The sequence below is a fragment of the Sphingomonas sp. SP4 genome, from assembly GCF_058313375.1.
This window is the reverse complement of the sequence record NZ_JBZFLE010000001.1, coordinates 55749-111171: the sequence shown is the minus strand read 5'-3', so window position 1 is coordinate 111171 and position 55423 is coordinate 55749. Positions and strand designations below refer to the sequence as shown.

The following is a 55423-nucleotide window of genomic DNA, read 5'->3' as shown; positions in this document are numbered from 1 at the left end:
TCGCCATCGCTGCACCCGGTTTCTCCGCCGACTGTCTGGAGACACTCGAAGAGCTCGGCATCCGCGGCCGCGAGACATTTCTGCACGGCGGCGGCGAGCAATTCGCGCTGCTCGATTGTCTCAATGATTCGCCTGAAAGCATCGACATGCTGGAACGTCTAATCTCTCGCGAACTTGCAGGCTGGGTACAGCAGTCATAAGCGCAAGCGTCGGAGAGGAGACAGACATGGCTCGAGTAGCGATCGTGACCGGCGGAACGCGCGGAATCGGCGAAGCAATCAGCGTGGCGCTCAAGGACATGGGAATGCAGGTCGCGGCCAATTATGCGGGCAACGACGAACGTGCGCGCGAATTCAGCGAACGCACCGGCATCGCGGCATACAAGTGGGACGTGTCGGACTTCGATGCCTGCCAGGAAGGCGTGCGCAAGGTCGAAGAGGAACTCGGCCCCGTCGACGTACTGGTCAACAATGCCGGAATCACGCGCGACGCGACGATGAAGCGCATGGACCACCAGAAGTGGCAGGACGTCATGGATACGAACCTCGGCGGCTGCTTCAACATGGCCAAGGCCGTGTTCGACGGCATGACCGGCCGCGGGTACGGACGCATCGTCAACATCGGCTCAATCAACGGCCAGGCCGGTCAGTACGGGCAGGTGAATTATGCTGCGGCAAAGTCGGGCATCCACGGCTTTACCAAAGCGCTCGCGCAGGAAGGCGCGCGCAGCGGCGTCACCGTCAATGCGATCGCCCCAGGCTATATCGACACGGACATGGTCGCCGCAGTCCCCGAGGAAGTGCTCGGCAAGATCGTTGCGCGCATTCCGGTTGGACGCCTCGGCCAGGCCCAGGAGATCGCTCGCGGCGTCGCGTTTCTGGTCGATGAGAATGCCGGCTTCGTCACGGGCTCGACGCTTTCGATCAACGGCGGCCAACACATGTACTGATGGCGGAGGCCGCTTACGCTCCGCCTACCAAGCGCTCGGTGCTGATCGCCGGTCACGCGACCTCGATCAGCCTTGAGCCGATTTTCTGGAAAGCCTTGGAGGACGCAGCGCGCGAGCGCGGTTGTCCAGTGAATGCCTTGGTCGCGCAGATCGATGTTGAGCGGCTCGACGCGAAGCACCCGCCGAACCTGACGTCTGCGATCAGGCAGTGGCTTTTTGCGCGGCTGCCAGAATCGCCTGAGTGAAAGCTGCCCCGCCGTCATCGGCGTGCTCGAGAAACAGAGCCGGTTCGATCAGCTCTAACTCCATGATGCGGAGCGTGCCTTCATCGTCGGGTACGATGTCCACCCGCGCATAGGTCGCTTTGGCCGGAGCAGCAGCAAGCGCCTGCTTGGCTAGCTGTTCCGCGCCTGCTGGCGCGCTCGTCGGATGAGTTTCGCCGCCATATTGCGGCTGCACGCGGAAATCCCCGGGCGTGGGACGCTTGACGACTGCATGGCTGAACTCGCCGTCGAACAGCATCAATGAGAACTCGCCGGTCTTCGCAATCTCTCCAATAAGCGGCTGGACGATCATTGGCCGAGCGCGGCTATCGTCGGGCAAGTCATCGTGCGGCCCGAGCCGGTGGGTTCCGGTCGCGCTAGCGGACACCGGCGGCTTGATCACCAGCCAATCGCTACCGAAGTGCCGCCGGGCCTCCTCAAGGTCGGCATCGCAACACGCCTCGACTGCCAGCGTCGGCACCGTAGGAACACCCAGTTCGACGAGCTCCGCAAGATACGCCTTATCGCTGTTCCAGCGCAGCAGCGCGGGGGGATTGATCATGCGTGCACCGGACGCCTCGACGTGGTCGAGAAACGCTAGCCAATCCTGGTAACGCAGGTGGTAGCCCCAGGCGACCAGCGGAAGGATCAAGTCGAAGGCCGAAAGGTCGCGCGCCGCCGTCCAGGCGAGCGGCTCGACGTGCGCACCAGCCGCGATCAGCGCTTGTGACTCCACGTCGAACGCCCAGTCCCACGGCTCCGGATATTCCGGATCGGGAACCAGGAAGGCGATGCGCATTAGCGTCCGAGGAGGATGCGGGCTTGGCCGGCGATCTGTGCAAGCATTGGCGCGCTGACGTGGCCCTCGGCGTGCGCTCGACCGATCAGCTGGCGGAACTGGGCAATCCGCGCCTGCTGGTCGCCAATCCATGCGTCGACTTCGACTGCTGGATCCCCCTTGCGCATGCGTGCAAGGAATTCGATCCGAAGCTGCTCAAAGTCACGGGCCAGGCCTGCTGTAAGCAGACGCTCCCACTGGTCGGCCGGAATGAAACGAGCGACCTGCTGCTGCGCCCAGTCGAGGCCGAGTGCCTCGCCAAGCCGCGTGTAGGCTCGGGTGAGCTCCAGCTCATCCGCCTTCTTCTTGGTCGCGAGCGCCGCAATGCCAAAGACGCCGTCCAGCTCGAACAGGCGGACCAACCCGCGAACGATGTCCTCGCTCGCGCCGAGCGCGATCAGGCGGTCGCGACGCGCGGCAGCTTCGTTGCGGACTTCCGCTCGGATAAGCTTGGTCGCTGCATGCGAGATCTTGCGAACGCCTGGTTCGAGCAGCTTGCACATCAGCTCGACACGCGTCTCTCCGCCGACTGCACGAATGATGTCGGACAGGTGAGCGCGAACGCTCGCAGCAGCGATCGAGAAGAGTTCGATGCGTACCGTTTCCGGCAGCGCGCCTTCCTCGATTTCGGTCCAGAGCTTGTCGAGGTCGAGCAGTCGCTCGGCAACGAGGAACGCCGCGACGACCTGCTGGAGCGAGGCACCTTCTTCTTCCGTGAGATCGAAGGCGACGCCGGGTCCGAGCCTATTCACGAGACGGTTGGCGACCTTGGTCGCGACGATCTCGTTTCGCAGCCGGTGCGCGCGGATCGCATCCGCATGCGCCTTGCGCATCGGCTTCGGGAAGGCCTCGAACAATTGCGGCTCAATCAGCGGGTCTTCCGCCGGGCGCAGGTCCTCAGCCGCGTCCTGCAACACGAGCTTGGAGCTCGAAAGCACAACCGCCAGCTCGGGCCGCGTAAGACCGCGTCCTTCCTGGCTGCGGCGGATGAACTCCTCGCTCGACCCAAGTCCTTCGACCTTGCGGTCCAGGCGCCCGGCCGCTTCCAATAACTCGATTGTGCGAACGTAGCCGGGAACGGCCTTCACGCCGCCCGCTTCCGCAATCGACAGCGCCAAGCTCTGCAAGCGATTGTCCTCGAGCACCAGCTCGGCGACCTCGTCCGTCATCTTGGCGAGCAGAGCATTGCGCTTTTCGAAGGACAGCCGGCCGTCACGCATTTCGCGGTTTAGCGGGATCTTGATGTTCACTTCGTTGTCGGAACAGTCGACACCCGCGCTGTTGTCGATGAAGTCGGTGTTGATGCGTCCGCCATGCTCCGCGAACTCGATGCGTCCCGCCTGCGTAATGCCGAGGTTCGCGCCTTCGCCGATCACCTTTGCGCGCAGGTCGACCGCATCGGCCCGCAGCGCGTCGTTCGACGGATCGCCCACGTCGGCCTGGTTCTGCGTCGACGCCTTCACATAGGTGCCAATGCCACCGAACCACAGCAGGTCGACGGGTGCTTTCAGGATGGCGTTGATCAGCGTCGCCGGATCCACCGTTTTCTGCTCCAGCGCGAGGGCGCGCTGCGCTTCCGGGCTCAAAGTAATCGACTTCTCGGTCCGGGGATAAACGCCGCCGCCCTTCGAAATCAGCTCTCGATTGTAATCGTCCCAGCTCGACCGCGGCAGGTCGAAGAGGCGCTTGCGCTCCTTCCAGCTCGTTGCCGGATCCGGCGTGGGATCGATAAAGATGTGGCGGTGATCGAAGGCCGCGACCAGCTCGATCGTCTTTGACAGCAGCATGCCGTTGCCGAACACGTCGCCCGACATGTCGCCGCAGCCCGCAACCGTGATCGGATCCGACTGAACGTCGACGCCCATCTCCAAGAAGTGGCGCTGGACGGAAATCCACGCACCGCGCGCGGTGATCCCCATCGCCTTGTGATCGTAGCCATAGGACCCGCCGCTGGCGAAGGCGTCGCCGAGCCAGAAATTGCGGTCGAGCGCGATTTCGTTGGCAATGTCGGAGAATGTCGCGGTGCCCTTGTCGGCGGCAACTACGAAATAGGGGTCGTCGCCGTCGTGGATCACGACGCTCTCGGGATGCACGACCTTGTCGTTGACGAGATTGTCGGTGATCGAAAGCAACGAGCGGATGAATATTCGGTAGCTCTCTGTACCCTCCTGGAGCCAGCCGTCGCGGCTACCGATGCCTGGCAGCTGCTTGGGATAGAAGCCGCCCTTGGCGCCGGTCGGAACGATCACCGCGTTCTTGACCAGCTGCGCCTTCATCAGGCCGAGGATCTCGGTGCGGAAGTCGTCGCGCCGGTCCGACCAGCGGATGCCGCCGCGAGCGACCGGACCACCGCGCAGGTGGATTCCCTCGACACGCGGGCTGTAGACCCAGATCTCCCGCCACGGCACTGGCGCCGGAAGGCCGGGGACCAGCGAACTGTTGATTTTGAACGCCAGCGCTTCGGCAGCGGCGGGCGCAAAAGCATTGGTACGAACGATCGCTTCGACGAGCGCTCGTAAGCGGCGCAAGATCCGGTCGTCGTCGATCGAACGGACACGGGCCAGCGCCGCGTCATAATCCTCGCGGTAGCGCTCGATCTGCTTCTCGCGGTTCTTGGCCGCCGGATCGTGCGACGCGGTGAACAGGCCGATCAGTGCCTGCGTCGCCGCCGGTGCCCGACGAAGCGCATCGACGATCGTGACGAGGCCGAAGCTACTTCCGGTCTGGCGCACGTAGCGGAACCAGGCGCGAAGCCAGACCACTGCCTCCATTTCCAGGCCTGCGTAGAGAACGAGCTGGTTGAACTCGTCGTCCTCCGACACGCCGCGAAGCACCCCGGCGATGGCCGTCTCCACCTGCGGAAGGCGCGCGACGATCGCATCGAGGTCGCCTTCGCCGCTGATCTCGACGCGGAAATCGTGAATGTAGCCGTTGCCGCCCGTAAGCGCCGTCGGCATTTCCTCAAGAACGCGGAAGCCGAAATTCTCCAGCACCGGAACCGCCTCCGAAAGCGGAATTAACCCGCCCTTACGGTACATCTTCAGCCGGAGCTGTCCCGGCGCATCGGTGTCACCGCGCGAGATGCGCACGTCACGGCTGTTGTCGTCGGTGAGCTCGCACAGGCGAAGGATATCCGACGCACCTTCCTCGGGCGCCGTGCGGGCGCGGTAGCCGTCCGGGAAGCTATTCATGAAAGTCAGCGCAAGACGCGTAGCGCGTGACGCCCCTGCGGTAGCGATGAGCTCAGCTTCGACCGCCGGTGCCCAGCCACGCACCATTTCCACGACTGCAGCGTCCAGCGATTCCGAGTCCGGATCTGGCGCGCTTTCGTCGATATATTGGGTGTAGCGGATGAGCGCGAGGTCGCCGTCGCCAAGCTCTACCGACCAGCTCGTGACTTCGCGCCCGACTTCCGCAGCCAGGAGCATCTCGATCGCCGTGCGCCTAGCAGTCGTCAGTTCCTCGCGCGGCAGCCAGACGAAGCTGAACAGCTGTCCCTTTAGGATGCTGCGCACCTGCACCAGCGCGGGCCGCGGGCGGTCGGCAAGCGACATCGCCATCATCACCAGCTTGCGCACGGACTCGTGATCGACCGTGATGAGCAGGTCGCGCGGCAGCGAAGCGACGGCGTGGCGGAGCGCCTTCCCGGAGTGCCCCTTGGAATCGAACCCGAAGTCCTTGTCGAGCTGCTGGAGACGGCGGCGCAGTACCGGCACGTCCTCCGGCGGAACTCGAAGCGCCTCGCTCGTCCAAAGACCTGCGTGCACGCCAATTCCGGTGACCTTGTTGCCTTCCTTGATCGGCACGACGACCAGATCGAGGGGAACGCGGCGGTGGACAGTCGACTTGCGCTCCGCCTTGGCCATCAGCGGAACTTCGCCACCCTGCTCGAAATAGCGCATCGCACCGAGGCACCCGCCTTCGTCGGTAGGTGCGCCCGGGATGCTGAAGATGCCGAGCGAATCCGAGGGCTGCTCATAAGGCTTTTCGACATGGTAGCCGAGCAAGGTCATTGCCCCGTCGGCGAACCAGTCGAGCAGAGCCGCGCCTTCCGAGTCCTCGATGGCCTTCGCGTCTTCGCGCATCTTCGACTGGAGCTCATGCCAGTCGCGCACTGCCAGGCGCACGTCTTCCAGCACGCGCCGAAGGTCTGAGGCCAGTTCCTGGCGCCCCCGCGCGTCGGCGCGGTCCAGCTCCAGGTACATCATGGATTCACGGCGGCTCTTGTCGGAGCAGAGCGGCTCGACGCCAAGCAGATCGCCCTTGTCGTTGCGGGTGGCACAGACCACCGGGTGAAGCAGGCGATGAATGGACAGCTGCCGTGCAGCGACGGCGTTCGCGACGGAATCGACCAGGAACGGCATGTCGTCGTTGACGATGCCAATGCGCATCCGCCGGTTACCAGCCTCGCCGCCAGTCGATTCGATCTCGAGCGCAAGCTCGCCGCGTCGGCGCTTGGCAGCAACTTCCGCGAGGAATTGAGCGGCTTCCCGCTCATCTTCCTTGTTCAGTCCGTGAGTCTCGCCCGGGAGGGCATTCCGAGTCAGCGCCTTTTGAATCGACTCGACCAGCGGTGGGTCCAGGCGCGTGTGGGCCGTCATGAAAAGATTTTGCTCCGCGAGTGAGGATGCGCGCGGCCTATAGACCCGGCCTCGCGAGAGGGACAACCCCGCGGAGAGTTAAAGCTGTTAGGCGGCCTTGCGAATGGCGCGCTCGACGAGTGCTTCGTCTTGCACCACGGCCACCGCCTCGTGCGTCCCGTCAGCAGAGCGGCGGGTGACGACGACGGCAAATTCCTCCTCCGCCGAAAGATCGGATAGCTGCACAGCCGGAGCCTTGCGGAGCTTGGCGCGCGCTGCTTCGCCGCGCGTATCAGCCTTAGGCTCCGGGCGACGCGCCTGGCGCTCGGCGGCAACCAGCGCCTTGAGGCCACCCGGCTGCTTTTCGATATAATCCTTGAACTCGCCGAGCCCGATTTCCTGGCGCTGTGCATATGACAGCGCCGCGGCAAATTCCGTGAGACGTGCCTTGTCGTAATCGACACCGAAAACAAGCTTCACGATCGGCGTCATCGGCGCGCGTGCCTGCGCCTTCACGCCCGATTCTTCGAGCAGCTCCGCATATTCGTCCGGATGCAACTGCGAGACGATGGCGACATCGTAAGCGAGCGACAGCGCACGGTAGAGCGCCGAACGCGTACGACCCTCCCCAGCCTTCACGCTCTCAGCAGTTTCGCGCGCCGCCCATAGGCGATCCGCCAAGCCGGCATTCTCGTCGAGAACGAGCTCGGCGACTTCTTCGGGCTCCGCGTCCGCGATAGGACCTTCTTCCCAGGCGAACGGTACACGCGGGAGTGCGTCGCTCTCAATTTCGGCAACTTCGAGTTCGGGCTCTGCCGATGGACCGTCTTCCCAGGTCAGATGTTCTTCAGGCTCAGGAACGAGCTCCACCGGTTCTGGCGCGAATGCGACCGGCTCCGTCTCTGAAGGCACGGTCGGTGCCGCGAAAACCTGTTCGTGGAGGAGCAACACGTCGCTGTCCTCAATCTCGCCCTCGGCCTTTTCCACCGCGACTTCGACTTGCTGAAAGGCGGCGGCTGCGCCGGCCACGTTCTTCCAGTTGATGACGCCGTAGATGAAGTCGATCTGCTCGCCGTCCGACGAGAAGGGCATCAGGATGCCGCGATAGCAGATGTTCTCGCCGCGCTGATTCTCGAACTCGGCTTCGAAGCCTATGGGCGCTCGGTTGGCGATGATCTGCATGTAATGGTCGGTCAGCCGCGACAGCAGCGAACGGCTCGGCACGTCCGCGATGTTGCGGGCATTCTCGCTGAGGCCACATTCCTGGCGAATGCCGCCGCCGATGTAGGGGATGGCGGGATTGGCCTGCCCGCAGGTGAAATCGAGCAGGACGCTATTGCTGGCGAAATCCTCTACCTGCGCGGGCTCGAGATCCTCAATCGAAGGGAAGTCGCGACCGTCGAGGAGCGAGACCCAATAATTGTAGGCGCGCACGTGCATGCGGCGCTCGTCGGTGCCGATGGCGGCAGCGACGTCCTGCGGCGAGGCGCTTTCAGTCGCCTCGCTCAGCTCGAAGTCGCTCGGATGCTCCCGATAACCGTCCATCTACGCCCCACTCCCTTGTATGAGCGCAAAATCGCCGAATGCCGTTACCAAAGCGTTAAGTATAATTGATCAGCTTCGGAGTTGCCGGGAAAGGCCTTGTGAATGGATGGTCTTGCCGACTGCGAACCGCGCTGATAGGGGGCGCGCACTCCTGAAAGAGCCAAGCCGCTTTAGCTCAGCTGGTAGAGCACATCATTCGTAATGATGGGGTCGCGTGTTCGAGTCACGCAAGCGGCACCACTCTCTCGATACCATGAGAGATCGGTGCAAGAATTCCTGCACCCGTTCTCAATTTCTCTCGCAATTTCCTACACATATGTCTCATCGAGCATCACCGAGTGGTGCCAAGAGAGCAATTTGGCCGCTGACGGGGAGCTATTCTACCGGCGAAATCTCAGAGGGCCGGATTTGCTGCCACCAGATGGAGATGCGGAAGGCGCTCATCGGAAGCCGAAGTAGCGACGCTGCTCTTCCCACCCTAGAGGCACATCGGCGGCTCTCAGCAGTCGCCGACCCGTGAGCGTCGGCGGCTGACGACCTTCCACGATTGCCGTGATGATGTCAGGCGCTAGCCAACTCACTCGAAGAAGCTGCCAGAGATGTCGCTTGCTGTAGTTGGATATGATGGGATCCTGAACTCCGGCAAGGGCACCGCGCTGCGCTGCAGTTGCGTGGGCAACTAGCTTGAGAAGCACAGGATCGATGTTCGACTGCTGTTGCGCGCCCTGATCTGACACCAGCTTGAGCTCGTTGCCTCGTCGTCCCAGCTTGGCCGGGACTCTCATCTCGCTCTCAGTGTGGTTCCCGATCTGCACCACAAGCTCTGACGATGTGAGCTGCACGCTCACCTGGTTCTCGATCAGGACTCTACGTTGCTCAGGAACGCTCCGCACGCTCAGAGCCAACGGCTGGCCGAACGGGGTCCCCAGTTCCTCGGCCCGGCTCGACAGCAACCGTTCGACGCAGCTCAACACAGCCCGCTCGAGGTCGCCCGCCGGCACCCTCAGCGCCGACTTCTTGTCCTCGCCCGGCTTGAGACGCGTGATATAGTAGCGGTGTTGCCGGGCACCCCTACTCGTGAAGACAGGCGTCATCTGCCGGCCATCTTCAGTAATCAGACCGGTCAGTAGGCTTGGCGTCCTGACGCGTGTGCCAAGTAAGCGTTCGCGCCGGTTCGCGGTGAACAACGACTGCGTCCGATCCCAAACCGTCTGATCAACGATCGCGTCATGCTCGCCGCGATGCTTTACCTTGCCGATGTAGATCGGGTTCTGGAGCAACTGGGCAAGCGCGCCCCTGGAGAAGCGGACACCGCCGACCGAACGGCCGTTGGAGTAGGCGCGAACCTTCGTCCGAATGCCACTCGTGGCAAGTTCATCGGCAAGAGCACCAACTGACCCGAGATCCATGTACGTTCGGAAAATTCGCCGGATAGTCGGGGCTTCCTTCTCATCGATGAATAGCTTGCGATCTTCCAATCGATATCCGAGCGGCACGGGTCCACCCATCCACATGCCCTTGCGCTTGGATGCGGCGACTTTGTCGCGAATGCGCTCGCTGGTGACCTCGCGTTCGAATTGAGCGAACGAGAGCAGCACGTTCAGCGTGAGCCGACCCATGCTGGTAGTAGTGTTGAATGCCTGGGTGACGCTGACGAACGATGCCCCCGACTTGTCGAGCGCCTCGACGATACGGGCGAAATCCGCGAGGCTGCGGGTCAGTCGGTCGACCTTGTAGACGACGATGACATCCACTTTCCCGGTAGCGACGTCCGCGAGCAGCTGCTGAAGTGCCGGTCTGGCCAAGTTGCCACCAGACCAGCCTCCGTCGTCATAATGCTCTTGGACCAGTTCCCACCCCCCATGAGCCTGGCTGAGAATGTAGGCTGCGCACGCTTCACGCTGGGCATCTAGGCTGTTGAAGGATTGATCGAGCCCCTCCTCCGTCGATTTCCTAGTGTAGATTGCGCAGCGCTGTTTCATCGATCGCCGACGCCCCGTTGCTTGTTCAAGCCAAAGAAGACGGGGCCAGACCTGTGGGTGCCGGTAATAGCTGAGGCAATCTGGGTCAGCGACGAGAAACGCCTGCCGTCGTATTCGTAAGCCTGGTCCAGAACGAGCACCTGGTGCACCCTGCCCTTCCATTCCCGGATGAGGCGGGCGCCGGGCTTGAGCGCTGGTTTGGTGGCACCAACAAGCTCTTCACCGCGCCGGAGGCGCTCAGCTGCTCGCTCCAATTCTCGCTTGATGTGGCCTGGCACTTCGCCTTGAACACGCGACTGCAGCTTCCAGGCGATCCCGCGCCGCAGCAAGTCGGGTCCTATGTCTGGGGCAGGCCTCCGCCAGCAATCGCGCCACTTAGCGCGGAGCTGCGCCGGTGACATTTCGTGCAGCTGCGCCAACTGTTGATCAAGCGCCGTCATTCAGCTGCGGTCTCGGCTTGCCGAGCCTCGATCCTATACGACGTTGTCCCGTCGGGCCGCTGCTCCTTCATCAGCTTGTTGTTCTTCCGAACTCCCGTCAGGAAAGCGCGGCAGCTGTGCTCCTTCCAGCCTGTGGATTTGATGATCTCCGGCAAGGTCGCACCGTTGCCGCGAGACAGCATCTTGGTGACCGTGCCGCTTTTCGAAGGCTTCTTGGTCTGCTTCGCCATCTTGGGTCTCCTTGTGCCGGCAACATCGCCAGCACTGACCCAAGCCGCAGACTTCAGTGGCGAAGCGCGGCGTTACCGCCCTCTGCGGCACGGATGACCAACGCTCTGTTCCGCAGCACAGTCAAGTCGAAGCGCGCTAATGTCTGCTTTCGACCCAAATGCGACCTAAGCTCGCACGGCGATCTCACTGGAGCTTTCTCGGCGGTCTAGAGTTTGCTCCGTATGCGTTTTCGCGAGTTTCGGATGTCCCACCGCTTAAAGACGGCGTTTGCCTACTATGGGTTTGTGATCGTCGTAGTCGTCGCAGCCGTCCTTGTCGGACCCTCACTCCTCAGCAGCTAACGGGCACAAAGCTTAGTCGGGTCGTGCTCGGTTGGAGCCGTCATCCCTAATGTCCGTTTTGGGTGGAAAGCAGACATTACAGCGGCAAGCTGTTCGCTAATGCGGCAATGGCCTGAACGCCGACGCTAAAGCCAATGGGTTTATCCTTGCTAGATGGCGCGTGACTCACCATCTAGATTGACAGCGCAGCCGTCTGCCTGAGCAGGTTGCGCATGAGAGATAGCAACTCCCGCTCGTGAAGGAGTTCGCTATGTCGGAACAGCCTTTCCACTTAACAGACGACCCGAGCGAAGTAAGTGTAAGCTTGCTTATTCGGAGCCTTCGGACCGTCTCCGCAACGAGAGGAGTAAGTCCCAAGGTCTATGCCCATCGATTACGGGTAATCCGGCAGCAAACCGAACGTCTGGCGCTTAAGGTGGCTACCGATGCGCATGAGAAGAGCATGCAGTCCGCAAAGCAAATGCGGAAGTCAGCGCGTGCACCGGATCACCGAGAAGAAGGCGGGGAGGGCTAACGCGAGTTTCTCGGCGTTACGGCATCCGAATGATCGAATCCGTCGCGATGACGACCACCCTAAACGCCCTTGCCCTACCCGCAGGCTCGGTCCCGGGCAGACAGATGCGTCCCACTCGCCTTAATATCGTCGACCCATTGGGCCATTCGGTCGCAACCGGGACTAAAGACCGTAGTCATTACTGATCTAGTTAAAGGCGACTGGTTGGTAGGCGAGCTTTGTTGGTTTGATGCTCGGTGTCGCTTGCGAATTTTACGCGATCGCCAAAGCTCGCGCCAGCGTCCGACGCTCGCGGGACCTTCTAGCGAGGATGGCCGTTTACCCCTTCTCTACCTGTGTTGAGCCGTGTTGCGGCTTCAAGGTCCCTTCTGGCTATGGAGCCGCCGCTTTGCACGTTCCCACCCCCGCCGAGTTGCGGGCGCAATCGGCACACGCCCGCCAGCTTGCCGACGAGATGTACAACCGCGAAGCGCAAGCAGACCTCCGACGGGCTGCCGACAGCTTAGACGCTGATGCGGACGAGCAAGAGCAACGAGAAACCTCAAACGTCTCATCGACGCAACCAACGAACACTCTTTCGACTGACGCAGTCCCGGAGCGAAGACCCTCGTGATAAACCGGTTTTGACTGGATCAACTCTTCATGGGCGTCCAATGCTGCATGTTGCTGCACTGTACCCCGTCGCACTCCTGCCTGACGGATTATTCCAACATTCCCGCAATGTCCGGTGTTGCTGATGTCCGCGGTCAACGACGGCGTCGTATCTTTTGTTCGCAGAGCAGCGTATCACTGGGCAGCTATCAGCCGATATTGATGGTTTCAGGCGCTCGGGCGCTCTCTTTCCTTCCTTAACGCCAGCTAGCCACGAGCTGTCCGCCTGAGGACAGCTCGGCGAACCGGGACTGGCTCATGGCTAAAGAAGAACTGCTTACGATCGAAGGCGTCGTCGACGAGATCCTGCCCGACGGGCGATTTGGGGTTCTGCTCGACAATGAATGTCGCATCATCGCTTACACGGCGGGCAAAATGCGCCGGTATCGAATCCGATCGATCGTCGGCGATCGGGTTCACGTCGAAATGACGCCCTACGATCTATCGAAAGGTAGGATCGTTTATCGAGAAAAGCTCGCTGGCCATTCTGCCGGCCCTAAGCGGCGGAGCTTCCGCCGTTGAGCACTCTACCAAATACCGCCGTCGGCGAATTGTCCGCAACGCCCATGCCGCGCTTCTCAGCGAAATCCACGTTCTGGCGCGAGATGCAAGCTGCCGCGAGAGCGCATCTTGCTGAACAGGGAGCCCTCGGGCGACCGCCGGTCGGCGACCCGCGCGTCACGCGCAAGTCGGCAGTCATCCTGCTCTGGTTTTGCCTGTCCTACGGTGCGCTACTTTGTGCACCGACGCTCCCTTTCGCCCTACTGGCTTCGGTTTCGCTCGCTTTCAGCGCCGCGGCACTTGGTTTCAGCGTTTTCCACGATGCCAATCATGGGACGCTTTTTAGACGGCCCGCGATGAACCTTGCGGCAGCAAGACTCTGTTCCGTCTTGTTGGGCCCCTCCCGGCACTTTTGGGTGCACAAGCATCAAAGCCTGCACCATCGCCAGCCGAACGTCATCGGTTGGGACGATGATCTTGAGACCCGCGGCTTTCTGCGGCTGTCGCCCGCCTCTGAATGGAAATCACGCTTCCGGCGACAAGAAGTGAAGGCTCTGATTTACTATGCTCTGAACACCTTGGAGTGGGTGTTCATGAAGGACATCCGCTGCTTGATCCGCGGCCGTCTGAACGAGCGGCATGCGCTAAAGCTGACGAGCCGTCAGCGAGCCGAGTTCCTGGTCTCCAAGATGTCCTACATCATGTTCATAGTTCTGCCACCATTCCTCCTCTTGCCGGTGATTTGGTCCGTCGTGGCCTTCACTCTTTTCCACGTCGTTTTCAGCGGCTTGCTGGCCATTGTCTTTCAGGTCGCACATCTGACTCCGGGGATGGATTTCGAAGGGGTGCGTCCCGGCGATGATTGGGCGATGCACCAGCTCCGCACGACCGCTGACTTTGCCACCTCCTCGCGCCTCGCGACGTGGTTCACGGGCGGACTGAACCACCAGATCGAGCACCACCTTTTCCCTAACGTCGCGCATTCCCATTACGCGCAGCTGCGCCCGATCGTTCGCGAGTGCGCTCTACGCCACGGTCTCGAATGTCATGAATTGGGCGGAGTCTTTTCCGCGACCAAGCAGCATTTCGCGTTCTTGAAGCGGCTTGGAGCTTGTGCCTGACGGCATGTCCCGCGCGGCCACAAAAGGCCCACGGATCGTCCTAGTCTCCCCCGGTCTCTCGTCAGGAAAGTGGCGGGAGCCGGGGGTCCTCCCGTCGGGAGGGAACGGATCAGCAGAGCGGAATCACTGTTTACACCCAGTCGAGGCTAAATTTACTTTCGAAGGTGGCGTCGGTCCAGAATGTCGATGATTGCTTCGATTCAATAATCATCTTCGCAGTTTATCTAGAATTGCTATCTCATCGCAATAGAAGCTCAACGTATGGGATCGATTATCACAGCTACACGACTTTCCCTACCGTCGGATTTATTTTCCTAACTGGCTTACAATTCTTCGATGTAGAGCGCATAGCCGTTCCAGCTATTGGTCGCGAATTGACGGCATTCGGAGCTCTGGCTCCCATTCCTTGTGTCTCTGACTCCTAGCGCCAGGGGCCCGCTCCGGGCCCCGAGGAAGGAGCATGCAATGCCGCTCGGAACCGTGAAATTCTTCAATGCCCAAAAGGGCTACGGCTTCATTCAACCAGACGAGGGCGGTGAAGACGCTTTTGTCCATATGACTGCTGTGGAGCGTGCAGGAATGAACAGCCTGCTTCAGGACCAGCGCGTCTCGTACGAGTTGGGGCCTGACAAGAGAGGCAAGATGAGTGCCATTAATCTGAGTCCCATAGAGCGGTTGGCGGACCCTCAGCCAAGGACGGAAGCGTAGCTGGAAAAGTGACAACCGTGACGATGTCAAACCTGGGCTATTGCCTGTCCCGCGTGGCTCACGCGAGAGCGGAGGCGGACGCTGCCACATTACAACACGTGCGTGAGAGAGCGCTCAGATCCGAGGCCGCATGGATGAAGCTCGCCGACGCGCTCGGCAGGCCGAGCAGTTCAGGGCCGACGAGAAAGAACGCAAAGCCCTAGGCGCGGGGTGATCCGCGTGATGATGACGTCGAGACATCGGGGCTAGGCTTCCGAAAAGGTAGCGCCAATCCTGGTGGTCATCAGTCTTTGCTGAGACGCGCATTCAGTTGCGCGAGGCGCATCTCAAGTAGCAAGACATCTTCGGCGTTCGTTTGCCGAAGTTCCCGTTGATCCTCTACGTCAATGTGCGTGATCTTGCCGGCCTCAATGGCCTCTAACAGACGCATGAGCCGGTCACGTTCCTCGTGCCAGTTCTCCCCGGTCATGGGCGCCTTATTACCATAGCGGTGTAGCAGGCCTAAATCGCGCCCGCCGCACATCATCTTCCATGACATGCGACTTAAGCTTCAATCGCACCTGAGCTGCGTCGTAGCTGTTTTTGCACACCAGCCGAGCTCCGCCGTCGGGCAGCGCTTCCAGCACAGAAATAGCAACGCCATTTTTGCGACAATGCTGATCGACCTCGGCCATCGGCAGTGAGAGATTGACAGCCCTGCTCATCGGCTAACTCTTTTCGCAGCAGCGATCGCGTCGGAAGCGTTTGTATAACGGTACCCGCCCCACTCGTAGACAGCGTGGACGACAACGGCGACGTTGTAGCGATCGAGTTCAGCACAGATGTCGGGAGATCCAGCCAGTGCATGCGGTCCTTGGAACCAGGCGGCCTGCTGCAACTTAAGTGCCACGATGCTGTCGGGCGTCGGATCAGCAAGTGCTGGCTTGTAGGTATCGTCCATGAAAATGCTCCTTCGCTGCAAGCGGGAGCACAATGGGGACTCTCAGTCATCGGCGCCTGCGAGAGAATTGCCGATGATGAATATCCCTTAGCATGGTTTGTGACTGCGCGCTCTTAGATTCGAGGCGGCACCACCTGAATGTCGACGTGCTGCCCTGGGTCTCGTTGGACGTCACCCGATTTGGGCCGGATTGTTCTTCCAAACGGAGGGACGACATGATGGCCGCTGAACGGCTTGCTCGATGTCCTTGGTTAGACCGTCTCCGGGAGCATCGCTTGCATCGCGGAAAGCTGGTACAGGGGGATTATCGCGCGCTTCTAAGTGTAGGCACTCGCGCGGCTGAGAGACCGGTACGTGCTCCCGCTTGCTTCAACGGAGCACATGAGTGGCGATCAAGGCCCTTTTCCGGGTTCGCAGATTCATCCGATCGAATCTCGCGTCGTGAACAACGTCGTCTACCTCCGGCTTGATGAAGGCGTTGTGGTGATACGGTGCATGTCGGAAAATATCGCAATCGTAGACATTCAGCCTTTGGCTGCTGGCGGCGTCCGGCTCGAGTGCGTAAGCGAAGAGGGCGCCGAAAGTGTTCGCAGCAGTTTGAGCGAATATGTGATGGATGACGAGCGTGCGCACGCTCGAAACCTGCCGCAAAGGCGCCTGCTTTAGACCGCCCCGGTCACACTCAGAAAGGCGATATGGACAACAAGACCCTCAACTTATGGCGTCAGATTGAATGCTGCCGGCGTACGGGGAAGAAGCCGGTGCTGTTGGACAATGCTGAGCCGGCGGCTTGCCCACACTTTGCGCGGCATTTCGATATCATTCCAAGCAGCTAGCCGAGCTAGCGCCAAACGCCCTTGCAGCTGCTTCCGTCCAAAACGACGGAGATAACACCGGAGGACGTTGCGCCTCCTTCTCCTCAGGAGAAATCCGCATCGTATTGGTCTTCTGTGGGAAGCTTTTCAAATGAGGGTAGATATCCTCGCGCCCGATAAATCGCTTCGGTGACATAGCTCGGCGTACCACTCCCGCGGACAAAGACCATTGGAACGTGGTCCCCTTCCGGCACCGTTCGATATTGGCCTTGTGGCTTTCTCGTATCCATGGGTCTGCTCCAAGCATCTAAAATGATGGGTGGGGTTACTTCCGCGTCGGAGGCCGAGCGTGTCTCTTTGACCTCAGACTGAGGGATGGGTTGGCACTTGCATTTCCAGCTCGTCAGCTTGCCTGTCCGAAACGCTCACAGGTCGCTCAAGATCAGGCTGATCGGCGTACGCGTCCTGCAACTGAAGGCTGTACACGATGAGTCCGTCTTCATCTTCGGCGTCAATGCGGAAGCGGAAATCCAACCTTCCGTCCCCGGCGTCACGAGTCAGGCACCTGCGGGCCGCGATGAGGACGGCGGCTTGGAGGGCATCCAGGCTCGGAAAGTCACGCAGATCACGATCCACTAGCCTCTCGGTGCCATCGCGAAGATGCATGGAGTAACGGACCACAGCTTGTCCCCTTTGAATCGGACGGGAGCCGCGTTGGGTCTCTCAGCCGCCGAGGCCTAGGTAATCTCTCGGCGATGGTCCGAGTGTACTCCACCCGGACCGCGAAGTCGTGAATAGTTTCGCCAGCGGGTCAGTCGCTGACTATCTATCCGAACCGCAGAAGCGTATGGTGTCGTTGCTACCAGTCGATATCGACGGTTCTGAACGCGCCCGGCGTTTCCTTCCCTCTTTAGCGCCTCCTAGCCGTCGGCGGGTCAATTTCGGCCAGTCGCTTGGAAGGATCCTGTCAATGTCATCCGACCCGCGCGCGGAGCCTACGCTCCATCTGACCTTTCGCCGTGCCGCCGAAGAGATGGTGGCGGGAAATGATGAGGAAAGCTGGGAGAACGAAGGCGGCCGCGTCGCCTGGAGTTCGGTAGGCGTGATTTTCTCCGCCGGGGTTTCACGGGCCGTATAGTGTCATCCTTACACAAGTACACGGCAAGCCACGCCACCAATCCTTTGCGACGATGAGAGAGGCAGAAGCCTTCATCCGCCGCAACACTCCCATACCCGCGCCATCACTCTCCAAATTGTATGACCGGCCCGCGTCAGGAAGCTGATCAAGTTCACTCAAAAAAGGATACGATCATGGATCGCACATCCACGTTCAATTGGCGTGCCGCCCTGCCTCTAATTCTTACCGTTGCAGTCATCAGCTCCGCCCTCGGCTTCGCCTTTTCGTGAGAATGCTCTCGCTGTTTTGTTGGGGCCAAATTGCCTGTCCCATAAGAGCGGCATCAGTGCCAGTCCTGCTGGTCAGCGGGTGCGCCCAACCGCTGCAGCCCAGTGCTTTTGATAACGTCTCAATCGAACAACTGAAGAGTCATCCGGCTGATTGGAGCGGTAAGCCGGTGGAAGTCGAAGGCGTGGTGGAGATCGGGGCATCTTCCAACCTGAGAGAAGATTGCTCGCCAACGGCGAGATCGGTCGCCGTACGATGGGACGCCGTGCCGGGTTTCAATTCTATCGATTATGGCGCGAAGGTTCGCGTCAGAGGGGTCTTCCGCCAGTCGGAGGGACCGACGCATCGCGATACGCTGCAGAACGTGTCGATCCTTTGGCGATTGCCGCCAAATCTGCCGCGCTGCCGCGTCTAATCCGGCAAGCCAGCGAAAAAAGGAGTGAAGTTATGCCAACAGGGTTCGTCAAATGGTTCAACGAGACAAAGGGCTACGGCTTCATCAAGCCCGACGACGGAAGCGCTGACGCATTCGTTCACATCACAGCGCTGGAGCGTTCGGGCATGCAAACGCTGCGCGAGAACCAGCGCATCACCTACGAACTGGCAGAAGATCAGCAACGCGGGAAAAAGAGCGCCGTGAACATCCGAGACGATGGTGAACTAGATCGTTCTTGAAGGACTGTTGACAGCCTCTGCTCGCGATAGCACGGACTGACACGCCGACTTTGGCGCGTTCCATATGGATGAGGCGCCGTTGAGCGCGTGCGCAGCTCGACGGCATCGCGAATGCGGTCCGCCAAAAGTGGGGAGGGTTCGCCCGTGCACACGTCTATGAAGAGCTTCTCCTAAAAAGGTTCCTTTCGCTTCTGCCTTCCAAGACTGGATAGATAAGCATCAGCGATATCCTCCAAGGCAAGCGCGATCCTTTCGAGGCTCTCAGCGGTTCGAAATATATCTTGGTCACGGCTCACTTCCGCTGACATACTTCGGCGCAGCCTTAACTGATCCTGCGTTAGTGGCATTTTGCATCCCTTCACACGCGAGTCGCCCGTGCGGGATGTAGCAGCTCAGTGAAAGAGCGAGCGCCACACTAGGTTATAGACGCGCGTGGTGTTCCCAGCGGCACTTGAGCCCTGCACCGGACGCCTTCGGACACGCGACAGCCTAATGTCTGCTTTGGGTCGAAAGCGGACATAAGCGCGTATGGACATCTAACAACATTAGGCGCAGCCTCAGAGGGTGAAGCGCTCATCCAACTATTCGCGTAAGCGCTACGCCGTCCGGGAGCTCGATGCAGGCGAGTGTGCGACTGACGCCCTGAAATGGGTCGAACGGGAACTCATGGACATTGATCAGCTAATCTCGGAGACGCTCAAGGCACCCAAGGTCTAGCGTTCCCGGGCACCTGGCGGCAGCGATTCCACAGTGAGAGCTATTACGTATCGACCAACCGTTGTTCCGCTTTCTTGGACGAAAGCTTCGATGATCGAACTCTTCTTTCCTTTGCGGACGATCTCATCAGTTGCGATTGCGATTGCGGATTTGACCGCCGCCTGCTTGGCGACCTCAGCACTGATATATTCGGAGCCTTCGTCGTCGGCTTCAAAATCAGCGCCGATTGCTCGGACACTATAGTTTGCCATTTAGAGTCGGTAACACGACAGTAAATGGCAATCACTGATGAAGGTTAGGCTCCAGGCTATCGCGAGAAATTAACTCCACAACATTAGTGGAAGTTAGCTCGTTAGCCGCCTTCAAGAATGCTTGCGCCAGAGACTCATGCGCTTGTCGAGCCACGTCAGATTTCGCGTGGCGCGCTCGTTCGCGCTCCTCATCGTGACGGCGAAGAAGATATTCCCGGTCCATACTCATAGCCCTCCATGCAAGCGGGAGCGCGGTTGATCTCTCAGGCGGCGTTTCCTCACAGTGGAAGGCGTCGCCCGCTGCACCGCCTATACCACCGTCGCGAGGCTCAACCCAATTACATAGGGAACGTCCGCTCTGGGTCGAAATCGGACGTTCGGGCCTTAGGTCGCATTTGGGTGGATAGCAGACGTTAGGAAAACAAAGGCGGCTCGCCCCCTAAGGTTGCGAACCGCCCGATCAATGATTCGACACACTGATGTAGCTGCCTAGCGCTCTGCGTGAACCTTCCGCCACCCTTCGTTCGAAAACGTTCAATTTCGGTACGAACTAATCATCGTACAATTTCGATGGACGTCCGTCTGACGTATTCGAAGCTAGGGCATCGTAGTTCGCCGCAAGTTCGAGTAGGGCCAGCCGTGCGGCGGTCGTCGAGGCCAATTTAGCTTGCTGACGCGCAATCTGCGCGAGTTCGGCAGGTCCCTTTATCGGCACACTTCACCAAGGCTGAAAGGGCTGCTTGGTTTTCGGGACATGGACGCTCCCTTCAACAACAGCGGGAGCTCTCTAGGTGTCTCTCAGGCGCCAACCGGCTGAACTAGATTGTCGACGATGTTGCCAGCATACACGCCGAGCCGCCGATCCCCTAATGTCTGCTCCCGACCCAAAGCAGACATTAGCTCGGGACATTTGCGGATTGCAGTTGCGCGACGAACGCAGATCGTTCGTGGAGTATGGAAGCGATGACGCTTGGCGTGATGCTCATTGTTCCAGGCGCAGTTGAACGCGCGGGATTACGCTCACTTGTCGAAGAGGCCGGCTGCTTCGTGGTTTCGGAAGCCAGCAACGGCGAATCTGCGTATGCGATCGCACAGGAGTGCGAACCCGACATCGCAATCGTCGACAACGAGATGCCTGAGGTGCCCGCCTTGGGTTTGGTTCACATGATCTCTCGACGGTGCCCCGGAACCCAGGTTCTGCTCTACACCACTGAATGTCACAGAGATTGGATGAAGTTTGCGCTGCGCGAAGGCGTTCGAGCCATTGTCCTGAAGTCCCGGGTCTCGTCTCACCTCGCTCCCGCACTTCACGCGCTTGCTGACAATCGCCCCTACTGGGAGGACGCTGTAGGCGACGAGCTTCTGGATGAGTTGCTAGAGACTGGCCCGCGGCCATTGTTGACCAGTCGTGAGTGGCAGGTTCTACAAATGTCCGCAGAAAGCCGGACAGCCAAAGAAATGGCTCAAGCACTTGGCGTTTCGCACCGGACGGTTGAATGTTTCCGGACGCAGCTCAGGCGAAAGATGGGTTTTCGCTCGAAAGCCGATCTCATTCGCTACGCAGCGCAGCATCGTGCCTGAGGTGAGGCGGATCCGAGCGACGGGATGATAGCATGAACAATAGCAAGCTATCTGCCCTTGCCGGTGGCGTCTTTGCGATGGGAGGCATCGTCGCGATCGTCAATGACAAGCTGCCCTTGGCCGTTGCAGCTTTTGCGCTGGCGATCGCCTGCGCCCTTCGAGCAAATCGACTTTCAAAGCGCCTCGATCTCTGATCAAGTCTGCCCGGCAACGCGTGGCTCCTCTCAGTGGGGTTTACCGCTAGCAGAGATCATCGTCGTCGGGGTGAGCGTCAGCATTCGACCCAACTACCGCTGATTCAGCGGCACTTCGCTGCTCAGTGTACTGCAGCGCGAGCAGAGTTTGTCATCGGCCGGCGGGCTCTTGCGGATCGTAAAGTTGCGGTTCGGATAGCCTATGCAATCTTCGTGGTAGTGCCACAGGCCGCTATCTTCGCCTTGAGCTACAGCACGGCGGTACTCTGCCATCGCACCTACCCCCGGTATTACCGAGCCGACCAGTCTTAGTCCGTATTTGGTGCCCCGCCAGCATGTAAGCAATCGTTTGGCTTAGCGCGGGCGATCAAGGCGGCTCGGCACAGGGGCAAGGCCGAGCCGCCCGTGCACTCCGAACCCAATGGGCTGGGTGCAAGTTTCGCCCGATACTCCAACGACAACCAAAGTATCTGAACACCAATACTGAAAATGGATTGGGAATGCCCTGATTTCAGTTGCTTGGCAGCGTCCGACTAACGGATCTCCGCTACGAGCCGGGACCGTCACCAAAGCTCCCGCCGCCTAGTTGGATGATATGTGCGACCGAGATCGCATCCTGATCGCTTTCCGCGTCAAGTAGAATGACCCACAGAGTCGGGAGGGCCTGATCGAAGGCGAGCAAAGTGTACACGTTGCCCTGCCGGACACTCTCAATCCGTTTCACTGCGGTTGCTGCGACGGTGAAGGTGGCGGCGGCTGCTTTCCACCCGACGGATCGGGCACCACGACATAGACGACGGTGTCGCCCTCATATTGCGGTTGATAGAATATGTCGTCGCAGCTGTAATAATTGTACCCGCCCCAATAGTAAGGCGGGCATCCGGGCGGCAGCGCATAGTAAGCGGACCCAATTGCAGCCGCTGCCCCTGCCACCGCGCCAATAGCTATCCCCGCAGCGATCGGATGATCGATCCATCCTTCGGTGCCCGACCCGCCGCAGCCGGGACATGTGATTGGGTGGCTCGGATGATCTCCCGGCTTCCACTCGGTGCCGCCTCCGCCACCACCAGGTCTGTTGGACGGGTCGATGGGCCGTCCGGAGCCTCCGCCGCCGGGCAAGTTGCCGGCACCGCCACCTCCGCTTGGAAGTTGCGCAGGCCTATCGCCTCCGCCGATCTGGGTTCCCGAACCGCCTTGGCCAGGCCGCGTCGATGGCCTGCTGTAGTCACCGCTCCGACCAAAGGTCCCGCCCGAGCTGTTGCCTCGGTTGAACGATCCCCGATCGAAGGAGCCGCCCCGGTTGAAGTTGCCGCCGCGGCTCATGCTCATTGATCCACCGCCGCGAAATCCGCTGCCACCTCGAAACCCGCGTCCATCAGCAGTGCTCGCGACAGATATCGCTAACGCCACAAAAGCCATGGTTCGACTAATGCCGAAGCACGACGGTCTAAGCAGCGTTCGAACTGCCACGAGTGATACGCGCATTGTCGCCTCTTTAAGAACGCGAGCAGTGACGCGTACGGCTAAACTGCGTTTGGCTGCTTCAGCCAATCGGTATTAGCCCTGTCTCGACGGCGAATCTCAATGTCCGCAAGGGGCCCCGGAAGGAACAGTCCTCCGGAACTAGTCTGTGGTTCCCCAGACAAAAAGAATTGTCAGCGCGGAAGTCGTGCCAAGTGCGAACGACTTAGCAAGAGCTACCTCACCACTGTCGCTGCCCCATTGAAAAAGCCCGGCTCCGACCATCAGTGATAATGCAAACCAAGAGAGGAGTGACAAACCGCCAGCCCAGACTGCTGTCGTCTTCGCGCTCTTGAACTGCTCGGACGTGCCCTTTCGTGCCGCGAAAAGTTCCGAAGCTCCTTTAAAGGCGGTTACGGCGAGCGCCGACTGAATCAGAGTGATTAGAGCGAAGCCACCCCAACTGAGGGCAGGAGCGACCGCAGTCGGTGGTGCAGCCTCGATGTGCCGTCGCATCTCGCCGATGCTCGCGAGGTTCTGAAGCGCATACATCAGCGCGGTCAGCCCAATTAGAAAGACAAGCAGGCTCTTGAAGACCCTCAATCGAGCCGCTCGCCCGAAATCTGGTTCTCCGGTTCCCCGATGCCAGCCTCATGACTTCGACTCTGCCATTTCTGATGGTGCCGTCGAATGACGGTGAGCGCGTCTTCTATGCTGTCGACGCAGATCGGAATTTCCATGTCATTGGGACTTGCAAGTTCGAACTCGGGTCGCAGCATATGCGAACGCGCCCAATCGATAAGGCCGCTCCACATGGGCCCAACTAAGATGAGTGGAGTGCTCAGCTGACGGACCTGCACGAGCTGCCAAACCATCGTCATTTCCAGAAGAGTGCCGACCCCGCCGGGAACGACGACATATGCGTCCGACATGAGGACGAATTGGTGCAGTCGTGTGAAGAAAGTGCCGTGACTGAATATGTCCTCCACAAAGGGGTTTGCCGATTGTTCAAAGGGTAATTGAACACGAATACCGATATTCTGTGCGTCACCGTCGGGATTCCCCAGTGACACCCCTCGGTTCGCGGCCTCCATCAATCCCGGCCCACCGCCCGTCACGACATCGCAGCCGAATGCCGCCAGCCCAGCGCACATCCGCTCCACCTCCTCATAGACCCAATGCTCGCTAGAGGTTCGCTCGGAACCGAAGACCGTGACCCGATATCGGTCCTTTTTGCTCGGGCGGATGCGGCTGAGGTTGTTCGCCGTCGACCAAAGTGAAAAGAGCGCATCGATTAGGATCTGTCGGACCAGCTCTTCCTCCGACAGCCTTACAATGCCATCCCCGGCGTTCGACGTATCCAAGGGCGCTCTCTACCAGTGCCTTCCCATTCTTCACAGTTTTCAGACGGGCGGCATCAGCGTTTCCCCTGACAAGTGGCCTTGGCGATCTTAAGTCGCAGGCAGTTCGAGCCCTTTCAGTGGATATCCGGATGGAGGTTTGGACGGGGCTTTCTATCCTTCGACCTTCAATCCGGAGCCAGTCATGACACGCGACCAGAACCTCGGGCCGGCGCATGAATATCTGCACGATGCGTGGCAGCGTTCGATCCTGTTCCTCGACATCCTGCGCCAGCGCGGGAACATCTACCGCGAGCAACAAAACAAGATCGCGCCGAATGTCCTCGAGTTCCAGACCGAGCTGATCCTCGACGGGCGAACCCTTCCGAATCCGGTCAATTACCTGCTGGTGCGGATTCTTCCGCCGAAGGGACTTCGCACGGACTCCGACAAGCGGCCGTTCGTCGTCGTCGATCCGCGGGCCGGGCATGGCCCGGGAATTGGCGGAATGAAGGACGACAGCGAGATTGGCGCCGCCTTGAAGGAAGGGCATCCCTGCTACTTCATCGGCTTCCTGCCGCAGCCGGTGCAAGGCCAGACCATCGAGGATGTATGGAATGCCGAGGCGGCCTTCATCCGTGAAGTCGCTCGCCGCCACCCTGGTGTGGGCAGCCCGGTGATCGTGGCCAACTGCCAGGCCGGCTGGCAGACCATGATCATGGCCGCCACTCATCCGGACGATCCCGGGCCGCTGCTGCTTGCCGGATCGCCGCTGTCTTACTGGGCGGGCGTTCGCGGAAAGAACCCGATGCGCTATCTCGGCGGCGTGCTCGGTGGAACCTGGCTGACGAGCCTGTCCGGCGATCTGGGCGGCGGAAAGTTCGACGGCGCCAATCTGGTCGCCAATTTCGAGTCTCTCGATCCCGCCAACACCTTCTTTGAGAAGCCGTACAACGTCTATTCCAAGGTCGACACCGAAGCTGAGAGGTTCCTCGAGTTTGAGACCTGGTGGGGCAGCCCGATCGTGATGAACGCGGGCGAGATGCAGTGGATCGCCGACAACCTCTTCGTAGGCAACAAGCTGATGGCCGGCGACCTTCGCACTTCCGATGGAACCCAGATCGACCTTCGCAACATCAAGTCTCCGATCGTCGTCTTTTGCTCCTGGGGCGATAACATCACGCCGCCGCAGCAGGCGCTCGGCTGGATCACCGACCTGTATGAAACGGACGAGGATCTGGTCGCGAACGGGCAGACCATCATCTACGCGCTGCACGAGAATGTCGGGCATCTGGGCATTTTCGTGTCGGGGAAGGTCGCCACCCGCGAACATCAGGAGTTCGCGAGCGCAATGGAGATGATCGACCTGATGCCGCCAGGTCTGTACGAAGCGGTGATCGAAGAGGTTGCCGAGAGCACGGCTAACCGCGGACTGATTGACGGCAAATATCTGTTCCGCCTCGTGCCGCGCTCGCTCCAGGATATTCGCGAGCTCGGCGGCAACAGCCCCGAAGACGATTTGGAGTTCGCTGCGGCGGAACGGGTTTCCGTCATCAACCGCAGGCTTTACGAGAATTATCTCGGTCCGCTTGTGCGATCGATCACGCCGCCTGCCTTCGGCGCGTTGGCGCGGAACATGCATCCGAACCGGCTGCGCTTCGCTATCTTCTCCGACGACAATCCGTTCATGCGTAACGTCGCCGAGAACGCAAAGCAGATCCGCACGTCGCGTGAGGCAGCGTCGGGTGACAATATGTTCGCCAGCATCGAGAAGACGATGGCCGCGACGATCGCCTCGACGCTGACCGCCATGGGCAAGGCGCGCGACAGTGCAACGGAGAGCCTGTTCCATGCCGTTTATGGCTCGCCGCTTCTTCACGCCATGCTCGGGCTCGATCCGAGGGCCGTTGAAGACGAGCGCAGGCCGGAGCGGCAGGCGCTTCGAGAACAGGCGCGAGCAAAGCGCCGGGCTGAGCTCGAAAAGCGTTTCGAGGAAGGCGAGGCGGTCGAGGCGGCACTGCGGGCCGCAATCTATGTATTGCGCACTCAGGGCAGCGCCGACGAGCGCAGCTTCGCCGTACTGAAGGACTTGCACGACGCCCAGCCACCGGGACGTCCGCGCTCGCTCAACCAATTGAAGGAAGCGTTGCGAGAGCAGTCGCTGCTGCTCAAGATCGACGAGGCACGCGCAGTGGCGGCAATCCCGCAGCTATTGCCGCGGGCACAGGATGAGCGGTCGCGAACGCTGCGGTCCGTCCGGCGGCTCGTTTCCGCTCAAGGCGAGCTCTCGGAAGAAGGCAGGCAGAGGCTTGAGGAGGTAGAGAGGCTCTTCGAGGCGGAATCGACCTCGGTCAGCGAGAAGGAGGACGAGGATGTCCGAAGCTGACGCGCCGACCAGAGAGGGCGTCCGGCCAATCCTCAAGGGGCACAAGACGCTGATCGTCGGCATCGCGAACGACCAGTCGATCGCCTACGGCTGCGCCGACGCATTCCGCAAAGCGGGCGCCGAACTTGCCATCACATGGCTCAACGACAAGGCACGAGGCTATGTCGAGCCGCTGGGCGACACGCTCGGTGCGCAAATCATGGCGCCGCTCAACGTCGAAAATCCAGGAGAGCTGGAGGCGCTGTTCGAGCAGATCGAACAGCGCTGGGGCAAGCTCGACAGCGTCATTCATTCAATCGCATTTGCACCGAAGGAAGACCTGCAGGGCGGGCTGCTCGACTGCTCCGCCGCGGGCTTTGCGAGGGCCATGGACGTCTCCTGCCATTCGTTCGTCCGCATGGCGAAGCTCGCCGCGCCTTTGATGACAGATGGCGGTACGATGTTCGCTATGAGCTATCTCGGCGCAAATCGAGTGGTTGCCAATTATAACGTGATGGGACCGGTCAAGGCAGCACTGGAGGCGGCATGCCGGTATCTGGCTTATGAACTCGGCCCCCAGGACATTCGCGTCCACGCGATCTCGCCGGGGCCCCTGAAAACACGCGCGGCTTCCGGCATCAAGGACTTCGAGATCCTGCTTAACCAGGCCGCCGAGCGCTCCCCCTTGCACGAGCTCGTCGATATCGACGACGTCGGCTCGGCCTGCGCCTACCTCGCTACGGACTACGCGAGGCGAATTACAGGTGGAACGGTCTACATTGATGGCGGCGCAAATATCGTCGGGTAGTGTCTGCAATGGGTCGGAAGCAGACATTAGCTGGCTGTCGTTTGGCCGCCGGAAAAGTCGCGATTTATGATCCGAACTGCAGCGCGGGGTGTCCGCGTTGCCACTCGCGATCTTCAACGATCCACCGGCCGGGCCTAGTCAAACTCGGCCACCAGGCGGTGTCGTAACCAAAGCTCTCGACGCCTCAAAGGGTGGTGTGTTCGAGCGAGCGTCACCGCGTCAGGATCATTCGCCGCTTCGATAAGTATCACCCAGGGCGAGGCAACCTCCTCATCGACGATCAGCAAGGTGTAGGTGTGCAGCTCCGGCGTCCAACGCGATGACTGGCTCGGTGCCGGAGTTACGGGGTTCACTCTACGCACTACTATGCGCAGGTTCGCTCGGTGGCAGGACAGCGACCATCGGGTTTATTGCTGATCCCAATAAGGGATCATTCGGATTGCTGCGGCAGTTCAACAACTTACTGATGGCGTCGGGGTGTGTCTCGCGTTCGAAACTGCGCGTTGCATGCCCCATCACAGATGGGAGTGACGCCATGTTCCTTCTGTTAGCTTTGGCCTTGCAGGTAGCGCAGTCAACGACCGACGATCCGCCGCCGCAGGCCAATCCGCCGCCACGGACGACCTCATCGAACCCGTGGGACAGCTTGCCAGAGGGTGCGCCCTATAAGAACCTCGCCGACTCCCTGAAGGCGAACGCGCAGCCCGGACAGCCTTCACCGCTCAACCCTAGCTGCGAGGCCATGACGGGCGACCAGTGCGTCCGCAGTGAGAAGCAGCAGCCGCGCTGAACCATGGCGGAAATTTAGGATGCAGACACAGGTTTGGAGTATGGGTCGAACCACTGCCCCTGCTGAAGGGACCATTGAAAGGGGTTTGCGTTGGCCCGACCGACCGACCCAATTTTCCCCTGCACCACTTGCAGGCGGAGAGGGCTGAGGCTCTCACGCTGCTAACCCATGTCGAAGCCCGTCTCGCCGAGCTGCGTCAAAGCGCCGCCTCTGAGACCCTTGATGAGCTGCAGGCGATCCTGACCGACATTCGGCAGACGTTAGGCTAACGGCTCGGCGTCGGGGGGAACTTTGGACCGTTCGCCGAGCCGGAGACACGAGCGTGGACGTGCTCCGCTACCGGGTATTCGACAGAACGCATCCATGTTTACTCATTCACGACAGAGCCTTGCCTAGCAGCGACAACTAGCGCGATTCAGATGCGGTGCGTGGCAACTGAAGCGGTCCGAACTCATCCAAGGCCGGCCCGCTCCAGTCACCTGCTACGCGGCCAGCAGGGCTGACGCGCAACGGTCAAAAGATAGAGCCAATCAGCCACCTAAAAACCCGTATAAGACCTGAGCCTGCGAGTGGGCGCGACGCCCACCGAAGAACACCTAGTCCGTAACGGAACCCCCCGTTTTTAGCGTGGCGCAACGTGAGCAAAGCTTATCGTCGTTGGGCGGGCTAATCCGGATTGCGAAGTTGCGAATTGGGTAGCCTTCACACTCTTCATGGTTGTGCCACAGGCCACTGTTTTCACCCTGCGCTACAGCACGGCGGTATTCCGCCATTTCGCGACCCTCCAACTCTTGGGGTAACGTAACACCGCCTCGCGCTCCCCATCAATCCTATCGATTCATTCTTGGGGGATCACGCCAACGACCCGATGCCCTCGCCAGACCTCGCGAGTGGTGACTGAGGGTCGGAACGGACGTTGCAGTTCAACTTAGAGCCGCACAAACCCCCGGGACCAGTGGTCCTTATCGACCTCATATTGCTCGATGCTGAAGCCGTCTGGTTCGTCGCTGAAGCCGGGCAGGTGTTGGCTTCTGGCTTGGGCTTCCTCCGCCAGCGCCCTTGAAGAGTAAATGCCGACAACCTTTACTCGCCCCGTCTCGGCGAGGCTGTGAAACAGCACGAAAAGAGGGGCCATACCGGCAGATCTAACGCGTGCGCCAATGTCCGCAATGGGTCGAAATGACACCTAAGAGCCAAACGTCCGATCAGGGTCGAAATCGGACACGGCGCTAACGTTGCATTTGGGTCGAAACCAGACGTTAGTTGTGATGGCTGCTCAGTGAGCGGCAGACTAAATAATCCAAAGGTGGCACCCGAACTCGATAGCTTCGCGTTGCCACCACGGATTGGGCGCATGCACCTGCAACGCTTGTCCACCGATTAGAACTTGGCTCGACAACAACCTGCGCAACTAGTGGGTGAGTGCTGGTGTTGAAGACGGCAAGTGTTTCATGACCTTCGTCCAACCGCGAGAATGCAAGCAGCCCGGGCTTATCGCCAGAGCTGCGCGATATCTGAGCACCGTGCCGAAGCGCTGAATCTGATGAGCGTATGCGCGCGAGTTGCGATATGTCGCGATATAGCGGATGCGTGACATCGAAATGGTCACCCGCGCCCGTCAAATTGGATGATCCCAGCCGCCGGGCCCGTGCATAGGCTGCGGTGCGCGTCGTGAACATGTCTTCTCGAGAGTTTTGATCCACGGGAGCTGCTACCTCAGGCAGGCCCGTGAAGCCTTGCTCGTCGCCGTAGTAGATCGTGGGAATGCCCCTCGACAGAAGGATCACCGCATAAGCCAGTCGAACCCGCTTTTGGACCTCGTCAAGAGAAGCATGAGGGTGAGCGAGCATGACTGCGCGAGCGAAACGGTAGACGTCGTGATTGCCAGTCAGAGTGGCCAATCGCCGAGCGGTGGCTTCACCCCCTTCATACAGGACATCACCGCGAAAGACGTTAGTGATGGCGTCAGTAGGGCCATCCTTGGCAATCGCTTCGACCAAGGCGCCCTGAAGCGCGAAGTCGTTGACGGCCGGCAGCTTATCAACCCGGGTGAAGCGCGCGAGCTCACCTGGCGAGAACTCCATGACCTCACCGAATATGTGAAAGTTGGGAATGCCTCGCGCCCGAGCCCGAGCCTGCATTGCAGGAACGAAGGCCTGCCAAAATTCGGCGTTAACGTGACGGGCGGTGTCGATGCGAAAGCCATCAATGCCGAACTCGTCGATCCAACGACCGTAGATATCGATCATGCCCGCAAGCACGCGGGGATTTTCGGTGAACACGTCGTCGAGCCCCATGAAATCGCCGTACTGCGAACTTTCACCACGAAAGGTGGACTCGCCGCGATTGTGGTACATCTTGGGATCGTTGAGCCAAGCGGGCGTTTTTGCGTGCTCGGCTCCAGCAGGGATGTAGGGAGTGTAGGCGTAGTTCAGATTGGTGAGCCGCTCGAAGTTCGCTGATGTCTGGCCATCTGATGTGTCGCCTTGAAAACCAGGGTTGATCTGCTGGCCTTTGACGCCACCCTGCAGCGTGTACGGATAGTCGGCCTTGCTGCGGTACGTGCAAAATGACTCCGGGCATTCGCGATACTTGATGATGTCGCCGGTGTGATTGATGACGATGTCGAAGTAGACCTTGATGCCGCGCGCGTGCGCTGCATCGACCAAGGCCTTGTAATCCGCCTTTGTGCCGAGGTGGGGATCGATGTCGGTGAAGTTCAGGCCCCAGTAGCCGTGATAGCCCGTATTTGCGCGATTACCCTCCCCCTGCACGATTTGGTTTCCGAAAATTGGAGTGAGCCAAACGGCGTTCGCGCCCAGTCCTTGAATGTAATCAAGCTTGGAAAGTACGCCCTTTAGATCGCCGCCGTGCCAGAAGGCTTTGTCGGTGGGATCATAGCCGGTTTGCATCCTGCTGCCCGTAAGTTCGCCACGATCGTTGGTTGGATCGCCGTTCGCAAAGCGGTCCGGCATGATGAGATAAATGATGTCATCCTCTGGCGGGCGATCCCGAACGTCAGTGAGCGGTGAGTGGGGCGCCGGAGCTGCACGGCCGGTCGCGCTAAGCGCTGTGATCAGTACGAGCGCACACCGCCATATACCTTGAAGCGATTGATTATTGCGTTCACCCCGAGCCACCCAACCCTCCTCCCGTTGAAGGTGGCGGAGCGTAGAATTGGGCAGTCGCCGGTCAATGAAGCTGCATACGTATACTCAAGTCCATCAGGCGACCCGTAATGTCCGCAATGGGTCGAAAACGGACATTTCGTTTTGCCTGTCCGTTCGGTTTAGATTGCGGCAATGACGAGGGGATCTGCGATTGATCAGGCGTATGATCTGGCCAGGTCAGGTCAGTGTCGAAGTGTTTCAGAGATCATCCGCCGCTTGCCTGCAAACGCTCGAGAGACTGTCGAAGCCCGCCTGACCGACCACGAGACCAGGAGAGCGCTTATCTTGCTTTGCAGCGAGGCGTGGCTTGCGGCCCATTAGCCTTTGACGCGCTAACCTGGTCGGCGGGCGCGGATTTCGGATTGGCTTTGGCAACCGAAGTCGCGCCTACCGATTGTACAGTTGATGAGCGAAGATCAACGACCCGAACGGTGGTGGACTGTTAGCCGCGGTCCCGGACCTGTGCTTGCCACCGCAATTCACGACGGTCACGGCGTTCGTCCCGCCGTCGCCGAGGTTATGGCGTTGTCCAACGCCGACCGGCTGCGCGAGGAAGACCCCTTCACGGGTCAGGCCATCAAGGATGTTCCGACCCACGTCATCGTTCATCGCTCACGCTTCGAATTCGATTTGAATCGAGCTGCCGCGTCCGCCGTCTATTCGACGCCCGAGATGAGCTGGGGGCTACAGGTCTGGCGTTCCGCGCCAGATGAAAAGCTCATCGCTGAATCGCTGTCCATCCACGCCGGTTACTATCAGATGCTTAGTGGCCTTCTGGACAGTATTGCAGAGACGCATGAGCGGTTCGTTCTGATCGATGTCCACAGCTACAACCATCGCCGCGAAGGACCGGAAGGCAGCCCAACGCCGCAAGACGAAGCGCCAGACATCAACATCGGCACTTATTCGATGCCGCGACCTGAATGGGCGTTCCTGCTCAATCCGTTGATGGACGAAATGCGACGGTTCGATTTCAACGGCCGCAGGCTCGATGTTCGCGAGAATGTCGCATTCCAGGGCAAGGGGGAACAGACCCGCTTCGTCCATGATCGTTACCCGGGACAAGGCTGCGCAATCGCACTCGAGTTTAAGAAGTTCTACATGGACGAGTGGACCGGCGAGCCCGATCCGCGCGAGCTCGAGGCGATGCGGAACTTCATCGGGCATTCGGCGCGTTTCGCTGCCGATTTGGTGACGCGATGACGGCAAAGGCTCTGGCCTCTGCGGCGACGGTCCCGGACCATGTGGGAGCCCAGCGCCGGAAAGTAGGAGACAGCGGGCGCCTGCACCTCGATCGCGCGTTGCCGTTCCTTGTAGTGCATCGTCGCCGTCGGGGAGTGCAGCCGGCGGCCAGCATTGCCCGGCGTGTTGCGCTGAACAGTCCTGCATACTTGATCTGGGACGAAGGTCCCGATGATGGTTCCGCGATCGCCTTGCTGGCAAGCTTGGCCGAGGAGCTAGGCAAACCCGGGATGCCCATCCTGATCATGGCTATCAGTGATCAGGACCAGCTGCCGGTAAGCGACGACAGTCCGACGCTGACGCCATTTGTCGCAAGCGTCGCTGGTGGCAGATCCGCGCGTGAAAAACGTGCGCGCGAAGTCCTGATCGATGCGCTTGAGAAGATGGAAATCGACCTCCGTCATCCGACGGTGGTTTCGGAAGCCCTGGATCGCGACCACTGGCTCGTCAGCGCGCTTTCGGATCTGGCGGACGTGACCGACCCGATGCTGATCGGACTCCCGCAAATTCATCGTCGCGATGGAGGCGGCATTTATCCGCAACTGGCTCACGAACTTGCAGTCGCTTGCGGCGATGCGCTGCTTCGGACAGCCTGCGCTTATGTCGACGATGGCAGCGGTAAGGCACCCGCGCATTACCGTTCTCTCGGCAGAAGCGCTTTCCTGAAGGCGGCTCTCAAGGCCGACGAAAAGCTCGACCGGATCGCCGTAAGCTTCGACTTCCTGTTGTCGGTGTCACCGATCAACACGGCTGCTGCGCTCGAACAGTTCGTCGCCGACGGTGAGCAAGTGTCACCGACGTTCCGCTATCGCCCTCTGACCGTCGATCCCGATGCGGTGAAACGCCAGCTCTATCGGCTGGACTTCTCCCGGCTCGAAGATCCCCTGCTTGAACGGATTTTCGGCGACAAGCGGCATGAGATCGACGCGCAGCTGACCATGCTTGCGACACGCAATACGTCCTCATTTCAGCCGGCCAGCATGTTCCTCTACGGAGCCGTCCCGGCGAAATTGCTGAACGATGCTCACCGGATCCTTGAACTCGCTCGGCCGCGACAGGAGCGCGGGGCATCGGTCAGCGCACCGCAAATCGCAGACGCAGCGCAGAATCTGATCGTCTCATACAATCGACCCGATGCCAGCTTCGATGCATCAGTAGAGATACGCGACGACGTTTCGGGACTGATGGTCAGTCGAAATCGCCTGCTCGTCGGCTCGCGGACAACCATGCGCCTGTCGCGCCTAGAAGCCTTGCTTGCCCACGAAGTCTCGACGCACCTTTTGACCTCTGTCAACGGCTCGTACCAAGGCCTCGCGATCTTCCGCAGCGGTCTCGCAAAATACGAGGGCATTCAGGAAGGCTTGGGGGTCTTCGCCGAATGGGCAGTCGGCGGATTGACGGTGAAACGCCTAAGGTTGCTCGCTGCCAGGGTTATCGCAGTCGACGCCATGCAGCGCGGCTCTGACTTTATCGAGACTTATCGCCTACTTCACCGCGAACTGGGCTTCTCGATCGCTGGAGCATTCGGTGTCGCGGCGCGCGTTCACCGCTCGGGAGGCTTGGCGAAGGATGCCATCTACCTTCAAGGCTTCCGCGCGATCGTCGACCACATTGCTTCGGGCGGGCCCTTGACGCCGTTCTGGCTAGGCAAGATCGCCTTGAGCGATGTTCCGGCGATTGAGGAACTCTTGCAGCGGGGTCTCGTTCACGCCCCGACCTTCCTCCCCTCTTATCTCGACGGTTCGGACGCTCGAAGCCGCATCGCGCGGCTGACGTCCGAAATCGGCTTGGACACACTCATGACTATGGAGCCTGCTTGATGCGGATTGCCTTTTTCGTAAACGACATCGCCACCGAATATCCCGGCTACACGACGACGGTCCTTGCCCACCAAGCCGCGGTTCGAGGCCACGAAGTGATGTACATCACGCCGTCCGACTTCATGATGGGAAAAGATGACCAGCTGCGAGCGCACGTGCGTCGAATGCCAACGAAGAAGTGGGTCAGCCGCGAGGCGTTTTTCAAAGCTCTCAAGGAGTCGGTGACCGAGGCCGAGGCTGCCTCGTTGGATGATGTCGACGTGCTCTGGCTACGTTCGGACCCGTCGCTCGATGCCGTCTCAGCACCGTGGCGGGCCGAGGCCGGGATTCTGTTCGGACGCGAGGCGATCAAGCAAGGCACGCTCGTCCTCAACGATCCCACCAGCCTGGGACAGGCGATCAATAAGCTCTATTTCCAGGGCTTTCCGGAAGAAGCGCGAGCAGAAACGATCATCACGCGCGACGAGCGCGACATCAAAGCCTTTGCCAAGGAGTATAAGAACAACATCATCTTGAAGCCTCTTCAGGGATCTGGCGGCTCCGGCGTGTTCAAGCTGGACAAAGAGAGCGCCGGTAACCTCAACCAGATGATCGATGCGATTTCCCGGGATGGCTACATCATCTGCCAAGCTTACATTCCCGCGGCGAAGAAAGGAGATATTCGCCTGTTCCTAATGAATGGCAGGCCGTTGGAGATCGGTGGGAAATATGCGGCGCTTCGCCGCGTCGCCGCCAAGGACGACATCCGCTCCAACATCCATGCCGGCGGCAAGGCGGAGGCCGTTGAGATCGGCAAGACCGAACTTCGCGTTGCCGAGATCATCCGGCCGAAATTGATCGCCGACGGCATGTTCTTGGTCGGAGTGGATATTGTCGGCGACAAGATCCTCGAAGTGAATGTCTTCTCCCCCGGCAATCTAAAAAGCTGCTCGTCGCTTGCCGGCGTCGACTTCTCCGAGACCATCGTGGAGTCAGTGGAGCGCAAGGTTGAAATTGGGAAAGACTATGGTGGGGTATTCGACAACCGCCATCTCGCAATGCTCTGATGCGTTCAGCCAACGTTGAGTTTGGATCGTCCGCAATGGGTCGAAAGCCGACCCAGATGCGCCGAGGCAATCGCAATGCGAAGGGCTAGTGGCTGTCATCAAAAGCGATGACGTTCCGAAACATCACCATACCAACGACACTCCCTTGGTCGTTATCAACGCCAATATGGTTGCTCAGTCGGATTGGCGTTCCGGCGATAATGTCAGCCGCAATTAGCGCACGCGCTTGTCTCTCAGCCTCGTCCATCGCAGCAGCGAAGTCTGGGAAGTCCTGGCCTTCCCGATCATGGAGCCGGCCTGCGGCCTCATGCAGATGAAAGTAGAAATGGGGCACGCTCTTCCGGAACGCAGAAGGTGCAGCCGAAGTTGCTACTGCTGATCGATCATCATTCTCTGCCTCAGCTTCCGTACGTGGTCGGTCGGAGACCCTAGGCGCGGGCTACCCAGTGCAAATGTCCGCCCGAGTCGAAATTAGACCAAAGAGCCAAACGTCCGATTTGGTTCGAAAGCAGACATTGGTGATCAGGTTGAGTCGCGTTTGGGAAAAGGAATAATCTGTTGTCGATCAGCAGTAAGCTCTGCGAGCGCCGCAGCAATCTCGGCTTGTCCGAACGGCTTCGCGAGCCGCGGAAGATTGAGCGCTGCATCGCTAATCCCAGTGTAGCCCGTAATGATCAACACCGGCATCGACGGCCGGTTCTCACGGATCCGCCGCGCGAGTTCTGCTCCGTCCATGCGCGGCATCTTATAATCCGTGACTATAGCGTCGACGTCGAGGTCACCTTTCAGCTTTTCAAGCGCCTCCGGGCCGCTGCTCGCCTCCACGACGTGATGGCCGAGCTCCCGGATCATCTCGGCCGTCGCGAACCGTACCAGGTCTTCATCGTCAACCAAGAGCACGGACAGTTCGCGCGCGGTGGCCGCAGAGGTGCGCGCGACGCTGAGGCCCGCCTTCCCGACACCTTGCGCTGCGACCGGCAAGTAAAGATCCACCCTCGTACCCTCGCCGAGCTGCGACGAAATCGAGAAGCCGCCGCCAAGCTGCGCAGCAAGCCCATGGACCATTGACAAGCCTAGTCCGGTTCCGCGACCGATCTCCTTGGTCGAATAGAAAGGTTCGATGGCGCGCCCGAGCGTCTCGCTGGCCATTCCGCAGCCGTCATCGGCGACGGACAGGCGGACATAATCCCCCGGTGCAAGCACCGGCAAGCCAGTGATTCCAGCCTTCTCCTTGCTTGCGGTAATCGTCAGGCGACCGCCGTCCGGCATGGCGTCCCGCGCGTTCACGCAAAGATTCAGGATCGCGAGCTCGAGCTGATTTGGATCTACGATCGCAAGCGGTAAGTCGGGTTCGGCCTCGATCGAAATCTCGATGGTGGGGCCAATCGAGCTGGCAATCAGGTCGCGCATCCCGATGATCAGGCGCACGATGTCGATCGCATCGGTCTGCAGCGTCTGCCGGCGCGCAAACCCGAGCAGCCGCTGAACAAGCGTCCTCGCCCGATCGGCGGCCTTCAGCGCGTTGCCGAGCAGTCTGGCCGACCGCGGATCCTTGTCTGCATATTGCTTGTGGAGCAGGTCGAGAGCGCCCGTGATCGGCGTCAGCAGATTGTTAAAGTCGTGCGCCACGCCGCCAGTTAACTGGCCCAGCGTCTCCAACTTCTGCACTTCATGCAGCTGGGCCACGGCCGCGGCATGCTCCGCCGTGCGCTCCTCAACACGGCGTTCCAGGTCTTTTGCTAAGTCGTTCAGCTCCACCAGCCGCGCCCGAGCGTCATACTGCCGCCGGCGTCCGCGCAACGCTGCCTGCGCCAGGCTGACCAACGTAGTCGGGTGGAACGGCCGCTCCAGGAAGGTCGCGTTGCCGAGCAGCTCAAGGTAGCGCGCCGCCGCTGGGTTGCGCTCCAGCCCACCGCCGCGACGAGTGAGGAGCACGAACGGAAAGTCCGACCATTCTTCCTGACCCGCAATCCACCCCGACAAAGCATGGAGCGAAGCACCTGCCAGCGCCTCTTCGGTGACGACCGCGAAGCCGGCGCCCGCCTCCAACTCCGCAACGAGCTCGTCGACGTCCGACACAATATCGCTCCGAACGTTGGACTCGCTGATCATTGCCGCGGCAACCATCGCGTCCCGCCCCTGAGGGGCCAGGATCAGTGCGCGTTCGGACACATCGAAACTCATCCGTCAGCGGACTCCAGCAACGTCTCACTGCTGCCGACCAGCTCGGGTACCCCACGCAAGACACCCTGGAAGTTCATCAACGGGTCGCCCAGAGTAATGCCGCGCTTGTCGATACGATATTCGCGTATCGTGTCCTCGTGCGGGCCCGTGCGCTTCTTGATGACCGACATGGCCCTGCGAACGCGTCCCCTCGCCTCGAAGTACCGGAGAAGGATCACCGTGTCGGCGAGATATGTCACGTCAACCGGAGCCTTCATGTCGCCGACGAGCCCGTGCTGCGCGACCGTCAGGAAGGTCGATGCACCCTGGCGGTTCAGATACTGAAGCAACTCATGCATGTGGAGCACGAGTGACTGCTCCTCCGGCATTGCCGCCTGGTAGCCGTTGAGACTGTCGATCACGACGGTCTTCGCGTCCTTTTCTTCGACGCAGCGGCGGACGCGCTCCGACAGCTCACCCGGCGTCAGCTCGGCCGCATCGACCTGCTCAATGAGCAACCTGCCGGTTTCGATCAGGGCTTCGAGATCGAAGCCGAGGCCCTTGGCCCGCTCGAACAATAGCCCGAGTTCCTCGTCGAACACAAACATCGCCGCGCATTCTCCACGCTCGATGGCTGCAACGACGAAGTCGAGAGCGAGCAGCGACTTGCCCGTGCCCGCCGGTCCCAGGATGAGCGTGCTCGACCCGCGCTCGATACCGCCGCCGAGGAGCGCATTGAGCTCGGCGGACTTGCTGATCGTAAGTTCCCGTTCGAATCGCGACCGGTGCTCTGCCGATACGAGCCGCGGGAATACCCGCACGCCGCCGGTCTCGATGACGAAATCGTGATTGCCTCCGCGATAGCGCTGACCGCGATATTTGATGACGCGAAGCCGCCGCCGCTCCGCCCCATATTCCGGCGACAGCTCTTCGAGCCGGATCACGCCGTGAGCGACGCTGTGCATCGTCCGGTCGTTGGCTTCGCTGGATAGATCGTCGAGCATCAGCACCGTTGCGCCGCTCCGCGCGAAATAATGCTTCAGCGCGAGGATCTGCCGGCGATAGCGAAGCGACGATTGCGCGAGCAACCGAATCTCGGACAGGCTGTCGAGAACGACGCGTGTCGGATGGACCTGCTCGAACGCATCGAAGATGCGCTTCGTGGTCTCACCGAGCTCGAGGTCCGATGAATAGAGCAGGCTCTGCTGCTGATCCTCATCGAGCAGGCTCTCCGGCGGAACCAGCTCGAATACGTCGATCCCCTCGAGCGACCAATTGTGCGAGGCCGCACTCGCGCGCAGCTCGTCGCCGGTCTCTGATAAGGTGATGTAAAGCGCCCGCTCGCCCTGCTCCGCGCCCGCCATCAAGAACTGCATGGCGATCGTAGTCTTGCCCGTGCCCGGGCTTCCCTCCAGAAGGAACAGACGTCCGCGGGCGAGCCCTCCCGCAGTGATATCGTCCAATCCCCGTACCCCCAGCTCTGCTTTGCTGCTGGTTTCGGTCAATTCCGTCTCCATTGGTTGGCGTCATTCACTAGCCTAAACCACGGAACAACCATTACGCTCCCAATATAACCGGAGTGCTCGCCAACCATCTAATGTCCGTTTTGGGTGGAAAGCGGACGTTGGTTGGCGTTCACACGCCAGCTGGATTGACTTAGATCGCTACCCCGGGACTCGCCGAAATCGGGTCTCCGGCCCGGTGATGGTTCGCCCCTGAGCCGGACCCTTACTAGCTACGCGAATAGTTGGGGGCGACTATGAAGATAGCGATTATCGGATTCATGTTCTCGGCGGCGACCGCCTTAGCGATGGTAATCGCTAAGTGCCCGCTCTGCCCGCACTAGACGAATTTCAACTGTCGGGAACCCGACACTCGGTGATCCGTTTAGAAGCCGCCATACCTCCTGAAATGGCGTCAGCGGCCCGGATACTCCCGCAGTGTTTCCGGGCCGCTCTCTTTTGGGGCTTTCCTCGCGGTTATTCGCGGTGGAAAGAGTCGCTTTCCGCGACCAACTCCAAGCGGGCCAAGACTTCTGCTTTCTCGTGAAGTTCTTCGCACAGGGCCAACAGTTCAGCCCGGACGAACGGATCGACGGTCCGCCCTGCAAACTCCCAGCAACGATCAGCCTGATCGCGAAGGTGTTGCAGCTCACTTAGCTGCGAGGCGCTGGGCCGATCTCGCATACCCGTCTCTCGTTCACCCAGATCTCAGCTCGGACATCAGCTCGCTTACCCTTTATGCGATCTATGGCTTCCAAGACGTCTAGCGCTTCGACTTCCTCGGTGTGATTCACGACGTTGTCGCGCAAGTAGATGATCCGGAAAGTTTGCATTTCTGAGCCAACCGATGGGATCATGGATTGTGCGGACTTTCGATGCGGCTCATCTCACACGGCGCACGACCGGGAGTTACTGAACCTCCGCAATCGAACGGTTTACAACTTCTAACCGCGCCCGTCTGCGTCCCCGTTGGATTGCGATTCCGCTTCAGATTCAGACGCAAGTCGCTCATACTCAGCTGCCACGCTTAGTAGCTCGTCCTGCAATTCCTTCGGCGCACGCTTCGCGATCTCGCGGAGCCGCTCGGACTGTTCTCGGTAGAATTTCGGCTGCACTATACTCTCGCGCATGAGCTAGAACTAACTAGCGGTCACTCCGGGCGCTTGGTTCCTCAACGTCCGCAATGGGTCGAAAGCAGTCCTTCGCCAACTAGCCGCCTCCTTCATTTCTGAACCGCCATATCGTAAGTGTGAGGCTTCCGGGCGGAGGCGGTTCGTTGAATGACGCAGAGCCATTAACAACGGAGCAGCATCAACCCGAGGGGCAGGTCTTCGTCAGCTACGCAACCGCCGACCGCAAGGCGGCACTTAACGTCTGCAAGACAATGGAGCGGCGTGGCGAGAAGTGCTGGATATCAACGCGCGACGTTCTCCCCGGCGAGAATTACCAGGAAGCAATTGTGCGTGCGCTTCGCGCAAGCCGCGCGATGGTGCTCGTCTTCTCGGAGGCTGCGAACAACAGCGACGAAATAAAGAAGGAGCTGTCGCTCGCTAGCCATTACCGCGTCCCCGTGATCGCCCTTCGGATCGAGGACGTCGAGCCGAGCGACGCGTTTGCCTACGAGCTTTCCACACGACAGTGGATAGACGCTTTCCAGGGCTGGGAGAGGTCTATCGACGCACTCGTCGACCACGTGCGGCGAATAGTCCGCGCGGACGAAACAACGGTCAGGGTCGAGCCCTCCCGTCGTGTACGCCGCTCGTCGTCACTGTCCAGACGTCACCTGCTGCTCGGCACCGCAGTCGCATCTTTGCTGGCCGTGACAGTAGGCGGTTGGTGGCTGCTTCGTGCTCCGCCCCCTGCGCCGCATAGCATGATGGTGCGGCTGACCGGCTTCCAGCGACTATCTCCGGATTTGCCACCGACCATGCCAGAAGCGGTTCGCGACGAGGTCATAGCGGCGTTTGGCGACCAAGGAGTGGTAGGCATCTCGACCTCACCTTCTCCTGCCGGTGGGCCGGAGCCTGCCTACGCCCTCGGTGGGACAATCCAGCGCAACGGAGACCAAATCCGCGTCATCACGAAGCTGATCAACGAGAGGTCCGGCGCGACTCTCTGGTCAAGCAGCGCCGATTATGATGCCAACGAGACGTCGCGCGTGCCGCGCCGCATCGCCGTGGATGCAGGAAGAATGGTGCGGTGCGGCCTGTTCGGAGCCTCGACTTACGCCAAGCCAATGCCCGATGCCGTTCTCTCGGACTATTTGCGCTACTGCCAGAACTCGGGAGTCTTTCCGGCGGATCCGGGCAAGGGACTACAGGCGGCCCGCAGTGTTGTTGCCGCAGCTCCGGACTTCTCTTGGGGCTGGTCGGCTGTCGTCTTGGCTTCCGCGCAAAATCTCTATTCGGCCGATCCGGGACCCCGCCGTGAGGAGGTTCGACACCTCGGGCTTGAGGCCGCGGATAAAGCACTCGCGCTCGACCCCAAAAATAGTGAAGCCGCCTCCCAGAAGAGCCTCCTGATCGACCCGAAAGATTTCGTGGCGCAGGAGACCTTGCTCCGCCGAGCGATTGCGGCGCGTCCGCTCGACTGCGGATGTGAGCATATCAACTACGGGATCATGCTTCAGAACGTCGGCCGATATGCCGAATCTGTCCCTCAATTTCGGCACGCCACTGAAATGCTGGCACTGGATTCCTCGTCGCAGTTTCTCTTAGCCGATACGCTGACGGTCATAGGCAAGACTGCGGACGCGAAGCGGCATTTCATCGCAACGGCAGACCTGGATCCTAACCCAGCGATGGCGGACATCATCGCTGTCACCGAAGCCACGGAAACAGGACAATACGCCGCGGCGATCAAGGCAGTTCAGAATCCGAAGACAGGCATAGCGGACGAAGAGAGAGCGGCGCTGCTCCATGGCTACCAAGCAATGGCGTCAGGTGACGCCACTGCGAAAGCTCGAGCGGCTGCGACGCTTGTCAGGCTTCCCGATGGCCAGAAGGATTATCTGGTGGCGAAACTGCTCGCCGTGCTGGGCAATAGTCACGAGGCGATGAAAATATTCGAAGCGGGCATCGGTACCCGCGCCGACTGGCCCTCGCTGCTCTGGTACCCGAGTATGCGAGCCGTCCTTAGCGAGCCTAATTTCCCGGCACTTACGCAGCGGCTGGGCCTCCTGACTTACTGGCGCTCAAGTCACACCAAGCCCGATGCCTGCACCGCGAAGGCACCGCCTCCATTCTGCCGATTGATCTGACCAGCGCCCTGGCTAGGGTGCGCGCCATAACCGCTAGCAATGGTCTGCAAATGGGTGGAAAGCGGACTTCCGACAGTGACGCGGTGAATCCGCTAGTTGTCACGGAATTGAACGATAAGCTCTGCTAACGACTCAACTACGGTGAGACTCGCCTTTCACCTGACTCGACTAAGTTGCGTGAGCTGGCGGGTCTCACCTTCCCGATTTTAAAGCGCTATAGAGCCGGTCCGAGACTCGCCCCGAATAGCCACGAGGAGGCCGGACGGGACGTGTCTTCGTCTCAGAGGAGTGAAACTGAGAAACTACCCAGCGTCCCCATTGGGTCGAAAGCGGACGTTACGGGCGAGCGCTCCACCAGTCTGGCCACTTCACCTTCTCCGGTGTGCGTGTGGCCTCTAGGATAATCCGCTGCTCTTCGACGGACAGCCGGCGAGATCCTAAACGCTCGAGCGCTGCGTGAACGATCCAAGGATTGAGTTTGTAGCGAGCATTTTCCGAGTGCCTGTTGAGCTTATGGGCCATGCCGAGAGCATCGAGAGCGCAGCCAACGCTGCCGGGGCTCACCGCCCTCCAGACAATCGTAAAGTCAGGAAGGTCACTCACCTGCCGCCTGGTTTGCGCCTCTTCGATCGCCGCCAACGATGCGCGAGCGCTTGCGCTGTCCCCTTCGAGGCCTCGCTTGGTGACGTGCAACAGAAAGGCTTCCGCCGCAGTGACGCGCCGCTCGCGGCCATCCTCGCGAATGACGATCATCTGGCCGAGTAGATGGTCGTAAGGGATATCCCGGCGACGGCCCTTCGGCCGCCCTTTCGGATTGCCGCTCTGCCCCTTTCTGAACCGAGTCGAGGTGGGCGGCCTCCCATAGCCGACCCAATCGTCAGAATTCGCGCGCTCAGTCATGACGACTTGCCTCTGGGCCACCGGAGTTTGTCGGCGTCGATCGTGACACGCTTGATCTCGTCGATCTGCCTCTGCTCCAGGCCGCGGCGCCCTGGTCGGCTCAGACCAGCTTGCGTAGCCCACGTGGCGAGTTTCAGCCTGCTGTCATGTTCGGATGGGCCACTCCATGTCGGATCTGGCACCGCGATACCCAAAAGCAGCATCGCCTCGTCAGCATTGCGAGGGTCGTGCTCCCATCGGAATTTCATGGCCTTTCGGACAGGCGCAGGCGCCTGTTTAGCTAACGCGACCTCGCGCTTTTCAATCATCTTGAGGACTGCGCGAACGGCCATCTTGCTGCCTTTCAGAGCCGCCTGATACGTCCTGAACTCGAGAGCTTCTGTGATACTCATCTCGCGTTCGACACCGTTCTGACTGACCATCAGGTTCTTGTCGAAGATGATGTCGAATGCGGACACGTGCGGCCGACGCTTGCGCGGCCGACCAGCGGGATTGCCGCATTGTCCCTTTTGCCAGCGACCGCTCATGCCCGCTCCAGGACTGCTGTTCCGCCCGTGACCTGTGACCAACGTTCGACAGCAACGTCCACGTAAGCAGGATCGATGTCACAGCCGCGAAACCTGCGACCTGTGCGGTCGGCGGCGATGAGCGTCGTTCCAGATCCGCTGAACATATCGAAAACCAGCTCGCCGCGCTTGGTCACGTCCTGGAGCGCATCGGCAACCAGCGCGATCGGCTTGACGGTCGGGTGCAGCGCCAGGTCCTCTCGGCGACTGCCCGCCATGGAATTCACCGAGGTGTAGTCCCAGACGTTGGTTCGGTTGCGCCCGTGCTTGCCAAGCTCGACGGCGTTGAAGTGAGACGCTGATCCCACTCTGTAGACGAAGACAAGCTCGTGTTTGGATCGGTAAAGCGAGCCCATGCCGGCATTGCTCTTGTTCCAAACGCAGATGTTGAGCAGCTCTCCGTAAACATTGGATGCTGACGCGCTGACGTCGTCCAGGTGGCGCCAGTCCATGCATACGAAATGGACCGCGCCATCGCGGGAGACCTGTGCTGCAGCCCCAAGGGTCTCGGTCAAGAAGTCGCGGAACTCGCTTGTACTCATCTCACCAGAGGCCATCGCAAACTCGCGGTGGCGTCCGGCAGCGTTGGCGTGCCCGTTGATCTTCACGTTGTACGGCGGATCGAGAAATGCAGCGTCGATCCCGGCGTCATTGGCGACGATGCGTCGCAGGAAATCGACATCACGACCGTCACCGCAACCCAAGCGGTGCTCACCCAAGACCCAGATGTCGCCGGGTTTAGTCTGCGGCTCCTCAGGAACTGCCGGGATGATCTCGTCATCAGGGTCATTTGCAGCCTTCAACACGACGTCGATTTCGCCAGAGGCGAAGCCCGTCAGCGAGAGGTCAAAGTCGACATCGAGCGTGCCGATCTCGTCCAGCTCAAGCTTCAGAATCTCGAGATCCCACCCCGCATTCAAGGCGATCTTGTTGTCCGCGAGACGCAGCGCCTTCTTCTGAGCGTCGCTCAGGTCCGACAGTGTGATGGTCGGGACTTCGGAAAAACCGAGTTCTTTCGCGGCTCGCAATCGGCCGTGCCCCGCGATGAGCATTCCGTCTTCATCAATCAGTATTGGATTGGTGAAGCCGAAGGCTCGGATCGATTGCACGAGCTGCTCGATCTGACGTTTGGGATGGGTCCGCGCATTACGCGGGTCCGGCTTGAGCGCAGCAACGGGCCGATACACTACAGCCAATTGGTGCGCGGAGGGGTTTGCCCTCGCTGTGGCTTGGTCCATGTAGGGCGGAACATAATGGCAACTCATCGCCCATCAAAGTGCTCGGATGGCGAGCGCATGCGATATTCTGTGGATAGACGGGGCGCGCTCTTGTGATCGCCGAGTTCTTTGCTCTCACCTGTTATTGCGGAATTGAAGCCCTGAAACAGGCGAAAAACTCCCTGTTTCAGTTAATTGAGGGCCTGTTCTGGCGAATAACAGGGAAGGCACTCCGTCACATAGAGAAACCCTGGAAAATCGGGAGTTACGCTCCAGTTGATCGACGATCGCGAGCCTTCGACGCCTGTTTTCCGCGCCGATTTGGTGGAATTTCCCTGTTATCGCACAAGATAGGGCTTATCGGTCGACTGCACCGCGCACCACTCTCTCGATTCCACGAGAGATCGGCGCAAGAACCTCTGCACCGATCCTCAAGTTCTCTCGTAATTTCCGGCACTTACGTCTCACCAGGCATCACTGTGTGGTGGCAAGAGAGCAATTGGCCCCTGGCGCCGCGCTGTCCTGCAGGGGAAATCTCAAAGGGCCGAATTTCGTGCCACCAGATGGAGGTGCAGACCGGCTCAGCTGAAGCCGAAGTAGCGACGCTGCTCTTCCCAACCGAGAGGCACATCCGCGGCTCTCAGCAGGCGCCGGCCAGTAAGCGTCGGCGGCTGACGACCTTCCATGATGGCAGTGATGATGTCAGGCGCTAGCCAGCTCACCCGAAGAAGCTGCCAGAGATGTCGCTTGCTATAGCTGCATACGAGGGGATCTTGAACTCCGGTAAGGGCAGCGCGCTGCGCTGCGGCTCAAAATCCCGCGTCCTCCGCCGTCAGCAATTGCTGTATCCGGCCGGGTCCAAGATCATTTGGACCGTGGTGTGCCGCGATAAGCGCATCTGCTGGGCGACTGAGCGAAGCTGCATCCGCCCGTGCGGCGAAATAACCGTGCAGACCGTAAGCCCGAAGCGCCACAAGGAACAACACGGCTAACGCGCCGACCGCGTACGCTAACGTCTTGGATCGCCTGTTTGAAGCTCAGTCTCGCACCGTCTGCAATGGGTGGAAAGCGAACTCTCAACCCAAAGGAGGATGCGCCTTGATCAGAACCATGTGAGACTTGCTACATCAACTGACGGTGGCGGGACCGGATCGCTTCAAAGGCGCTTTCAGCGGGGGCGCCAACGGTGCTTTCGGCTCGGGAGCGAATTGTGCTGCCTCATTGAGCCTGAACGGCATGAGCCGTCCGTATTTGGCAAGTTCTGCAAATATCCGAGGATCTCTGCGCAGTGTTTCCCAGCCTCGCTCGATTTCAAGCGGATAAGCCGCATTCATGGGCGGTCGACCTGGCTTCTGCAGAAGCACTATCGCATCGTCTCGACGACCTTCATCGGCGAGGGCCCGCATAATCGCCTGGCGTGCGCCGGACTGGTCACCAATGCAGAGCCTCAGATGGACGGCACCCTCGACCGCTGTCGTCTTGGCGGCGATTGCAAGTGAGACGCCGGCCTCGCTGTCCCGCCCCAGCGCGTGCAAGGCACACGTCCGATATAGATGCATGTAGACGAAAGCGTCCTGATTCACCGACTCTCGGTATCGTTGTATCTCTAAGATTGCCCTGTCCAGAAGGTTCAGGGCACGTTGTGGTTCGCTCATTATCAATGCAAACCGCGCTTCATTTGCTGTCAGGTTGAGCGCGTTGACATCTTCTCCGAGTGGCCAGATGCGTTCGACTGTCGCGTACAGATTTCGAATATCATCCCACCGACCGAGCATCCCAAGCGCTTCGGCAACTCCCGATACCCGGAAGATCAAGTCATAGTCTCGATCTGCATCGAGCTTCTCGGAAAAGGCCGGCAAGATGTCCGCGACGATGTCCTTGTAGAGCCCGGCAGTGCGCAGTGCGTCCAAATATGCATCCGCCGCCACTGCGGAATGGCTCGCGTGCCAACGACCTTGCGCCTCTGAGAGATAAGCTTGCCATTGACGGCCGAGCTTGGGGCCCGCCCACTTTTCCAGATCCGGCCAAATCGCACGATATCGGTCGCTTGCGAGCATGGTGTAGGTCTGAGCAGGCACCAGCAGTTCAGGGACCAAGGCTCGAGCTCCGGTTACATCCCCAATGCTCAGTCGCAGGGCGATCGCCTGATATGCGAGGTCGGAACGAGAGTTGAGTTTCTGACCTCGCCACCCAATGCTCAATAGCTTTTCACTCAGAGCTGAGGCGCGACGTGCATCATTGGCTTCATCGAGCCGGTGCAGAAGATTGAACAGGTCATAATCGTCGAGGAGCGTACGAACTATCTCCGGATCAATCGCAATCGCCCTAAGCATGAAGTCCGCGCCTTCACCGGCTCGCGGTGAATAAGAATAGGCCTCCACAGCAGCTAGCAAGGGCCCGCTGTAGCCCGGCAGCAACCTGACTGCCTCGTCTGCTGCCGCGATAGCATCAGCACTGCGTTCTTCATTTGCTAGCACGCCCGATCGAACCATCTGGACGAAACCACGAAACTTAGTTGGCTCAGGATCCTTCGCGAGGATCGAGTCCAGGATGACCAGACTGCCTTTGTTGTCACCTTCCTTCAGGGCCATTTGAGCCTGAACGGCCTCACTGAAGAGTGCCTGTTCTTTGGCGGTCATCATTTCCGAAGGGGGTGGCAAAAGCGATGCTTGCGCCGGCACGGGCAACGTTCCGAGCCAGATCAACGGAACAAGATGATACTTTAGCGCATGCACGAACTGGCCCTCCCCCAAGCGACCCTATCACAGAAACCTAGGGCCAACGCGCGTGTTGTCCAGCATCGCCCTTCAAGGCCGCAATGGGTGGAAACCGGACATTAGCTTCCGGCCGCTAGCACAGCAGAATGTCCGATGAACCGCATTCGCCGAGCTCAACTTACGATGTTCCCAAATGGCCAGCTTTTCTTTCATGGAGCGCTCCGCTGCTACTTTGTGTGGGGTTGGCTTTGGTTCGAGGCTCCACTTGGAATAGGGGGGCCATCGCGGGGTTGGTAATGACCTATGGGTTCGGGTGGATCTGGATGCGGATGGCAGTGAGACTAGGGCGCGGTGGAGCGTTGCCGTTGTTCTTGCGTAAACCGCCGGCCGGCTCTTCGGTGCCTCGCACATGGCTGGACAGTCCCGCCGGCACTTTCTTTCAGGCGACGATCCTACTTGGTGCGAGTATGGGGCTCGTGTTCTTCGGGTGACGTCTGCTTTGGATCGAAAGCGGACGCTTACTGCTGGAACGAGTGCGCTCTGCCCGGGCCCATTTGGTAGTCGCACCCATTCTTTGTCTACTCCGTCCAAAGCGATGACGGTCCCCGCCTCATTATCGACGTGCTCGACGAGGCCTTCCGCAAACCAGAAAGCTTCGTTCAAGTCATCAAAGTGAACGTTGACGGCGCTATCTTCGCTCGTTGAGCCGATTACAGGCATCCCGATCAGCGAGGACGTCGTCCAGCCCCAGACCTGGCCCTCCTTACCTGCAAGTCCGAGCCTTTGAGTCTCCTCAGTCGGATTGATGCGGACGCGGTCTGCGAAATCGGACATAGTCCAGATTAGCCGATCTTGACGCCCGTAATGCGTTGAAAGCAGACGCAAGCAGCCAATATTTCGAACGTGAATCAGGCGGCTTTGATCGCTGGAGAGGAGAGCAGCTCGCTAAGGCCGATCTTCTGGCGCACATGTCGGGCAGCAGGGAGGTGAACTATGAGTGAGCGGTTCGAGCGGCATCGGCAGCCCTGGCGGCCGGACGAGATCCAGAAGCTGCGCACGCTCGCCGGCAAGGGCATGGCGCTCAAGGCGATCGCGAAGGCCCTCACGCGGAGCGAGGAGTCGGTGAAGGACCGCGCCAAGCTTGATAAGATCAATATCGCAAAGCTTCGCTAGTCCTGCGGTCCGCGTCGTTGCCCAAGCTCAATCTGCGCGAGGATGTTGCCGACCAGCTTCCGGCTGAGCTCGGCGGCGCTCGCCAGGCTTGCAGCCATTTCCTCTGAGTCCGATCGCGCCGCGAAGAGATCGAGTTCGTCGGCCTTCAACAGGAGCTTCCTCGCAAGCGCCAGCAGCCGGTTCACTTGCGCATTGGCGTCGGTGTGGTCGGAGACGAGCCTTAGTCTGGGCGGTCCCGACTGGCGCATTTCCGGCGGATGAGAGGCGCGCGGGTCGCGAGACCACATGATAGCGTCGGCAACATGCCCCGTGATCAGGCCGATGGCATCAATCTCTTCCTGCGTCGGCATGCCGATCGTCCGATGCAGGATCGCGAAGGTTCCGATGATCTTGTCGTCCGCGTTTCGGATGGGCGTCGACCAGCATGACCTGAAGCCGTGCGACAATGCGAGGTCACCATAGTCGCTCCAGACGGGGTCCGTCGCGATGTCGACCGAATAGATCGGCCGGCCAAAATAAGCTGCTGCGCCGCACGAGCCGGAGCGTGGTCCGATCTCGATGCTCTCGCTCGCTCGGCAATAGGAAGGGGGGACGGTTGGAGCGGCTCCGTAAGACAGGCGCTTGCCGTCGGGACTCAGCAGGAGGATGCAGGTAAACACATCGTCCCCGCCCAGCCGCTCGACGGTCCTGAGGTGCCTATTGAGCACCTTCTCGAGGCTGTCCCCCCGCAGGAACTCGGCAGGAAACTCGCTATCGCGGTCCTGTAGCGACTTTCGAAGCGCAGCGGCAAAAGCCATTGGTCTCTCCGAACCCAGCCAGCGACGACCCTTCGGAAGGCGCAGCACTGCGCCCTCTAACGAAGCAGGTATGATTCGGATGCGGCTCTGATCAAATCAGGTTTGACCCTAGTGTCGCAAAGCAAGCAATTTGATTTGAATGAGTTAGCCACTCCGATCCGACTTCAGCTTGCGTACAGGCAGCCGGAGCCAAAGCGGCGACCGGAGGAAGCTTCGATGACGCACCGCGAGTTGGTCGATTATCTGCGTAACACGTCTGCCCGTTGCCGCTTGTACGGCGACAATGCATCCGACGAAGAAGCGGGCCGCACGTTGCTCGAACTGGCTGACGAGATGGAGGCCGCAGTGCTCGTGCTGGAGAATTCGAAGAGCAGCCCCGAACTTTCTGAGCGCTAGGGCGCGTCGCCCAAATCCGGCAATGTTGCCGTCTGGCGCAAAGCTTCACCGAGCGCGAGCGCCGTCGCCATAGCCAGGTTCAATGAGCGCACTGCGGGTCGGATCGGAATGCGTACCCGTGCATCGCAGGCTTCGGCCACCTCGAGAGGTACACCCGCGCTTTCCTTGCCGAAAAGCAGGACATCGTCCGCGTTGAAGCGGAAATCATAAGCCGATTGGCGGCTCTTGGTCGTGAATAGCACTAGCCGTTGCGAACCGATCGTCCGTCTGAACTCCTCGAAGTCGGCATGATGGGCGATTTCGACATGATCGATATAGTCCATGGCTGTCCGGCGCACTCGCCGATCGTCCCACTGGAATCCTAGCGGCTCGATAAGGTCCACGGCAGCGCCCAGACATGCGCCCAGGCGCAGGACGGACCCCACGTTTCCGGCGATTTCGGGTTCGAAGAGCGCAATTCGCATGGTGGCGAACTAACCTAGTCTCGCGCGATCTTGAACGTCCGCAGAAGGTATAAGTAGTCGATCGCCTACGTCTGTATCGAACGCATTCCGCAAAGCGAGTGCCGAACGTCGCATCACATGGCTCGCCGACAAGGCAGGCGGCTATGTCGAGCCGCTTGGCGACACGCTCGGCGCGCAGATCATCGTGCCGGGATGCCGTCGATTCTGCTTTTTGTGTGGAAAGCGTGCCGCCAAAGCGGCGCCCCTCTGATATGACAGGTCCATTACGGCACGATTACCGCTCGCCGCACAGGAGCTGACCTTTGACATCCCCCAATTCCCTCAAGCGCATTCAGGGCAACGTGCTCGCGGTTCAGGAGCGGCGCTTGCTGACCTGGATCTGTTCGCGCCTGCCGGTCTGGACGACGCCCGATCAGTTGACGCTCTTGGCTCTGCTGGCCTCGGTTTGGATCTTCGTCGGCTATGCTGCGAGCAACATTCACCCGGGTTGGCTTTGGCTGTCGGTCGCTGGTTATTGCGTGCACTGGTTCGGCGATTCACTGGACGGAAGCCTAGCGCGATTTCGATCCATCGAACGTCCGAAATATGGCTATTTCGTCGACCATAGCGCCGACTTGATGGGCGCCTTGTTCATCGTCGGCGGCATCGGCGTCAGCCCCTACGTCCGCCTCGACATCGCTCTCATCGCTCTCGTGGGTTACTATCTGTTGGCGGGCTATGCCTTCCTCGCCGCGCGGGTCGTGGGAGAGCTCAAGCTATCCTATGTTGCCGCTGGTCCGACCGAGCTTCGCTTGATCCTGATCGGCCTGACCATCGCAATGTTCGCGTTCGGCCCGTCGGAGGCCGGCATCCTGCCGCTCAATGGATTCGATCTTTTCGTGGGCGCAATCGGTGTTCTGCTGATCGGCGTGTTCGTCACCCAAACCATCGCGATGGTCAGGCGGCTCTCCAGTCAAGGCGAATAAGCGCTCCAGGAGCCGCTTGCGCCCTGAATCAGGTCCATGAAATTCCGCGCTGCCTCGCGATCAGCCTCGTCTTTGAAGACGACGTCGAGGTCGGGAGCCGACCCAAAAGTGTGCAGCAGCGCCCAGAGTGCGAAGCGCTCGCGGCGATCCTTGGTAAGGCCGAGGTCGACCTTCATATGCTCGATGCCGGCGGCGAGTGCTTCCGGCGGTACCGCTGCCAGGTCTGAAATGCCGAAGTAGCGGCGGATCTGATCATCGAAATTCATGCTCGTCGCCTGATGAGAAAAGCCGACATTCGCCCAATCCTGGCAGGCAGGATTGTGCTACAGGTGGCGCGGGACTCGAACACCTTACGTCTCTAAACCCTCGGGTCCCCAACGAACGGCTCGGCATAGCTATTCCGGGCCGTTTGTGTCCGAGACGGTTCTCCCATCACCCCACCAGTAACGGCCACAACACCATGCCGAGGCCGACCATGCTGATCACGAAGACGATGGTGCGGATGACGGGAATGCCGGCGGCATAGAGCGGCAGATAGACGACCCGTGCGCCGAGCCAGATCCAGCCGCCAAGCGCGGTCAGTTCGCTCGTGCGGTTCGCGACAACCACGCCGAGCAAAGCGACGATTGCGATTGGGAAAGTCTCTTCAAAATTTGCCTGTGCGCGCATCGTCCGGCCGGTGATTGGTGAGGCGGGCGGGAGCGCTTCATCGCGCGCGCTCATGTTCCACTTGCGGCCGTATTGAGCGGTTTTGAACCGCGTCGCGGTGAAAATATAGACGACCAGCAGAAGCGCACCGAGCGCAAGGATCCTGATTTCGACGGGCATGTTATCTCCTGTCCCTTACGGCGACGCGCCAATGCGTATCACAAAGGAGGTTCGGTATGGATCGATTCACCGGCGGCTGCTTGTGCGGCGATGTGCGGGTCGTGGCGACTGGCGAGCCCTACCGCGTCGGCCTGTGCCATTGCCTGGATTGCCCAAAGCATACCGGGTCGCTGTTCCATTCGTCCGCGATCTTTCCGGAAGATGCGGTGACCGTCGATGGCGAAACGCGCGAATATTCAGGACGCCATTTCTGTCCACGTTGCGGCTCATCAGTATTCGGGCGCAGCTGCGACGAGGTCGAGATCAGTCTCGGCGCCTTCGACGCGCCCGACCAGTTCGCGCCGACCTATGAGCTATGGACGATCCGGCGCGAGAACTGGCTGCCGTCCTTTCCGCTCAGCCGGCACTATGAACGTGACCGCGAGTCGGGGGGCCGCTCCGAAGGCGGGTGAACGTGGCGGTCGACTTACCTCCGCAACGTCATGACCTTACCGCCAGTCCCCTCGATAGCGCGCTGCATCTGCGTGAGACCGTCATTTTTCGCGTTCCGGTAGCAGGTAGGCTCCGCGAAGGCCGGCGAAGGGCTCGCGCCAGGATCAACCAGGCACAAGAGATAGGACGCATATTCGATGCGGTTTCTCAGACGTTGGTCGCCAGCCGGCGAGTGGAGATCCAAATCGGCATAGGTGACGACCACCTGCGCGGGCGGGTCATCGCTCGAGAACGGGTTCGCGGCAGCCGAAGGCGCCAGCAGGCCGACCGCGAAGCCAAGGACGGCGGTTATCATCACAGTGTTCATGTTGATCTCCTCGTGTCGCTTGCGAGAGCGACCGGGAGCAGCCACGGTGGGCCATTCTCCCGGCCCGAGCCACAAAAGAGACGCGTACGAACGCGTTGATCGGCCGTAGAAAAATGGATGAGCAACCCGACAGGCGGCGCTGGCCGTCACTGCGCCTGGCGGCTGAGTCGGTCAACTGAATTCAGCCTTTCTCCGGCAGGCCGTTGGTGGCTCGGCACTTTAAGAATCCCGGCCGTTGGATTAGCTGAGAGGCAAGGGAGTTAGCCCATGTCCAGTTATGCCGATCGTCTCAAAGCCCTTCGCGAGCAGCTGAAGGCCGACAAGCTCGACGGTTTCGTCGTCCCGCTTACCGACGAACATATGAGCGAATATGTCGGGAGCTACGCACAGCGTCTCGCCTGGCTGACGGGGTTCGAAGGTTCGGCCGGGTCGGCGGTGGTTCTTCCCGAGGAAGCGGCGATTTTCGTCGACGGCCGTTACACGCTTCAAGTCCGCCAGCAGGTCAGCCCGACCGAATGGAGCTACCAGTCGGTGCCGGACACGAGCACGACTGACTGGCTCAGGGAGCATGCTCCCGAGGGCGGCCGCATTGGCTACGATCCGTGGCTGCATACGCGCGACTGGGTGAAGAAGGCGAAGGAAGCGCTCGCCAGCCGCGGCGCGGAACTGGTGCCGGTCGCTCGAAACCCGATCGACGAGATTTGGAAGGATCGGCCGGAAGCCTCAAAGGCGCATCTGGTCGTCCAGCCGGATCAATATGCGGGCAAGTCGGCCGCCGAGAAGCGTACCGAGATCGGTGACTGGCTGCAGAAGCAGCATGCGGATGCCGCGGTGCTGTCGGCGCTCGATTCCATCGCCTGGGCGTTCAACATTCGCGGCGCGGACGTCACGCATACGCCAGTAGCACTCGCCTATGCTGTCGTGCACGCGGACGGCACAGCCGACCTGTTCGTCGCTTCCGAGAAGTTCGGACCGGAGGTGCGCCAGCATCTCGGCAATGGCGTGCGTCTGCATGAGCGCGCCGACTTCGAAGCCGAGCTTGCCGAACTTAAGGGCAAGACGGTTGTCGTCGATCCGGAGCGCGCGGTGGCGGCGATCTTCGAGGCGCTGGAACGCGCCGGCGCCAAGATCCTGCCCATGCGCGATCCGACGATTCTTCCCAAGGCGCTGAAGAACAGTGCAGAGATATCCGGGCAGAAGGCCGCCCAGGAACGCGACGGCGCGGTGATTTCCCGTTTCCTTCACTGGATCGACGACGAGACCCCGAAGGGCGACGTCGACGAGCTGAAGGCGTCGGATCACCTCGAGGCGCTGCGCCGGGAAAATCCCGAGCTGCGCGATCTCTCATTCGACAGCATTTCAGGCGCGGGTCCGAACGGCGCGATTGTCCATTATCGCTCGAGCGAAAAGACCAACCGCAAGCTGGAGCAGGGCAGTCTGTACCTGATCGATTCCGGCGGCCAGTATGTCGACGGCACGACCGACATCACCCGCACCGTGGCCATCGGCGAGCCGACTGCAGAAATGCGCGACCGCTTTACCCGCGTGCTGAAGGGACACATCGCCATCGCCACAGCGGTCTTCCCCAAGGGTACGCGTGGAAGCCAGCTCGATAGCTTCGCTCGCCGGCCGTTGTGGGAGGCGGGTCTCGATTATGCGCACGGCACCGGGCATGGCGTCGGCAGCTTCCTCGCAGTGCACGAGGGGCCGCAGCGCATCTCGCCCGTCGGCAGCTCGCAGAGCGGCGGCGACGAGCCGCTGCAGGCGGGCATGATCATCTCGAACGAGCCCGGCTATTACAAGACTGGCGAATACGGCATCCGCATAGAGAATCTGGTGCTCGTCGTTCCGCGGGAGATCGATGGCGCGGAAAAGGAGATGCTCGGCTTCGAGACGCTAACCTTTGCGCCGATCGACCGCCGCCTCATCGACGCCGAGATGCTGGAGCCCGAAGAGTTGATCTGGCTCAACTGCTACCACGCGCATGTTCTCGCCAAGATTGGGCCGCAGCTTCAGGGAGCGGATCTCGCCTGGTTGCAGCGCGCCTGCGCTCCCATCTCCATCGACTGATGCGGGGCAAGTCGCTCTACGACTTTCCGATTCATCTAGGCCTAGGCGCGCGCGCAATCGAAGAGCCGCAGTTCAGCGGTCCCGAATGGTACGAAAGCTATGTCGAGCGACACGCCAACGACATGGACGAGGGACGGCTCGTCAGCCTTTTCCGGTTCGAAGAGCCGTGGACGAGTTGGGAAATGCACCCACTAGGCGACGAGGTCGTCTGCTGCCTCCAAGGTTCGATGATTCTGCACCAGGAATTGGTGGACGGATCGGCGCGAACCATTGAGCTAAGTCCCGGAGAATATGCGATCAATCCGCCGGGTGCATGGCACACT

At 60.2% G+C, this 55423-nt stretch carries 57 protein-coding genes and 1 tRNA gene (2 of these 58 only partly in view); 27 read left to right on the top strand and 31 right to left on the bottom strand.

Annotation, left to right across the window (positions count from 1 at the left end; all coding sequences use genetic code 11):
* The 3 genes in view from hemH to AC4GYV_RS00580 are tightly spaced (at most 26 nt apart) and all read left to right on the top strand, a layout consistent with a single transcriptional unit that may run on beyond the window.
* Window positions 1–200, top strand: the end of a protein-coding gene (gene hemH, locus AC4GYV_RS00590) for a ferrochelatase (protein ID WP_491098713.1). It extends 805 nt beyond the left edge of the window; the window shows 200 of its 1005 coding nt (coding positions 806–1005); the start codon falls outside the window, past its left edge; its stop codon occupies window positions 198–200.
* 26 nt (window positions 201–226) lie between these two features.
* Window positions 227–949, top strand: a complete 723-nt coding sequence (gene phbB / locus AC4GYV_RS00585) for an acetoacetyl-CoA reductase (RefSeq protein ID WP_491098712.1) — start codon at window positions 227–229, stop codon at window positions 947–949.
* Window positions 949–1194 (top strand): ribbon-helix-helix domain-containing protein, encoded by a 246-nt coding sequence (locus AC4GYV_RS00580; protein ID WP_491098711.1) that lies wholly within the window; start codon window positions 949–951, stop codon window positions 1192–1194. The genes phbB and AC4GYV_RS00580 overlap by 1 nt, the downstream gene beginning before the upstream one ends.
* Here the strand turns inward: AC4GYV_RS00580 and AC4GYV_RS00575 are convergent.
* From AC4GYV_RS00575 to AC4GYV_RS00565, 3 genes are all read right to left on the bottom strand, one after another.
* The gene (locus AC4GYV_RS00575; protein ID WP_491098710.1) at window positions 1151–2011 is read right to left on the bottom strand and encodes an ATP-grasp domain-containing protein; all 861 of its coding nucleotides are present in this window, start codon (window positions 2009–2011) and stop codon (window positions 1151–1153) included. The genes AC4GYV_RS00580 and AC4GYV_RS00575 overlap by 44 nt on opposite strands.
* The gene (locus AC4GYV_RS00570; protein WP_491098709.1) at window positions 2011–6651 is read right to left on the bottom strand and encodes an NAD-glutamate dehydrogenase; all 4641 of its coding nucleotides are present in this window, start codon (window positions 6649–6651) and stop codon (window positions 2011–2013) included. The genes AC4GYV_RS00575 and AC4GYV_RS00570 overlap by 1 nt, the downstream gene beginning before the upstream one ends.
* Before the next feature lie 87 nt (window positions 6652–6738).
* Entirely contained in the window at window positions 6739–8175 is a 1437-nt protein-coding gene (locus AC4GYV_RS00565; protein ID WP_491098708.1) for a PAS domain-containing protein, read from the bottom strand.
* 164 nt (window positions 8176–8339) lie between these two features.
* Here AC4GYV_RS00565 and AC4GYV_RS00560 point away from each other — a divergent pair.
* A tRNA-Thr gene (locus AC4GYV_RS00560) sits at window positions 8340–8415 on the top strand.
* Between the two features lie 200 nt (window positions 8416–8615).
* Here AC4GYV_RS00560 and AC4GYV_RS00555 read toward each other — a convergent pair.
* From AC4GYV_RS00555 to AC4GYV_RS00545, 3 genes are read right to left on the bottom strand one after another with little or no spacing between them, the layout of a single operon-like run.
* A complete protein-coding gene (locus AC4GYV_RS00555; RefSeq protein ID WP_491098707.1) occupies window positions 8616–10157 on the bottom strand; it encodes a recombinase family protein in 1542 nt (513 codons plus the stop codon).
* A complete protein-coding gene (locus tag AC4GYV_RS00550; protein ID WP_491098706.1) occupies window positions 10154–10558 on the bottom strand; it encodes a DUF2924 domain-containing protein in 405 nt (134 codons plus the stop codon). Before AC4GYV_RS00550 ends, AC4GYV_RS00555 begins: the two co-directional genes overlap by 4 nt.
* A gap of 35 nt (window positions 10559–10593) precedes the next feature.
* Window positions 10594–10827 (bottom strand): DUF3489 domain-containing protein, encoded by a 234-nt coding sequence (locus tag AC4GYV_RS00545; RefSeq protein WP_491098705.1) that lies wholly within the window; start codon window positions 10825–10827, stop codon window positions 10594–10596.
* A gap of 1765 nt (window positions 10828–12592) precedes the next feature.
* Here AC4GYV_RS00545 and infA point away from each other — a divergent pair.
* The 3 genes from infA to AC4GYV_RS00530 all read left to right on the top strand — a co-directional run bounded on the left by infA (window position 12593) and on the right by AC4GYV_RS00530 (window position 14664).
* Window positions 12593–12856 (top strand): translation initiation factor IF-1, encoded by a 264-nt coding sequence (gene infA / locus AC4GYV_RS00540; protein ID WP_491098704.1) that lies wholly within the window; start codon window positions 12593–12595, stop codon window positions 12854–12856.
* Window positions 12857–12900: 44 nt separating this feature from the next.
* On the top strand, window positions 12901–13956 hold the full coding sequence (locus AC4GYV_RS00535; RefSeq protein WP_491100352.1) for a fatty acid desaturase family protein: 1056 nt from the start codon (window positions 12901–12903) through the stop codon (window positions 13954–13956).
* Between the two features lie 465 nt (window positions 13957–14421).
* Window positions 14422–14664 (top strand): cold-shock protein, encoded by a 243-nt coding sequence (locus tag AC4GYV_RS00530; protein ID WP_491098703.1) that lies wholly within the window; start codon window positions 14422–14424, stop codon window positions 14662–14664.
* A 283-nt stretch (window positions 14665–14947) separates the two neighbouring features.
* On the opposite strand, the gene AC4GYV_RS00525 is transcribed toward AC4GYV_RS00530, so the two are convergent.
* Genes AC4GYV_RS00525 through AC4GYV_RS00515 form a run of 3 tightly spaced genes read right to left on the bottom strand, consistent with a single transcriptional unit; the run spans window position 14948 to window position 15604 of the window.
* On the bottom strand, window positions 14948–15133 hold the full coding sequence (locus AC4GYV_RS00525) for a hypothetical protein (RefSeq protein ID WP_491098702.1): 186 nt from the start codon (window positions 15131–15133) through the stop codon (window positions 14948–14950).
* 10 nt (window positions 15134–15143) lie between these two features.
* Window positions 15144–15368: a hypothetical protein gene (locus AC4GYV_RS00520; protein ID WP_491098701.1), complete on the bottom strand. Its 225-nt coding sequence runs from the start codon at window positions 15366–15368 to the stop codon at window positions 15144–15146.
* A complete protein-coding gene (locus tag AC4GYV_RS00515; RefSeq protein ID WP_491098700.1) occupies window positions 15365–15604 on the bottom strand; it encodes a hypothetical protein in 240 nt (79 codons plus the stop codon). The genes AC4GYV_RS00520 and AC4GYV_RS00515 overlap by 4 nt, the downstream gene beginning before the upstream one ends.
* Before the next feature lie 381 nt (window positions 15605–15985).
* On the opposite strand from AC4GYV_RS00515, the gene AC4GYV_RS00510 reads away from it, so the two are divergent.
* Entirely contained in the window at window positions 15986–16270 is a 285-nt protein-coding gene (locus AC4GYV_RS00510; protein ID WP_491098699.1) for a hypothetical protein, read from the top strand.
* A 512-nt stretch (window positions 16271–16782) separates the two neighbouring features.
* Here AC4GYV_RS00510 and AC4GYV_RS00505 read toward each other — a convergent pair.
* A complete protein-coding gene (locus AC4GYV_RS00505; protein WP_491100351.1) occupies window positions 16783–17085 on the bottom strand; it encodes a DUF6894 family protein in 303 nt (100 codons plus the stop codon).
* A 304-nt stretch (window positions 17086–17389) separates the two neighbouring features.
* Between AC4GYV_RS00505 and AC4GYV_RS00500 the strand changes: the two genes are divergently transcribed.
* From AC4GYV_RS00500 to AC4GYV_RS00485, 4 genes are all read left to right on the top strand, one after another.
* Window positions 17390–17557, top strand: coding sequence for a hypothetical protein (locus AC4GYV_RS00500; protein WP_491098698.1), 168 nt, complete (start codon window positions 17390–17392; stop codon window positions 17555–17557).
* Between the two features lie 325 nt (window positions 17558–17882).
* A complete protein-coding gene (locus AC4GYV_RS00495; protein WP_491098697.1) occupies window positions 17883–18239 on the top strand; it encodes a hypothetical protein in 357 nt (118 codons plus the stop codon).
* Window positions 18240–18271: 32 nt separating this feature from the next.
* Window positions 18272–18499, top strand: coding sequence for a cold-shock protein (locus tag AC4GYV_RS00490; protein WP_491098696.1), 228 nt, complete (start codon window positions 18272–18274; stop codon window positions 18497–18499).
* Window positions 18500–19063: 564 nt separating this feature from the next.
* Entirely contained in the window at window positions 19064–19216 is a 153-nt protein-coding gene (locus AC4GYV_RS00485; RefSeq protein ID WP_491098695.1) for a hypothetical protein, read from the top strand.
* Here the strand turns inward: AC4GYV_RS00485 and AC4GYV_RS00480 are convergent.
* The gene (locus AC4GYV_RS00480) at window positions 19213–19467 is read right to left on the bottom strand and encodes a hypothetical protein (RefSeq protein ID WP_491098694.1); all 255 of its coding nucleotides are present in this window, start codon (window positions 19465–19467) and stop codon (window positions 19213–19215) included. The two genes, AC4GYV_RS00485 and AC4GYV_RS00480, sit on opposite strands and share 4 nt — an antisense overlap.
* Window positions 19468–20421: 954 nt before the next feature.
* On the opposite strand from AC4GYV_RS00480, the gene AC4GYV_RS00475 reads away from it, so the two are divergent.
* Both AC4GYV_RS00475 and AC4GYV_RS00470 read left to right on the top strand, forming a co-directional pair.
* Window positions 20422–21048 (top strand): LuxR C-terminal-related transcriptional regulator, encoded by a 627-nt coding sequence (locus tag AC4GYV_RS00475; RefSeq protein ID WP_491098693.1) that lies wholly within the window; start codon window positions 20422–20424, stop codon window positions 21046–21048.
* A 32-nt stretch (window positions 21049–21080) separates the two neighbouring features.
* On the top strand, window positions 21081–21242 hold the full coding sequence (locus AC4GYV_RS00470; protein ID WP_491098692.1) for a hypothetical protein: 162 nt from the start codon (window positions 21081–21083) through the stop codon (window positions 21240–21242).
* Window positions 21243–21789: 547 nt separating this feature from the next.
* Here the strand turns inward: AC4GYV_RS00470 and AC4GYV_RS00465 are convergent.
* The 4 genes from AC4GYV_RS00465 to AC4GYV_RS00450 form a co-directional block, all read right to left on the bottom strand.
* Window positions 21790–21966, bottom strand: a complete 177-nt coding sequence (locus AC4GYV_RS00465; protein ID WP_491098691.1) for a hypothetical protein — start codon at window positions 21964–21966, stop codon at window positions 21790–21792.
* Window positions 21963–22571: a hypothetical protein gene (locus AC4GYV_RS00460; RefSeq protein WP_491098690.1), complete on the bottom strand. Its 609-nt coding sequence runs from the start codon at window positions 22569–22571 to the stop codon at window positions 21963–21965. The genes AC4GYV_RS00465 and AC4GYV_RS00460 overlap by 4 nt, the downstream gene beginning before the upstream one ends.
* A gap of 294 nt (window positions 22572–22865) precedes the next feature.
* Window positions 22866–23306, bottom strand: a complete 441-nt coding sequence (locus tag AC4GYV_RS00455) for a DUF2165 family protein (RefSeq protein WP_491098689.1) — start codon at window positions 23304–23306, stop codon at window positions 22866–22868.
* Entirely contained in the window at window positions 23303–24067 is a 765-nt protein-coding gene (locus tag AC4GYV_RS00450; RefSeq protein ID WP_491098688.1) for an LOG family protein, read from the bottom strand. Before AC4GYV_RS00450 ends, AC4GYV_RS00455 begins: the two co-directional genes overlap by 4 nt.
* Before the next feature lie 181 nt (window positions 24068–24248).
* Between AC4GYV_RS00450 and AC4GYV_RS00445 the strand changes: the two genes are divergently transcribed.
* Both AC4GYV_RS00445 and fabI read left to right on the top strand, forming a co-directional pair.
* Window positions 24249–26429 carry a DUF3141 domain-containing protein gene (locus tag AC4GYV_RS00445; RefSeq protein WP_491098687.1) on the top strand — a complete coding sequence of 727 codons (2181 nt, stop codon included), beginning with the start codon at window positions 24249–24251 and terminating at the stop codon, window positions 26427–26429.
* Entirely contained in the window at window positions 26416–27216 is an 801-nt protein-coding gene (fabI, locus tag AC4GYV_RS00440; RefSeq protein WP_491098686.1) for an enoyl-ACP reductase FabI, read from the top strand. The genes AC4GYV_RS00445 and fabI overlap by 14 nt, the downstream gene beginning before the upstream one ends.
* A gap of 134 nt (window positions 27217–27350) precedes the next feature.
* Here fabI and AC4GYV_RS00435 read toward each other — a convergent pair whose 3' ends face one another.
* Window positions 27351–27578 carry a hypothetical protein gene (locus AC4GYV_RS00435; protein WP_491098685.1) on the bottom strand — a complete coding sequence of 76 codons (228 nt, stop codon included), beginning with the start codon at window positions 27576–27578 and terminating at the stop codon, window positions 27351–27353.
* 173 nt (window positions 27579–27751) lie between these two features.
* Between AC4GYV_RS00435 and AC4GYV_RS00430 the strand changes: the two genes are divergently transcribed.
* Entirely contained in the window at window positions 27752–28006 is a 255-nt protein-coding gene (locus tag AC4GYV_RS00430) for a hypothetical protein (protein WP_491098684.1), read from the top strand.
* A 928-nt stretch (window positions 28007–28934) separates the two neighbouring features.
* Here AC4GYV_RS00430 and AC4GYV_RS00425 read toward each other — a convergent pair.
* Both AC4GYV_RS00425 and AC4GYV_RS00420 read right to left on the bottom strand, forming a co-directional pair.
* Entirely contained in the window at window positions 28935–29141 is a 207-nt protein-coding gene (locus tag AC4GYV_RS00425) for a DUF7336 domain-containing protein (protein WP_491098683.1), read from the bottom strand.
* Between the two features lie 124 nt (window positions 29142–29265).
* Complete coding sequence (locus AC4GYV_RS00420; RefSeq protein WP_491098682.1) at window positions 29266–31146, bottom strand: alpha-amylase family glycosyl hydrolase; 1881 nt, start codon at window positions 31144–31146, stop codon at window positions 29266–29268.
* 435 nt (window positions 31147–31581) lie between these two features.
* Between AC4GYV_RS00420 and AC4GYV_RS00415 the strand changes: the two genes are divergently transcribed.
* From AC4GYV_RS00415 to AC4GYV_RS00405, 3 genes are all read left to right on the top strand, one after another.
* Entirely contained in the window at window positions 31582–32379 is a 798-nt protein-coding gene (locus tag AC4GYV_RS00415) for an N-formylglutamate amidohydrolase (protein WP_491098681.1), read from the top strand.
* A gap of 134 nt (window positions 32380–32513) precedes the next feature.
* A complete protein-coding gene (locus AC4GYV_RS00410) occupies window positions 32514–34238 on the top strand; it encodes a peptidase MATCAP family protein (RefSeq protein ID WP_491098680.1) in 1725 nt (574 codons plus the stop codon).
* Window positions 34238–35284 (top strand): glutathione synthetase, encoded by a 1047-nt coding sequence (locus AC4GYV_RS00405; RefSeq protein WP_491098679.1) that lies wholly within the window; start codon window positions 34238–34240, stop codon window positions 35282–35284. The genes AC4GYV_RS00410 and AC4GYV_RS00405 overlap by 1 nt, the downstream gene beginning before the upstream one ends.
* Before the next feature lie 85 nt (window positions 35285–35369).
* Here the strand turns inward: AC4GYV_RS00405 and AC4GYV_RS00400 are convergent, their stop codons facing one another.
* From AC4GYV_RS00400 to AC4GYV_RS00390, 3 genes are all read right to left on the bottom strand, one after another.
* Window positions 35370–35618 (bottom strand): DUF6894 family protein, encoded by a 249-nt coding sequence (locus tag AC4GYV_RS00400; protein ID WP_491098678.1) that lies wholly within the window; start codon window positions 35616–35618, stop codon window positions 35370–35372.
* Window positions 35619–35806: 188 nt separating this feature from the next.
* The gene (locus AC4GYV_RS00395; protein ID WP_491098677.1) at window positions 35807–37468 is read right to left on the bottom strand and encodes an ATP-binding protein; all 1662 of its coding nucleotides are present in this window, start codon (window positions 37466–37468) and stop codon (window positions 35807–35809) included.
* Window positions 37465–38964, bottom strand: a complete 1500-nt coding sequence (locus tag AC4GYV_RS00390) for an ATPase domain-containing protein (RefSeq protein WP_491098676.1) — start codon at window positions 38962–38964, stop codon at window positions 37465–37467. The genes AC4GYV_RS00395 and AC4GYV_RS00390 overlap by 4 nt, the downstream gene beginning before the upstream one ends.
* 1261 nt (window positions 38965–40225) lie before the next feature.
* Between AC4GYV_RS00390 and AC4GYV_RS00385 the strand changes: the two genes are divergently transcribed.
* Window positions 40226–42208: a TIR domain-containing protein gene (locus AC4GYV_RS00385; protein WP_491098675.1), complete on the top strand. Its 1983-nt coding sequence runs from the start codon at window positions 40226–40228 to the stop codon at window positions 42206–42208.
* Between the two features lie 336 nt (window positions 42209–42544).
* Here AC4GYV_RS00385 and AC4GYV_RS00380 read toward each other — a convergent pair whose 3' ends face one another.
* The 5 genes from AC4GYV_RS00380 to AC4GYV_RS00360 form a co-directional block, all read right to left on the bottom strand.
* Window positions 42545–43108 (bottom strand): DUF5681 domain-containing protein, encoded by a 564-nt coding sequence (locus AC4GYV_RS00380; RefSeq protein WP_491098674.1) that lies wholly within the window; start codon window positions 43106–43108, stop codon window positions 42545–42547.
* Complete coding sequence (locus AC4GYV_RS00375) at window positions 43105–43635, bottom strand: DUF5681 domain-containing protein (RefSeq protein ID WP_491098673.1); 531 nt, start codon at window positions 43633–43635, stop codon at window positions 43105–43107. The genes AC4GYV_RS00380 and AC4GYV_RS00375 overlap by 4 nt, the downstream gene beginning before the upstream one ends.
* Window positions 43632–44861 carry a site-specific DNA-methyltransferase gene (locus AC4GYV_RS00370; RefSeq protein WP_491098672.1) on the bottom strand — a complete coding sequence of 410 codons (1230 nt, stop codon included), beginning with the start codon at window positions 44859–44861 and terminating at the stop codon, window positions 43632–43634. The genes AC4GYV_RS00375 and AC4GYV_RS00370 overlap by 4 nt, the downstream gene beginning before the upstream one ends.
* A 611-nt stretch (window positions 44862–45472) precedes the next feature.
* On the bottom strand, window positions 45473–45613 hold the full coding sequence (locus AC4GYV_RS00365) for a hypothetical protein (protein WP_491098671.1): 141 nt from the start codon (window positions 45611–45613) through the stop codon (window positions 45473–45475).
* Between the two features lie 405 nt (window positions 45614–46018).
* Window positions 46019–47533: a tetratricopeptide repeat protein gene (locus tag AC4GYV_RS00360; protein ID WP_491098670.1), complete on the bottom strand. Its 1515-nt coding sequence runs from the start codon at window positions 47531–47533 to the stop codon at window positions 46019–46021.
* Window positions 47534–48601: 1068 nt separating this feature from the next.
* Here AC4GYV_RS00360 and AC4GYV_RS00355 point away from each other — a divergent pair.
* Window positions 48602–48781 carry a hypothetical protein gene (locus tag AC4GYV_RS00355; RefSeq protein WP_491098669.1) on the top strand — a complete coding sequence of 60 codons (180 nt, stop codon included), beginning with the start codon at window positions 48602–48604 and terminating at the stop codon, window positions 48779–48781.
* Here AC4GYV_RS00355 and AC4GYV_RS00350 read toward each other — a convergent pair.
* A complete protein-coding gene (locus AC4GYV_RS00350; protein ID WP_491098668.1) occupies window positions 48778–49578 on the bottom strand; it encodes a GAF domain-containing protein in 801 nt (266 codons plus the stop codon). The two genes, AC4GYV_RS00355 and AC4GYV_RS00350, sit on opposite strands and share 4 nt — an antisense overlap.
* 216 nt (window positions 49579–49794) lie before the next feature.
* On the opposite strand from AC4GYV_RS00350, the gene AC4GYV_RS00345 reads away from it, so the two are divergent.
* The gene (locus AC4GYV_RS00345) at window positions 49795–49974 is read left to right on the top strand and encodes a hypothetical protein (RefSeq protein WP_491098667.1); all 180 of its coding nucleotides are present in this window, start codon (window positions 49795–49797) and stop codon (window positions 49972–49974) included.
* Here the strand turns inward: AC4GYV_RS00345 and AC4GYV_RS00340 are convergent.
* Complete coding sequence (locus AC4GYV_RS00340; RefSeq protein ID WP_491098666.1) at window positions 49971–50438, bottom strand: tRNA (cytidine(34)-2'-O)-methyltransferase; 468 nt, start codon at window positions 50436–50438, stop codon at window positions 49971–49973. The genes AC4GYV_RS00345 and AC4GYV_RS00340 overlap by 4 nt on opposite strands.
* Window positions 50439–50740: 302 nt before the next feature.
* Between AC4GYV_RS00340 and AC4GYV_RS00335 the strand changes: the two genes are divergently transcribed.
* A complete protein-coding gene (locus AC4GYV_RS00335; protein WP_491098665.1) occupies window positions 50741–51403 on the top strand; it encodes a CDP-alcohol phosphatidyltransferase family protein in 663 nt (220 codons plus the stop codon).
* On the opposite strand, the gene AC4GYV_RS00330 is transcribed toward AC4GYV_RS00335, so the two are convergent.
* Together AC4GYV_RS00330 and AC4GYV_RS00325 are read right to left on the bottom strand one after the other, a co-directional pair.
* Window positions 51391–51669, bottom strand: a complete 279-nt coding sequence (locus tag AC4GYV_RS00330) for a hypothetical protein (RefSeq protein ID WP_491098664.1) — start codon at window positions 51667–51669, stop codon at window positions 51391–51393. The genes AC4GYV_RS00335 and AC4GYV_RS00330 overlap by 13 nt on opposite strands.
* A 166-nt stretch (window positions 51670–51835) precedes the next feature.
* Window positions 51836–52231, bottom strand: a complete 396-nt coding sequence (locus AC4GYV_RS00325) for an MAPEG family protein (RefSeq protein ID WP_491098663.1) — start codon at window positions 52229–52231, stop codon at window positions 51836–51838.
* 56 nt (window positions 52232–52287) lie between these two features.
* Here AC4GYV_RS00325 and AC4GYV_RS00320 point away from each other — a divergent pair, with 56 nt between their 5' ends.
* Window positions 52288–52683 (top strand): GFA family protein, encoded by a 396-nt coding sequence (locus AC4GYV_RS00320; RefSeq protein WP_491098662.1) that lies wholly within the window; start codon window positions 52288–52290, stop codon window positions 52681–52683.
* Between the two features lie 14 nt (window positions 52684–52697).
* On the opposite strand, the gene AC4GYV_RS00315 is transcribed toward AC4GYV_RS00320, so the two are convergent.
* Window positions 52698–53030: a UrcA family protein gene (locus tag AC4GYV_RS00315; RefSeq protein ID WP_491098661.1), complete on the bottom strand. Its 333-nt coding sequence runs from the start codon at window positions 53028–53030 to the stop codon at window positions 52698–52700.
* 267 nt (window positions 53031–53297) lie between these two features.
* On the opposite strand from AC4GYV_RS00315, the gene AC4GYV_RS00310 reads away from it, so the two are divergent.
* On the top strand, window positions 53298–55100 hold the full coding sequence (locus AC4GYV_RS00310; protein ID WP_491098660.1) for an aminopeptidase P family protein: 1803 nt from the start codon (window positions 53298–53300) through the stop codon (window positions 55098–55100).
* Window positions 55100–55423, top strand: partial view of a cupin domain-containing protein gene (locus tag AC4GYV_RS00305; RefSeq protein ID WP_491098659.1) — the 5' portion only. The gene runs 72 nt beyond the window's last position; only the first 324 of its 396 coding nucleotides appear in the window; it begins with the start codon at window positions 55100–55102; its stop codon lies off the right edge, out of view. The genes AC4GYV_RS00310 and AC4GYV_RS00305 overlap by 1 nt, the downstream gene beginning before the upstream one ends.

Bases quoted from the DNA above. Each gene is read 5' to 3' on its own strand.
- phbB (WP_491098712.1), top strand. From the start codon at position 227: ATGGCTCGAGTAGCGATCGTGACCGGCGGAACGCGCGGAATCGGCGAA.
- AC4GYV_RS00580 (WP_491098711.1), top strand. From the start codon at position 949: ATGGCGGAGGCCGCTTACGCTCCGCCTACCAAGCGCTCGGTGCTGATC.
- AC4GYV_RS00575 (WP_491098710.1), bottom strand. From the start codon at position 2,011: ATGCGCATCGCCTTCCTGGTTCCCGATCCGGAATATCCGGAGCCGTGG.
- AC4GYV_RS00570 (WP_491098709.1), bottom strand. From the start codon at position 6,651: ATGACGGCCCACACGCGCCTGGACCCACCGCTGGTCGAGTCGATTCAA.
- AC4GYV_RS00565 (WP_491098708.1), bottom strand. From the start codon at position 8,175: ATGGACGGTTATCGGGAGCATCCGAGCGACTTCGAGCTGAGCGAGGCG.
- AC4GYV_RS00555 (WP_491098707.1), bottom strand. From the start codon at position 10,157: ATGAAACAGCGCTGCGCAATCTACACTAGGAAATCGACGGAGGAGGGG.
- AC4GYV_RS00550 (WP_491098706.1), bottom strand. From the start codon at position 10,558: ATGTCACCGGCGCAGCTCCGCGCTAAGTGGCGCGATTGCTGGCGGAGG.
- AC4GYV_RS00545 (WP_491098705.1), bottom strand. From the start codon at position 10,827: ATGGCGAAGCAGACCAAGAAGCCTTCGAAAAGCGGCACGGTCACCAAG.
- infA (WP_491098704.1), top strand. From the start codon at position 12,593: ATGGCTAAAGAAGAACTGCTTACGATCGAAGGCGTCGTCGACGAGATC.
- AC4GYV_RS00535 (WP_491100352.1), top strand. From the start codon at position 12,901: ATGCCGCGCTTCTCAGCGAAATCCACGTTCTGGCGCGAGATGCAAGCT.
- AC4GYV_RS00530 (WP_491098703.1), top strand. From the start codon at position 14,422: ATGCCGCTCGGAACCGTGAAATTCTTCAATGCCCAAAAGGGCTACGGC.
- AC4GYV_RS00525 (WP_491098702.1), bottom strand. From the start codon at position 15,133: ATGACCGGGGAGAACTGGCACGAGGAACGTGACCGGCTCATGCGTCTG.
- AC4GYV_RS00520 (WP_491098701.1), bottom strand. From the start codon at position 15,368: ATGAGCAGGGCTGTCAATCTCTCACTGCCGATGGCCGAGGTCGATCAG.
- AC4GYV_RS00515 (WP_491098700.1), bottom strand. From the start codon at position 15,604: ATGGACGATACCTACAAGCCAGCACTTGCTGATCCGACGCCCGACAGC.
- AC4GYV_RS00510 (WP_491098699.1), top strand. From the start codon at position 15,986: ATGAGTGGCGATCAAGGCCCTTTTCCGGGTTCGCAGATTCATCCGATC.
- AC4GYV_RS00505 (WP_491100351.1), bottom strand. From the start codon at position 17,085: ATGCATCTTCGCGATGGCACCGAGAGGCTAGTGGATCGTGATCTGCGT.
- AC4GYV_RS00500 (WP_491098698.1), top strand. From the start codon at position 17,390: ATGTCATCCGACCCGCGCGCGGAGCCTACGCTCCATCTGACCTTTCGC.
- AC4GYV_RS00490 (WP_491098696.1), top strand. From the start codon at position 18,272: ATGCCAACAGGGTTCGTCAAATGGTTCAACGAGACAAAGGGCTACGGC.
- AC4GYV_RS00480 (WP_491098694.1), bottom strand. From the start codon at position 19,467: ATGGCAAACTATAGTGTCCGAGCAATCGGCGCTGATTTTGAAGCCGAC.
- AC4GYV_RS00475 (WP_491098693.1), top strand. From the start codon at position 20,422: ATGGAAGCGATGACGCTTGGCGTGATGCTCATTGTTCCAGGCGCAGTT.
- AC4GYV_RS00470 (WP_491098692.1), top strand. From the start codon at position 21,081: ATGAACAATAGCAAGCTATCTGCCCTTGCCGGTGGCGTCTTTGCGATG.
- AC4GYV_RS00460 (WP_491098690.1), bottom strand. From the start codon at position 22,571: ATGAGCATGAGCCGCGGCGGCAACTTCAACCGGGGCGGCTCCTTCGAT.
- AC4GYV_RS00445 (WP_491098687.1), top strand. From the start codon at position 24,249: ATGACACGCGACCAGAACCTCGGGCCGGCGCATGAATATCTGCACGAT.
- fabI (WP_491098686.1), top strand. From the start codon at position 26,416: ATGTCCGAAGCTGACGCGCCGACCAGAGAGGGCGTCCGGCCAATCCTC.
- AC4GYV_RS00430 (WP_491098684.1), top strand. From the start codon at position 27,752: ATGTTCCTTCTGTTAGCTTTGGCCTTGCAGGTAGCGCAGTCAACGACC.
- AC4GYV_RS00425 (WP_491098683.1), bottom strand. From the start codon at position 29,141: ATGGCCCCTCTTTTCGTGCTGTTTCACAGCCTCGCCGAGACGGGGCGA.
- AC4GYV_RS00415 (WP_491098681.1), top strand. From the start codon at position 31,582: ATGAGCGAAGATCAACGACCCGAACGGTGGTGGACTGTTAGCCGCGGT.
- AC4GYV_RS00405 (WP_491098679.1), top strand. From the start codon at position 34,238: ATGCGGATTGCCTTTTTCGTAAACGACATCGCCACCGAATATCCCGGC.
- AC4GYV_RS00395 (WP_491098677.1), bottom strand. From the start codon at position 37,468: ATGAGTTTCGATGTGTCCGAACGCGCACTGATCCTGGCCCCTCAGGGG.
- AC4GYV_RS00390 (WP_491098676.1), bottom strand. From the start codon at position 38,964: ATGGAGACGGAATTGACCGAAACCAGCAGCAAAGCAGAGCTGGGGGTA.
- AC4GYV_RS00380 (WP_491098674.1), bottom strand. From the start codon at position 43,108: ATGACTGAGCGCGCGAATTCTGACGATTGGGTCGGCTATGGGAGGCCG.
- AC4GYV_RS00375 (WP_491098673.1), bottom strand. From the start codon at position 43,635: ATGAGCGGTCGCTGGCAAAAGGGACAATGCGGCAATCCCGCTGGTCGG.
- AC4GYV_RS00360 (WP_491098670.1), bottom strand. From the start codon at position 47,533: ATGATGACCGCCAAAGAACAGGCACTCTTCAGTGAGGCCGTTCAGGCT.
- AC4GYV_RS00355 (WP_491098669.1), top strand. From the start codon at position 48,602: ATGAGTGAGCGGTTCGAGCGGCATCGGCAGCCCTGGCGGCCGGACGAG.
- AC4GYV_RS00350 (WP_491098668.1), bottom strand. From the start codon at position 49,578: ATGGCTTTTGCCGCTGCGCTTCGAAAGTCGCTACAGGACCGCGATAGC.
- AC4GYV_RS00345 (WP_491098667.1), top strand. From the start codon at position 49,795: ATGACGCACCGCGAGTTGGTCGATTATCTGCGTAACACGTCTGCCCGT.
- AC4GYV_RS00340 (WP_491098666.1), bottom strand. From the start codon at position 50,438: ATGCGAATTGCGCTCTTCGAACCCGAAATCGCCGGAAACGTGGGGTCC.
- AC4GYV_RS00330 (WP_491098664.1), bottom strand. From the start codon at position 51,669: ATGAATTTCGATGATCAGATCCGCCGCTACTTCGGCATTTCAGACCTG.
- AC4GYV_RS00325 (WP_491098663.1), bottom strand. From the start codon at position 52,231: ATGCCCGTCGAAATCAGGATCCTTGCGCTCGGTGCGCTTCTGCTGGTC.
- AC4GYV_RS00320 (WP_491098662.1), top strand. From the start codon at position 52,288: ATGGATCGATTCACCGGCGGCTGCTTGTGCGGCGATGTGCGGGTCGTG.
- AC4GYV_RS00315 (WP_491098661.1), bottom strand. From the start codon at position 53,030: ATGAACACTGTGATGATAACCGCCGTCCTTGGCTTCGCGGTCGGCCTG.
- AC4GYV_RS00310 (WP_491098660.1), top strand. From the start codon at position 53,298: ATGTCCAGTTATGCCGATCGTCTCAAAGCCCTTCGCGAGCAGCTGAAG.